Source organism: Natronomonas sp., from assembly GCF_028274965.1.
Lineage (GTDB): Archaea > Halobacteriota > Halobacteria > Halobacteriales > Haloarculaceae > Natronomonas.
In genome coordinates this window covers 1-46,023 of record NZ_JAQCNO010000001.1, presented here as the reverse complement: position 1 = coordinate 46,023, position 46,023 = coordinate 1, and the positions used below count along the sequence as shown (strand labels likewise).

The window sequence follows — 46,023 nt, the reverse complement described above, 5'->3', positions numbered from 1 at the left end:
CATCTCTCCGCGGCCCAATCGAAGCTGTTGGAGTCGATCATGGAGCGCGCGCCCGACAACTGTTAGGGCGACGCGGCCCAAGCAACGACGATGCCAGCCATCGGAGTCATCGGCGCGGGCGCGGCGGCGGCGGCGGGAACGCTCGTCCTCGACACGGCGCTTCCGGACGCCGAGATCACCGTCTTGGAGAAGTCCGGCGGCGTCTGTGGGCGCGCAGCAACACGGCGACATGAAGACCTCGTCTACGACTACGGGGCGAACTACGTCAAGTCCGACGACGAACGGGTCGTCGAGTTGCTCACCGAGACGCTCGACGACGACGGACTCGTCGACGCCGCCGAGCCGGTCTACACGTTCGACGAGTCGGGGGCGGTCTCGCCGGGGCGGGACGCCGACGGGCACAAATGGAGCTACCGGGGCGGGCTCACGCAGATCGCAAAGCGGCTGTTCGGGCGGACGGACGCGACGGTACACCGGCGGACGAGAGTGGAGACGATCGAGCGCGAGGCGGGGGCGTGGGCGCTCGTCGACGCCGACCGACAGCGGTGGGGGCCCTTCGACGTGCTCGTCGTGAACCCCCCGGCGCCGCAGACGGCCGAACTCCTCGCGGACGCCGAGTGGGACTCGCCGGACCGCAGCGCCCTCCGGGAGGCCGCCGAGGCGGTCCCGTACCGGACGGTCTGGACGGCGGTGTTGCACTACCCCTTCGAGATCGATCGGCCCTACTACGGGCTGGTGAACACGGACAAGAACCACGCCGTCGGCTGGATTTCACGCGAGGAGTGCAAGGCCGGGCACGTTCCGGACGGCGAGTCGCTGTTGGTGGTCCAGGCCGGCGGGGAGTGGTCGGCGGAGCACTACGACGACGACCCCGAGCGGAACGTCGCGGCGCTCGCCGACCACGCCGCGAACATCGTCGGCGACGACCGCCTCCGGTCGCCCGACTGGACGGACCACCAAGGCTGGCGGTACGCGCTCCCGGAGGCCGGCGTCGAGCGCGGACCGCTCGACTCGGCCGAGTCGGCGAACCTGTACTGTCTCGGCGACTGGGTCGCCGGCGAGGCGCGGGTCCACGCCGCCCTCCGGAACGGTCTCGACGTCGGCGAGCGGATCGCACACGGGGCGTGATCGGAGCCGAAGAGATAGGCCCCTGGGGACGTGTGTACCCGTATGGCAGAGCAGTCCGGACAGTTCCGCGTGTACCGCGTCGTCGAGTCCGTGCCGCAGTACAACCTCCAGGCGGTCGAATCGCCGACGCTGTACACCGTCTACAGCTCCGGATACGGCGAGAGACAGCCCGAGATCGACGCCCTCCGGACCGGCGACCGGATCGAAGCGGTGTTGGCCGGCGATCCGGCGGCCGACGACGAGCCGTGGCGCGTGACCGATCTCGACCGCCTCGACCGCGTCGAGATGGGATTCGGAACCGACGTGCGGCCGCCCGACGTCGCCCGCGAGCTGTGGACGCCGGGGCGAACCGAGCCGGCGTACGCGGTCTTGCGCGACGGCGACGAGGCGGTCGGGGGCTGTTTCGTCCAGCCCCGCGACCCGCTGCCGAACGGCGCGTTCGTCCCGAACGTCCTGACAGGGCTGTTGCCGCTTGAACCGCACTTACGCGGGATCCCGGAGGTCGGCTCGGAGGCGGCCGAGGCGCTGTTTTTCGACCCCGATCCGCCGGACACCTCCTCGTACACCGAGCCCTACGGCGTGATCCTGCTTTTCGCCGAGGCGGGGCGGGCGCTCGCGGACCGCTTCAGAGACGAGTACGGCATCCCCCGCGGCGAGGACACGCGCCCGGCGTTCGATCCCTACGGGCTTTGAACGCAGACGCCCGGCGTCGCTTTAGGTCGACTCCGTCGGGCGCGAACACCGCATACAGAGGGTGCTGTCGGCGACCCAGTTGACGTCCGTCGAACCGCAACTCGGACAGCGGTGGTGGTCGGTGCCGTACTCCGTCGTCCCGCGCGGCGCGGCGAGGACGCCGGACTCGACCGTCCGCTCCAGCAGACTCCGGAAGCGCTGTCGTTTGTACGCGGCGCGCGCGGCGAGGAACGCCCCGGGCCGCGAGGGGTCGTCGCCGTGGAGGTCCGACCACTCGACGGCGATCTCGCCGTTGGCGAGCCCGCGCGCGAGTTGTTTTATCGGCGCCGCGGCCGCCTCGAAAAGCGGCGTCGTCCCGAGCGTCTGAGGCCGTTCGATCGAGTCGGCCGCCGCCTCGTAGGCCGATTCGGCGTCGTCGTAGGCCGCGTCGACGCCGTCCATCCCGGCGATGGCGCGGAAGTCGGCGACGAACTCAGAGAGACAGGCCCGCTGGGCGGGGTGTTCGAACCCCGCCGAGAGGTCGCGGGCGATCGCGATCCCCTCGACCGCGCGGCGACTCGCGCGCGCCGGGGTCGCGTCCACCCGATAGCAGACGGCGGCGACGGCGAGGTGGCCGAGGCCGACGCCGGCCCAGCCCTTCTCGTCGGGTTCGAACGGCGCGACGTCCGGTCGCGGGTCGGCGAGGACGCGCCATCCCGCCCGGGTGTACTCGTCGCCTGCGCGCTCGTACGATCGCTCCGCGATGGCGGCGACCGCGGCGTCGCGGTGTCCGCCGTCCTGGGTGGCCATACTGTCCTCTCGTCGGCCGCGGGTAGAACCTTTGGCTCTCCCGACGGACGTGCCGGATCCGCCCCCTCGGAGCGCCTGCCGCCTCCGGGGCGAGAGCCGCCCTGGGAAAGACCGATACCGGTGGCGTCCCTACAGGGGGTATGAGCCGCGATCGGACCCGAACGCGGGACTCGCCGGACGGTACCGACGAGGAGTTCGCCGCCGAGTTCGACGTCGGCACAGATAACGGGGTCAGCCGAGAGGAGAGCGAAGCCGCCGCGACGAGCGTCGAGAGCGAGGGCGCCTCCGGGCTCCGCGGTCGCCTCTCGACCCGCGCCGGGCGGCTCTTTTCGCCTCGCCTGTTCGCGGTTGCGCTGCTCGCGTCGTCCGGGGGGCTCCTCGCGGCGGACGCGTTCGTCCCGCTGCCCGGGGCCGGCTTACTCGGGGTCTTTCTCGCGGCGTTCGCGTTCGGTCTCGTCGTCGACGAGCGCCGGTACGCCGAGACGGCCCTCGCCGGCGGGATCGCCGCGGCGGCGAGCACGTTCTTGGATTTCGCCGTCGTCGCGTTCCTCGGCGGGTTCGGGATCTCGCTCGCGCTCGCGGCCGGCGGCCTCGGCGGGATCGTCGGCGTCGTCGGCACGTACTTCGGCCGCGACCTCCGGGACGGCCTGACGCGCGACGTGTAGCGGTCAGGACCGGTCGGTCGTCAGCACCCACCGATCGCCGTCGCGCTCGACGACACCGTGCGCCGAGAGCCCCTCCAGCGCGTCGGTGACCACGTCTGGCGGGGCGTCGACCCGTCCGGCAAGCTCCTCGGCGGTCGCGGGGCCGTCCGCCAGCCCGCGGAGGAGGTCGCCGTAAAACCGCCCGTCGACGCCCTCAAAGTGCGCGCTGATCCGATCGAGCGTCTCGGTCAGCCGACCCTGAACCCACCGTTGGGCCATCGAAAGCTCGTTTCCGAGCCGTTCGAGCCGTTCGAGGTCCGCGGTGAGCGCGGCCAGATCCGGCGGCTCGTCGCCGTCGCCGTCGGTCCACCCCGGCGGATCGACGTCGCCGTCGGGCGCCTCGAGTCGCTCGCCGGGGTCGCCGAGTCGGTCTGTCTCGTCGGCGAGCGCGTCGTCGCGTCCGACGTGCAGGGAGACGTGTCGCCACGCGGTGATATCGAGGTTCTGCGAGGCCGAGTACGCGCTTTTCGTCCCGAACTCGTACGGCGAGACGTTGACCTCGAGACGGAGGTTCCGGGCGATCGAGAAGTACTTGCGGCGGCCGTCGTCGACGTCGGACTCGACCAGCCCGGTCTCCTCGAGCTTCCGGAGGTGGTCGATGACGGCCTTCGGGCTCACCCCGAGATACTCGCTTATCTCCGTCACGTAACACGGTTTCCGCGACAGCAGCCGCAGGATCCGCCTGCGGTTTTCGTTCCCGAGGAGATCGAGGAGTGCCGCGGAGTCCATTACCGGTTCGTAGGGTCCGACGGGAAAAAAGCGTGACGTGACGACCGTGTCCGGGGAGACGCGTCGGATCGGCCGCCCCGGTCGGTTCCCCGGGCCAGACTGGGTGATCGCCCCGGCGGGACGGGTCAGTTCGGCGCGCCGGCGCTTGCGGGCGGGCCGGAGTCGTCGGACCCCCCGTTGGACCCCCGATCGGTTTTGTTCGCTCCCGCGGAGTCGGCGTCAGATCCCCCCGAGTTCTCCGCGTTCTCCGGTTCGTCCGTGGGGTCGGCGTCGGGTCCCGGATCGCTCCGATCGGGCGGGCCGGCCCGGCCGTTCTCAGCGGGCGCGCCCGAACTGTCCCCATCGGTCGGTCTCTGGGGAGCGTCCGAGCGGTCGGCTCCGTCGGTTCCGTTCCCCGGGGGACCCCGCGGGGCCGCCGAGCCGTTCCGTCCGGGACGGTTGGCCCCGGTTCGGTTTCCCGGGGCGGCTTCCGGAGAGCCGCGGGCGTTTCCGGGAGGCCCGGCGAGACCGCTGGCGAGGGCGGCGACGTCCGGGCCGCGCATCTCGCGCGCGCTCGAGCGGATCGCCTCCAGTCGATCGGTGTCGGCGCCGACGCTCGCGGCGACGGCCCGGGTGTCGTTGGCCGACCGTTCGAGGCCGGCGGCGCCGACCGCGACCCGCGTGGCGACCGCGCGGGCCCGGATCCCCGGCGTTTCGCCGATCCGCTCGCGGCGCGTCCTGAGCGAGCGATCGCGCTCCGCGAGGCGTCGCTGTCGCCGTTCGACGAGCGCCCGTTTCGCGTCGGGGTCGTTCGTCCGGTTCAGCGCGGCGTCGAACATGCCGTCGTCGACCCCGTTCTCGGCGTCGGCTTCGCTCGCCTGCATGAACGCCGAGACGTCCGCACCGAGGGAGGCGTTCGGTTCGGCGTCGGCCGCCTGGGCCGTCGCGACGCCGGCGGCGAGGGCGGCGACCACGCCGAGCGCGACGACGAGTCCGAACGCGGCGGACAGGATCCGTCTCATCGCGTGTCACTTTGGGCGATCTTCGTATAAAAACCGCCGGTCGTTCGAACGGTTTACCCGAACCCATAGACGCCCCGAGAGGACGCGAAAGCGTTCATCCGTCCGTCTGCTGGTGTATCGACGCCCTTGGAATCAGCGATCGATCGCACCGGGCGAGCCCGCGGCAACGTTTATATGTGTCACATGGTAACACACGAATAAGACATGTTCGAACAGTTCTCAAGCGGGTACTACCTCGGTCGGCTCTACGTCGAGCCCTACGACGGCGAGCGCGCGGCCATACACGCCGCCCACCACGAACGGGTCAACGAGCAGCTCTACGAGTCCGACGAGTGCCCGCTGGTGATGAAGGTCGGACCGACGCACCTCGCGGTCGGGGGGGCCGAAGGGGTTCCACAGCGCACGCTCGCGTTACCGGAGCGCGCGCTGTCGGCGGCGGGCATCGAGAACCCGCCGACGCTCAGCGAGGTGTTTCTCGCGAAGGCCGAGCGCGCAAAGCAGTTCCTCCAGTTCGGGACGGACGGACCCGCCGGGTTTTAGGCGCGCGGAGGCGTTGTGCCGGCGATGCTCGACGACATCCTCGGCCGGACCGAGCTGAAAGAGCGGATCGAGGCCCTCGAAGAGGAGCGAGAGCGCCTCGAGGCGCGGCTCGAAGCCGAGAGCGAGCGCCGGGCGGACGCCGTCAGCGCAAAGCAGTCCGCCGAGGAGCGGATCAACCGGCTTCAGGACCGGATCGCCGACCTCGAGGGGCAACTCGCCTCGGAGCCGGACGCCACGGAAGTCGGGTTCCGCCGCGAGGAGACGGTCCACGGGGACCGCGTCGAGGCCGTCTACGACCGGATCGACTCCTTCGAGGGACGCCCCGAGAGCGTGCTGACGGCGTACGTCGAGGACGCCGTCCCCGACGATGTCAGGTCGGTTCTCGGCGAGCACGCGTCGCTCGTGTCGCGGGCGGCGCCGTGTCTCGTCTGCGCGGACGACGCCGGGGTGCTCGCCGCCGCGCTCCGGCCGCCGCTCGCGCCGGAGCCGTTCTGCGAGTGGGGCCGAACGCCGCGGATCGAGCGATCGTGGCTCCGGCCGACCGGGCGGTTCGCGCTCGCGTTGGTCCGGTCGGACACGTTCGCGGTCGGCGTCTACGAGGGCGACGAGCGCGTGTCCTTCGAGGGCTTCGAGAGCAACGTCAAGAGCGACCACTCGAAGGGCGGGTTCTCGCAGTCCCGCTTCGAGCGGATCCGCGACGAACAGATCCGAGACCACGTCGAGCGCTGCGAGGAGGCGCTCGCAGCCGTCGACGCCGGCCGCTCGTACGTCGTCGGGGACCGCCGGTTGGTCGGCGAGTTCGACGCCGACGCGACGGCGGCCGTCGACGCCACCGGCGCCCCCCGGGCCGCGCTTCCGGACGCCTTCAGGGAGTTCTGGGCGGTCAGCGTGTACGGCCTCTGAGGCCCGACGGGGCGGGCGACTCGTTTCGGCCCGGCCTGGTGGGACGAGGCGATCGGAGCGCGCCCGACCCCGGCGGTGGTGCGTTTATTACCCGGCGGGGTCTGAAGGCCGGTATGCGAACCGCGATCCTCGCCCACGGGAAGTTCCCGGACCGCGCGAAAACCGCCGTCGGCGTGCTCCGGTACGGCGACCAGGACGTCGTTGCGGTCCTCGACCGCGAGCGCGCCGGGACGACGGTCGGCGACCACGTCTCCGGGACCGATAGGGGAGACGTGCCGGTCGTCGGGAGCGTCGCCGACGCGGCGGCCTTCGACGAGCTCCTGATCGGGATCGCGCCGATCGGCGGCGGGTTCGACGACTCCTGGCGCCCGGACGTCCGGGCCGCGATCGAGCGGGGCGCGGACGTGACCGCCGGCCTCCACTACCTTCTGAACGACGACGAGGAGTTCGCCGCGCTCGCGGCGGAGCACGCCGTCGAACTCCGGGACGTCCGGCGGCCGCCGGACGACCTCACCGTCGCCGAGGGGGTCGCCCGCGACCTCGACAGCGAGATCGTCCTGACGGTCGGGACGGACTGCTCGACCGGGAAGATGACGACGACGCTCGAACTCGTCGAGGCGGCCCGCGCCAACGGGCTCGACGCGGCGTTCGTGCCGACCGGTCAGACCGGCATCATGATCGCCGGCGGCGGGATCGCGATCGACCGGACGGTCAGCGACTTCACGGCGGGCGCGACCGAGCGACTCGTCCGGGAGGCCGCAGAAGACCACGAGTACGTCTTCGTCGAGGGCCAGGGCTCGATCGTCCATCCGGCGTACTCGGCGGTCACCTGCGGCATCCTCCACGGGGCGGCGCCGGACCGACTCGTGCTCTGTCACGAGGCGGGGCGAGAGCGCATCCACGGCTACGAGTCGTTCGCGATCCCCGAGCCCGCCGCGGTCGCGGAGACGTACCAGCGTCTCGCCGAGTCGGTCGCGCCGGCGGAACTCCTCGGCGGCGCGTTGAACACGTCGCATCTCCCGGCCGACGAGGCCGAGGGGGCGATCGAGGCGTACGGCTCCGCCCTCGGCGCGCCGGCCGTCGATCCGGTCCGAGGCGGCGTCGAGCCCCTGATCTCGCGGCTATGAACGCGGGATTCGAGACGGTCCGGCTGTCGCTCGACGTCCCGTTTCGGATCGCCCGCGGGACGACCGAGACGACCGAGAACGTCGTGGTCTCTATCGAACACGACGGGGAACGGGGCTACGGGGCGGCAGCGCCGGACGCGCGGTACGGCGAAACGACGGCGACGGTCGAGGCGCTGCTCCCGGAGCTACTCGAGGCGGCCGAAGCGGTCGGCAACCCGCACGCCCGGGAGGCGATCCGAGACCGGCTGTCGGAGACGGTGCGGGGCCACCCCGCGGCGAAGGCCGCCGTCGATGTCGCGCTGTGGGACCTCGCCGGGAAGTCCCTCGGGGTCCCCGTCTATCGGCTCCTCGGCTGTTCGGCCGAGTCGACGCGTCCGGCCACCTCCTTTACGGTCGGAATCGACCGGACGGAGGCGATGGTCGAGCGCGCCGAGGAGGCGGTCGCCGAGGGGTACCCGGTGGTGAAACTCAAACTCGGGACCGACCGGGACGTCGAGATCGTCGAGGCGGTCCGGCGGGCGGTCCCCGAGGCGACGATCCGGGTCGACGCGAACGAGGCGTGGACGCCGACGGAGGCGGTCAACATGTGCCGCGACCTCGAGGCGTTCGGCGTCGAGTTCGTCGAGCAGCCGGTCGCGGCGAGCGACGCCGACGGGCTCCGGTACGTCTACGAGCGCTCGCCGCTTCCGATCGCCGCCGACGAGTCCTGTCGGACCGCCGCCGACGTCCCGGCGATCGCCGATCGCTGCGACATCGCGAACCTGAAGCTGATGAAAACGGGCGGTCTGACCCCCGCCGTCGAGTTGATCCACGCCGCCCGCGCCCACGGGCTCGACGTGATGTGCGGCTGCATGGTCGAGACGAACGCGTCGATCGCCGCGGCGGCGCACCTGCTTCCGCTGCTCGATTACGCGGACCTCGACGGGTCGCTACTGCTCGGGAGCGACCCCTACGAGGGCGTCCCCGTCTCGGAGGGTCGGTTCGACCTCGGGGCGGTCGACCGCGGGACGGGCGCGGAGCCGAAATGACGGTCCGGGTCGACGCTGTCACTCCGGCGGGACGACAAACAGCGAAACGGCGACGAGAGCGGCGGCGACGCCGCCGCCGACCCCGATCCCGGCGAACACCGACAGCGTCGACCACCAGGCGGCGGCGACACCGCCGGCGACGGAGGCCGGCATCGCGGCGAGGAGGCCGTCGTATCGGGTCAGCGTCGGGGCTGGCGTTTCCGGCACGCCCCCATCTACCGACCGGAGGTAATTAAATCTCATTACTCGCGGTCGCGGGCGGGCGCGGCCTCGGGTCCGGGGTCTACTTCCCCCAGAAGGGGTCGCGCTTTCGGTGGTTGTCGAGGTACATCCGGAGGGCTTCGAGCTCGTCGGCGGGGATCTCGTCGGCGAGCTCCTGTTCGAGGATCTTCGCGTGCTTTTCGGGGATCTCCGTCCAGAGCTCGTCGCCCTCGTTGATCTGGCGGCCGACGGTCGGGCCGTCGATCGAGGCGGCGACGGACTCGCCGGCCCGCGCCGAGTCGATGTCCTCGCCGGCGTCCTGAAGCGATTTCAGCTCCCCGACGCGTTCGGGTTCGTTGCCCGCCCACGCGACGACCCGGGAGTTCCGCTTGAGCGTTCCCGAGAGCACCTCGACGCCGACGACGGCGGGGTTGGACTGCCGGAAGACGTGGTCCTCGAGGATCCGGAACCGACAGGGCCGCTGGATCTTGTCGAGGATCTGCTCCTGTTGGGCGTCCTCGATCGCGGCGACGTGCGCTTCGTACTCCTCGACGAGCTGGTAGATGACGTCGTCGGCGAACAGATCGACGCCGGTGGTCTCGATCTCCGCCTCGGCGTCGTCGAGCACCTCGACGTTGAACCCCAAGATTGCCTTGTTCTTCGGGTCCTCGGCGGTCGAGGCGACGGCCACGTCCCGGGGGGCGACGTCGCCGACCTCCGCGCGAACGATCGGGATCTCGGCGTCCTTGAGGTTGCTGGCGATGGCCTCGAGGGACCCGAGCGTGTCGGCCTTGACGACGAGGCCCCGCTCGTCGGTGCTGACCTCGATGTCGGCGAGTTCGGCCCGGACCGCCGCGACGATCTCCTCGACGTTCCGGTCCCGGACGACCCGGACCGGCGCGCCGGCCATCGCGTCGTCGAGATCCGGCGCGGCGATCTTGACGCCGGCCGCGGCGCGGACCGACTCGACCTGCTCGAACTGCCGTTCGGTCCTGATCTCCGCGAGCGGCTGGGGCTGGAGGAGCGCCCGGACGTCGGTGAGGATCGGCTCGTTCTGCCCGCCGACGACGATCGTGTCGTCCGCCCGGATCGTCCCGTCGTAGAGGACGGTATCGAGCGTCGTCCCGAAGCCGCGTTCGTCCTTGACCTCGAGCACCGTTCCGACCCCCGGGCCGTCGGTGTCGATCGACATCTCGTCTTTCAGGTACCGCTGGGAGAGCCCCATGAGCACCGTCAGCAGGTCCGGGATCCCCTCGCCGGTCTCGGCGGAGACGGGGACGACGCCGATGTTCTCCCGGAAGTTCTGGACGCGCCAGTACATGTCCGCCGAGAAGCCCTCGTCGGAGAGCTGGCCGATGATCTCGTAGAGCTGTTCGTTGAGCCTAGACTCGGCCCGGTCGCTCTGTGCCTCGAGGGTCGTCTGGACCGGATCGTCGGGGTTGGGGTTCCACCCGGGGACCGTATCGATCTTGTTCGCGGCCACGATGAACGGCGTCTGCGTCCGCTTGAGGATGTTCAGCGCCTCGTACGTCTGGGGCTGGAAGCCGTCGTTGACGTCGACGACGAGGATGGCGATGTCGGCGAGCGCGCCGCCGCGAGAGCGCAGCGTCGAAAAGGAGTGATGCCCCGGCGTGTCGATAAACAAGAGCCCGGGAAGGTCGAAGTCGTCTGGGTCGACGAGGGAGCCGGCGATCTCGGAGATCGTCGCGAGCGGGACCGCCGTCGCGCCGATGTGTTGGGTTATCGCGCCCGCCTCGCCCGCCGTGACGGCCGAGCCGCGGACCTCATCAAGGAGGCTCGTCTTCCCGTGGTCGACGTGGCCGAGGACGGCGACGATCGGCGTCCGCAGCTCCGGCGCGTTCCCGGCGTCCGTGGTGTCGGATTCAGACATAGAAAAGACCCTTACCTTACGTTTTTGTCGCCGCCGCGGTCATATAACCGTTTCAATGTCGACTCGCCGTCCGGACGGCCCGGCCTCCGTTGGACGCTGCCGGGAACGACGACGCCGGGGCATCGGTGGGTCCGTCGCCGACCCGAACGTTGATACCGTACAACGATCAACGCCGAGACATGGCTGGGATACTCGCGGAGAACCTCTCGGAGAAGGAGATCATGGGATCGGACGGGGCCAACCTCGGAACGCTGTACAACATCACCGCCGACCTCCGGACGGGATCGCTGCAGTACCTCGTTCTCGATCCCGCACAGCGGGCCGACGACCTCGAGTTCGAACGCGACGAACAGGGCAACTACCGCGTGCCGGTAAACCGCGTTCAGGCGGTCAAAGACACCATCGTCGTCGACCGCTGAGTTCGATGCAGGTCCTCGATTCGTCGGCCTTTATCGACGAGTACGCGACGGACGAACCGATCGCGACGATCCCGATGGTCCGCGAGGAACTCGAGGACGAGGCCGGGTACCGCTTCGACGCGCTTGAGGGGTCCGGCATGCGGATCCACGTTCCCGACGCCGAGACCGTCGAGCGGACCGAGCGGGCCGCCCGGGAGACCGGCGACGCCGGGACGCTGTCGCGGACCGACGTCCGCCTGCTCGCGACGGCCTTCGAGTTGGACGCGACGCTCGTCACCGACGACTACGCGATGCAGAACGTCGCCGAGAAGCTCGACATCACAGTCGACGTCATCGCACAGGAGGGGATCGACGAGCGCCTCGAGTGGCGCTTTCAGTGCCAGGGCTGCGGTCGGGTCTTCGAGGAGGACCGCGACCGCTGTGAGATCTGCGGCAGCGGCCTCGAGCGAAAGCGCCCCTGACTCGCGGGCGGCGATCGGACGGCCGCGAGCCGCGGACGGACAGGCTTAATCTACACACGGTCGTACGGCCGGCAATGAGCGAACGATCGGCCCGCCCCGGGTTCGTGGCCGCGTCGATGGCCGCGCTCGGCACCGTCGGACTGCTCGTCGGGTTCCTTCTCGGCATCGTGACGTTCGGACTGGTCGGCACCCCGCTGTCGGTACCGATCGACAGCCTGCCGGGACAGCTCGTGTTCACGGTCGGGACGTACGCCGGGGTCGCCGGCGTCGGGGCGGTGTATCTGCTCCGGTACGGGCTCCCGCTGTCGTACGTCCGGCTCCGCTCGCCGTCGGTCCGGGACGGGCTGTGGACGGTGGCAACCGTGGTCGTCCTGTTCGGGCTCGCCGTCGCCGTGTCGGCGCTCGTCACCCGCCTGGGGCTGCCGATCGTCGAGCACAACATCGGGGACAGCATCAGGGCGAACCCCGCCGTCGGGCTCGCGTTCGTCCCGATCTCGCTGCTTCTCGTCGGGCCCGCCGAGGAGTTCCTCTATCGGGGCATCGTCCAGACGCGGCTCGGCGAGCCCTTCGACACCAACAGCGCCGTCGCCATCGCCGCGGTCATCTTCGCGGCGACGCACGTCTTCGCGTACCTCGATCCGACGAACCTGGCCGGAACCCTCGTGACCCTGCTCGTGATCGTGCTGCCGCTCGGGGCAATCCTGGGCACGGTGTACGAGCACACGGGGAACCTCCTCGTGCCGGTGCTCGCACACGGCTGTTACAACGCGATCACGTTCGGGCTCAGCTACGTCGAGGCCGTCGGGGTGGTCTGAGCCTACTCGACGCGGCGGCGCGTCTTCTCTTCGAGCGCCGCGTCGGAGTCGTCCTCGAGCAGTCGCCGTGTCGCCCGCTTGCCCCACTCGACGGCCGGCTGCGTGAACGTCTCGACGCCGGAGAGCTCCCCGTACAGCACGCAGGCGGCCTCGAGGTCGTAGAGGAGCCGGCCGACGCTCCGGGCGTCGATGCGGTCGATCTCGAGGCGGACGTTGGGCTGTCCGGCGGCGGCCAGCGAGGCCTCCGTCGCCTCGAACTCGGCGTCGATCAGCCCGCCGAGCGTCCCGCCGCCGAGATACGACAGCGCCCCGACGTCCGTCTCCGGGATCGCGCGGTCCTCCCGTTCGGTCGGGCGAAGCAGCGTCACGAGTTTGTCCCTCCGGCCGGCGCGGTACAGCTGTAGTTGGGAGTGTTGGTCGGTCGCCCCGAGGGCTCGGGCCGGCGTCTGTCCGAGGCCGTCCTTGCCCAAGCTTTCGGCCCACAGTTGGGCGAACCACTCGGCGAACGGTTCGAGGGCCTCGGCGTAGGGGACGAAGGCGTTCGTCGTCGCGCCGCGCTGTTCGAGCGCGTACGCGACCGCACCGTAGGCGTAGGCGGGCGCGCCCGACAGCGACGGCGACAGCCCGGCCCGGCCCTCGGCCCCGCCGTCGAGTATCGCCTCGATGTCGCAGCCGAGCGCGGCGGCGGGGAGCAGCCCCACCGCCGACAGCGCAGAAAAGCGCCCGGGGACGCCCTCGGGAACGCGGCAGGTCGGCAGGCCGCGTTCGTCGGCGAGCTCCCTGAGCGGCCCGGAGTCGCCGGTCGTGACGACCGTCCGCTCCGTCCAGTCGACGCCGGCCTCGGCCATCGCCGAGCGGACGACGAGGAAGTTCGCGAGCGTTTCGGCGGTCGTTCCGGACCGCGAGACGACGTTGACGAGCGTCGATTCGAGCGGGAGCTCCCCGAGCAGTCGGTCGGTCAGGGCCGGATCGACGTTGTCGAGGCTGTAGTGCTCCCGGACGCCGAGGGCCTCCGTGATGGCGTCCGCGCCGAGTGCGGACCCGCCGATGCCGACGGTCAACACGGCCTCCGGGTCGAACCCCGCGACGGTCGCATCGATCGCCGCCGCGTCGGTGTCCGCCGGCAGCGCGAGGCTCGCGTACCCGAACGTCCGCGATTCGATTTCGCTTTCGATGCGATCGTGGGCCCGCTCGACGCGCCCCTCGAGGGCCTCGAGCGAGGACTCGGAAACGCCCGTGACGGCCTCCGAGGCGAGCGCGTTCCCGTAATCGACGTGCATACCGCACCTGCCGACCCGACGCTAAAGGGCCTACCGGTAGCGCCCGCCCCGAAACCCCGAAGGGCACCGGACGCCTCGGGTCGGGTATGAGCGAACAGGACGGTCGGTTTCTGGTGACGCACGCCGAGTCGGACGCGGCGGTGCTGAAAGACGTCGAGCGGGGCCAGGTGCACACCCTCGCCGAGAACCCCGGCGTCGAGACCGGCGACGTCGTAGAGGGCACCGTCGAGCCGGAGCCGCCGATGGAGGTGACATACCGGCTCGTCGACGTCGACTCGCGGAGCCGCGTGACCGTCGAGGAGAGCCCCGAACCCCCGACGCGTCAGGAGCGGGAGATCGCCGCCGAGCAGCCGGCCGGGGAGGTGACGGCCGAGCCGCGGGCGGGCGACGGGGAACTCCACGTCCTCACGGTTCCCGAAGAACGGACCGAGGCGGCGACGCGGGACGTCCTCGAGGACGAGGCGACGCTCGTCCGCGCGGCCCGTCTCGGCGTCGACCGCGTCGAGGTCCGCAGCGACGCCGGCGTCGTCAGCGTCAGGTACCTCCCCTGAGATGCGGGGGTACCCGCCGATACCGACCGCCGAGGACGCCGCCGCGGGGCTGTTCGCGTCGGGGCACCTCTGGGTGACCGAGAAGATCGACGGCGAGCGCCTCCGGGTGCAGCTCCGGGACTCGGGGCTGCTCCGGGTCGGGACCGAGACGGCGGTGTACGACGACCCCGACGCGGTCCCAACACGGTACCGACACGCGGTCCGGCACGTCCGCGAACGGCTCGATCGCGGCGCGCTCCGGGGCGCACTCGATGACGTCGAGTCCGTCGTGCTGTTCGGGGAGGCGACACAAAAGCGGACCATCGAGTACGACTGGGAGCGGCTCCCGTCGTTTCTCGGGTTCGACGTGTGGTCGGCCGACGAGGAGCGGTTCCGGCCGCCGGACGCGGTCGAGCGGATCTACGAGCGCCTCGGGCTCGAGTCGGTGCCGGTCGTCGAGCGGGAGGTACACACCCGCGATTTCGACCCCGGATCGTACGCCGTCCCCGAGTCGGCGTACTACGACGGCCCCGCGGAGGGCGTCGTCGTCCGGAACAAAGCCGGCGGGCGGGCGAAGATCGTCGGTCCCGCCGTCGGATCGGACGGCGACCCGGAGCCCGACCCGCCTGAGGCGTCGGCGGGCGCGGTAGCCGACCGGTACGTGACCGAGCGCCGCCTCGAGCGGCTCGCCTCGACGCTTTCTGACCGCGGGGAGGCCGTCACCGTCGAGGCGCTGTACGAGCGCGCACTCGAGGACGTCTTCCGGGAGAGACACGCGACGCTGTCGCGGGGGGACGGCGTCGAGGCGGGCGCGTTCCGGGAGGCGCTCGCGGCGCGGGTGCGGGGCTTTCTGGACGAGCGCCGGGCGGGCGGCGAGTAGAAACCGTTTTCACCCCGAACGCACCATACTTCGATGGGAACCGCGCGACCGCAAATCTGACTCGCCGGCCGGTTGGCCGGCTCGGGATTGCGGTAGTGCTGGCGCGAGACACGGGCGCGAACGGCGCGTCGGTGCGGCTCGTGCCGCCTGCGAGCGGTCCGTGCAGTTCCAATCTACCAATGGCACGAATGCATTCACGCCGTCGCGGGTCGTCCGGCTCGGACCGCCCCACGGCAGAGGAACCACCGGAGTGGAGCGACGTAGACGAATCGGCGATCGAGGAGCGCGTCGTCGAGTTGGCCGAGGCGGGCCACGAGCCCAGCCAGATCGGCCGCAAACTCCGCGACGAGGGCGTCAAGGGCGTCCCGGTCCCGGACGTGAAACTCGCGACCGGCAAGAAGGTCACGGAGATCCTCGAGGAGAACGACGCGACGGGCGATTTCCCCGAGGACCTCCGGAGCCTCATGGAGCGGGCCGTCCGGCTCCGCGACCACATGGAGCGAAACCCCGGCGACGCGCAGAACAAGCGCGCGCTGCAGAACACGGAGTCGAAGATCCGCCGGCTCGTCGACTACTACCGCGGCGACGAACTCGACGCGGAGTTCACCTACGAGTACGACGAGGCCAAGGAGCTACTGGAGTAGTCGGATGGCGGCCGCCGGCCACCCGGAGGACACCCCCGACCGCGCCGCGTCGGCGATCGAGCGGGCCGACTTCGTTCGGCTCGTCTCGGCGTCGGACGGCGATTCCTTAGCAGCGGCGGGGCTGTTGGCCCGCGGGCTCGAGGCGGCGGCGATCCCGTACCAGGCGAGTTCCGCCGCCGTTCCGGAGCCGCCGGCTACCGACGCCGACTGCACCGTCGGGATCGGCCGCCGGATCGGCGACGTGAGCCTCCGGGAGCGCTCGCGGGCGCTCGAGGCCGCCTCGATCCTCGAGGCGCTGGCTCCCGACGCGGTCGATCCGGAACTCGCACTCGCAGGCGCGGTCTCTGCGGGCGTGGACCCGCCGTCGGGGCTCCTCGAACGGGCGGGGCTCGAACGGCGCCCCGGGGTTGCGGTCCCGACCGACGACCCGGCCGAGGGGCTGGCGTTCTCGACGCTCGCACACGCGGCGTTTTCCGGCGACGTCGACGCGGCGGGCGCGGCGGTCTCGGGGCTCGGGACCGAGGATCCGACGGGCCGGGAGGTCGCGTCCCTGCTTGCGCTGTCGGCGATCGAGGACGCGCCGCCGCGCGCCGCGACGGCGATCGAGCGGGCGTTGCGCCCGTACGCGACCGATCGCTTCGAGACGCTCGGCGGTTACGCGGACGTACTCGACGCCGCGGCCCGGACGGAGCCGGCGACCGGGCTGGCGCTCGCGCTCGGGTACGGCGTCGAAGGGGCCGCCTACGACGCCTGGCGGGCGCTCGGCGGGCGCGTCCACGCCGCGCTTCGGAGCGCCGACACGCGGCGGTACGACGGGCTGTACGTGGTCCGTCCCGACGAGGCGACACCGGCCGTCCTCGGGAGCCTCTCGCGGCTCGCGTTCTGGTATCGATCGCCCGAACCGACGGCACTGGCGGCGACGGACGGCGCGTCGGCGGTCGTCGGCGAGGAGCCGACGGGCGACCCCTTCTCCGAGGCGGCGGCCGCACTCGAGGGACGGACGACCGCCGGAGGCCGGGCGGCGACGGCGACGTTCGAGGGGACGGCCGACGAGTTCGTCGCGGCGTTCCGGAGGGCGCTATGACGCCGCGGGCGACGCTGCGGACGAGCCACGAGGACCCGGCGGTGATCGCGGCCGCGCTCGAACCCGACAACACCGAGGAGATGTCGACGCGGGCCGATCCGACCGAGGGGACCGTCGTGACGACCATCGAGCGGGAGACGACCGGCGGACTCCGGACGAGCGTCGACGACTACGTTGCGAACCTCACAGTCGCACAGCGAACGACCGACACGATAACACAACTATGAGCGAACGATCAGTATCCAAGCAGAAACAGGAGAAGCGATGGTACACCGTGATGGCCCCCGAGATGTTCGACCGGGCCGAACTCGGTGAAACACCCGCGGACGAACCGGAACAGGTCTACGACCGCACGATCGAGACGACCCTCGGCGAGTTGCAGAACGACCCGAGCGAGAACAACACGAAGCTGACGTTTCAGATCACGGACGTCGGCAGCGACACCGCCTACACCGAGTTCATCAAACACGAACTCACGCGGGACTACCTGCGGAGTCTCACCCGGCGCGGCACCTCGAAGGTCGACGCCTTCGTCACCGTGTTGACGACCGACGAGTACCGGGTGCAGGTCCAGCCGGTCGCGTACACGACGAAGTCGGCCGACCACAGCCAGGAGCGGGCGGTCCGGAAGACGATGGTCGATCTCGTCGAGGAGGCCGCCGCCGAGCGGACCTTCGAGGGTCTCGTCGACGGCATCGTCGAGGGCCGGCTGTCCTCGGCGATCTACAACGAGGCGAAGACGATCTACCCGCTGCGGCGCGTCGAGATACAGAAGACCCGCGTCGAGGCGAAACCCGAGGAGGTCGCCGCCGAGGAGGAGACCGCGGTCGACGTCGAGGACGGGGCCTGAGACCGAGTCGGCCCAAAGACTCGCCCGTTGCCCGTCGCCTATCGCCCGTCGCTCGGGGTGACCGGGATGGTCACGCTGATGTGTGGCCCGCCCGACACTCGGCGTATGCTCGTCACGCTCGAGGGGATCGATGGGGCCGGCAAGACGACGGTCACCGAGGCGCTGCGGGAGTCGCCGCTCGGGGACGAGGCGGTGTTCACCCGCGAACCGACCGACTCGTGGTACGGCGATGCGGTCGCGAGATCGATCGACGACGACGATGCTGACCCGCTCGCGGAGCTGTTTCTGTACACGGCGGACCACGCCGATCACCTCTCGCGGGTCGTTCGGCCGGCGCTTTCGGACGGGACGCTCGTCGTTTCGGACCGGTACTCAGATTCGCGGTACGCCTACCAGGGCGCGACGCTCGCCGGACGGCTCGAGGACCCGATGGAGTATATTAAACAGATCCACCGACCGATCACCGAGCCCCCGGAGTTGACGCTGTATTTCGACCTGCCGGCGGAGGCGGGCGCAGAGCGCGCCGGGGCGACGAACAAGTTCGAGACCGCGTCGTACCTCCGGGAGGTCCGGGCGAACTACGAGCGGCTCATCGAGGCCGAGCCGGAGCGGTTTCACCGCATCGACGCGACCCGCCCGCGGGCGGCGGTGATCGAGTCGGCCAAAGCGGCCGTGAGGGAGCTCCTCGAGTGACGGCCGGCCGCAACGGGGGTCCGCTTTCGAGTTGCACCGACGGCCCGCGCTTTCGCCGCGGTCGCGGGGTCACTCGAGACAGACGTACGTCTTCGTCTCCTCGACCGCCTCCGTGCCGCGGACCCGCGTCGCGACGGCGTCGATGAGCTCGTAGACCTCCCCGGCCTCGGCCTCGACCATGACGTCGAAGTCGCCGGCGACCACGTTCGCGGCGGTCACGTGTTCGATGTCGGTGAGCGCCCCAGCGAGCGTCTCGGCCTGCCCCGTCTCCGTTTTCACCGTGATGAACGCACGAACCATGGTACCAAGTGTCATCAGGCGGAAAAAAGTCTTTCGCGGGCCGGGAGGCGCCGGCGGACCGGACCCGAAGGCGGGATCGTGTGATTGAGTAACATTATTGTGGCGGGTCGTCGTACCGTAGCCTATGAAATTCGTTATCGTCGGTGCCGGCCGGGTCGGAACGCGGACCGCTCGCGTGCTTCGCGAGGAGGACCACGAGGTCGTCATCGTCGAGTCCGACGTGACGAAAGCCGAGCGGTTCCGGGAGGCCGGGTTCGACGTCATCGAGGGCGACGGCAGCGAGGAATCGACGCTTCTGTCCCGGGACCTCGACAGCGTCGACGGGATCGCCGGTCTCACCGGCGACTTCGCGACCAACATCATCGCCTGCATGGTCGGCAAACGCCACGGCTGTCGGACCGTCCTCCGGGCCGAAAGCGACGAACGCGAGTACGTCGTCGGGAAGTACGCGGGCGACGTCGACGAGGTGATCTACCCCGAACGGCTCGGCGCGATCGCCGCCAAGAACGCCCTCGTCGGGGGCAGCGTCCGGGCCGTCGCCGACATCGCCCGGAACCTCCAGCTCGTCGAGTTGACGATCACGTCCGGGTCGCCGATGCGGGGGTACTCGCTGTCCGAGTTGGAGCTGCCGGCCGATTCGCGGCTCCTCGCGTTCGGCAAGGAGGGCGGACAGCTCGGGCTCCCCGACGCCGACGCCTCGCTGGAGTCTGGCGACCGGCTGATCGTGATCGCCGACTTCAGCGTCCTCCGGGAGGTCGAGCAGATCATCGCCGGCGACACCAGCCGCGCGCTCGCCGACGGGGGTGTCTGAGCGATGGTCGTCGCCTACATCATGGTCAAGGCCCACACGGGGAAGGCCGGGCGGCTCAGAGACGACATCGAGGCGATCGGCGGCGTCGTCTCCGCGCACATCGTCGCCGGGGACGTCGACATCATCACGAAAGTCGAGGTCGACTCGCCCGCGGAGGTCAAGGAGATCGCCGCCGACGCGATCCAGTCGCTGTCGGGCGTCGAGGACACCCGAACGTACGTTGCGATGGAGTAGGCCGCACGCCGCGACGCGTGCTATTTAAAACGTCGCATCGGGGCAGCCGACGCGGTCGCCGTCCAAAATAAGCGTCCCGACCCCGAGGGTGACGCATGGATCTCGATCGGTTCGCGGCCGACAGCCCGGACGACGACGCCCCGGCCGGGGCGAGCGTCTGTGTCGTCGCGACGCAGGCGGCGACCTTCGAGCGCTGCCGGGAGGGCTTCTACCCGGCCCCGCGGTCGTACGATCGGACCCGCGCCGCGTTCGAGTACATGGCCTTTTACCGGACCGACCCGGTCTCGGCGATCACGCACTACGCCCGCGTGACCGACCGGACCGAGCAGGTCCGCGGCGGGGCCGGGCCGATGTCGGAGGCCGACTGGGCGGCGCTCATCGATCCGTTCTCCGAGGAGGACGTGGTCGTCGTCTTCGAGTTCGACGAACTCGTCCCGCTCGACTCTCCGGTCGAAAACGACGGCCACGGGGTCCGCGGCGCGTGGTACTGCGACGTTGGCGACCTCCGGGAGGCGGCGACGCTGTCGGCGCTGTCGGAGCGCGCCCGGACCTGATCCGCGCGGACGCCCGGAAGAGGAGCCGGCTGTCGGTTCATAAACCACCACCGTACTTTGGGGGGCTGCTGAGGTCGCCCGGCGGCGTACCGCGGTACGCAATAGCGGCCGACGGCGGGTAACGCCGGACGCTCATTGCGCACGAACCATGTCAACAGAGCCTCCACGCCAGCCGCGGCAGGAACCCGCACCGACCGGTCCGGACTTCCTCCGACTCGTCGACCGAAGCGAGGCCGGGGCGGTCGTCAGCGAGTACGGCACGGAAATCGTTTCTGCGCTCCGGGGCGGTATCGACGGGTCCGCGGGCGTCGCCTGGGTGCAGGGACAGAGCTGCTCGGGGTGTACGATGTCGTTCCTCCAGAGCGACTCGCCGGCGATCGAGGAGACGCTCAGCGAGCTCCGCGAACGGGTCAGTTTTCACTCGACGCTCATGGAGCCGTCGGGCGACGCCGCCGTCGACGGGCTCGCGGAGGGCCCGGACGTGCTCATTGTCGAGGGGGCGATCCCGACGAGGATCCCCCGGGCCGCGACGCTCGGCGTGGACGAGCAGGGGAACCCGAAGCCGGTCCTCGATTGGGTCATCGAACTCGGCGAGCGCGCGGACGTCGTCATCGCCGCCGGCAGCTGTGCGGCCTTCGGGGGGCTGCCGGCCGCCGGACGGCACGACAGCAACGAGGTCGGCGAGAGCCCGACCGGGGCCCGCGGGCTGCAGTTCGACGGCGAGGACCCCGGCGGCGTCTTCGGCCCGGCGTTTCGGACCGACGCGGGGCTTCCCGTCATCAACGTCGCCGGCTGTCCGCTGTACGCCGAACACCTGATACTGACGCTCGCGACCGTTCTCAACGGCCACGGCGTCGCGCTCGACGAGTACAACCGACCGCTGCCGCTTTTCGGTCCGCTGGTTCACGACGACTGCGAACTCCGCGAGGACTACGAGTGCTTCGAGTTCGCCGCCGAGCCGGGCGACGGCGGCTGCCTGTACGACGTCGGCTGCGCGGGGGTGTACGCCCACTGCGACGGGTCGATGCGGCTCAGAAACGGCGGGACGACGGTCTGTCGGAACGTCGGCGCGCCCTGTATCGGCTGCGTCGAGCCGGCGTTTTGGGACCGGTTCAGCCCGTTCTATTCGAACACGCGCGACGACGACGGGACGGGACGCGCCGATCCGCCCGACCGGCCGGAAGCGGGCGGGACCGACCGAAACGACGGCCCCGGTGTCGCCGCGTCGCTCCCCGACGCGCCGCGCAGCCTCCCGGGGATCGCGCTCGCCTGTGCGATGGCCGTCGTCCTCGTTCCGCTCGCGCCGCTGGCACCGTTCGTATGGTTGTACGACAGACACACCGACGGCGGATCGATCGTCCGAGGCGTCGATCGACCGTCGGCGGAGCACTGAGACCGAACCCATGCCGGAAATCGAGATCGATCCGACGACGCGCATCGAAGGACACCACAGCACGACGCTCTCCGTGGCGGACGGGCGGGTCGTCCGCGCCGAAAGCGAGATGAACATGTTCCGGGGCATCGAGAGCATCGTCCTCGGTCGCCGACCCTCCGACGTCCCGCAGGTGACCCAGATGGTCTGCGGCGTCTGTTTTACCTGCCACCGGCAGGCGTCGATCCTCGCTATCGAGGACGCGGCCAGACGCGCCGGGGTCTTCGGATCCGTCCCGGAGACCGGGCGGTTGCTCCGGGACATCATGGAGGGGATGTTCCTGCTTTGGAACCACGCGATCCACCTGTTCACCCTCGCGGGGCCGGACTACAGCGACGCGGTCGCCGACACCGGGTTCGCCCGCCTCGATCCCGTCGAGGGCGACGGCTACCGGGCGGCGCTGGATCAACAGCGCCGCCTGCTACAGGGCTTCTCCGAGTTCGGTGGGCGGGCACCCCACCCGCTCACGTACGCGCCGGGCGGCGTCGTCTCTGACCCGGACCCGGAGACAATCGAGGAGGTCACAGAGACGATGGCGGCGCTCGACGAGTGGCTCGGCCCGACCGGGGAACTCGAGGCGACGATCGAGCGGGCCCGCGACCGGCGCGGCCCGACCGACCGAGCGCCGGGGCTGTACGACGTCTGCTCGGTGCTCGTCGCCGCCGCCGAGGAGGGCGCCGACGGGTTCGGCGTCGGCCCGGGGCGGTTCTACGCGAACGGGATGTTCTACGGGACCGGCGACGAGTCGCTCGTGTTGCCGCCCGGGATCTACCGGGACGGAACGCTCACCCGCCCGACGCGCGAGGAACTCGTCGAGGGCATCACCGAGGACGTTTCGCACGCCTGGTACACCGAGGACTCCGGCGGCTCGCCGGGGGACTCGCCGCCGCCGGAGCCGGCCCCCGAAAAGCCCGACGCGTACTCCTGGGGGAAGGCGCCGCGGTTCGAGGGCGACTCGATGGAGACGGGGCCGCTGGCGCGGCTCGTCGCCGCCGAGCGCGATCCGGGGCGACTCCGGGAGTCCCTCGGCGGCGGTAGGCGGCGATCGAACACGTTCAACCGCCTCGCCGCTCGCGTCCAGGAGCTGCTTCTCGTCCGGGAGTACGTACTGGAGTGGCTCGACGCGCTCGACCCCTCTGGGGAGACGACGGCGAGTTGGAACGACGAGTTCTCGGGGCGCGGCGTCGGCTTCTGGGGCGCCTCGCGGGGGGCGCTCTCGCATTGGGTCGAGGTCACCGACGGGGAGGTGACGGGCTATCAGCTCATCACCCCGACGACGTGGAACCTCGGACCCCGCGACGCCGACGGCGAGCCGAGCGTCTTCGAGGCGGCCGCCGAGGGGATCCCCGTGCCCGACGTCTCCGCCCCGATCGACGTGATGCGGACGATCCGCTCGTTCGACCCCTGTCTCGGCTGCGGCGTCCACGTCCACGGGGGCGGCGAGTCCTTCGAGACGACGATCGAACCGCACGCTCCGGGGGGCGAGTGATGGCGGTCGTCGTCGGCGTGGGGAACCCGACGATGGGCGACGACGGCGTCGCGAGGGCCGTCGTTCGGGAGCTCGACGGCGCGAACGACGGCGGGCCGGAGACGGCCTTCGTCGGCACGACGGCGCTTCTCGCCTTGGAGGCGATGGACGGCGCGAGCCGGGCGGTCGTCGTGGACGCGATCGACGCCGAGGGCCCGCCGGGGACGATCCATCGGGTGCGGGCGGACGACGACGGCGCGGCGGCCGAGGTGCTGATGCACGATTTCACGTTCGCCTCGGCGATCCGGCGCTGTCGGAGCGCCTACGACCTCCCGGAGCGCGTCGCCGTCGTCGGCGTCGTTCCGGCGCGGATCGAACCGGCCGTCGGCCTGAGCCCGTCGATCGAGCGGATCGTTCCGGACTTAGCCGCCGCCGTCGACGCCGAGCGGACGGCCGACCGGCCGAGCGGTGGTGACCGATTCATGAACGCCAGTTGGTACTGCGTCGACTGCGAGGCCGAGATCGAGGCCGAAGCGGTCGACGACCACGAGCGACAGGGGCACAGCGTCAGAGGCAGACTCCGACCCGAGCGGCTCCTCTCGGGGGATCCCTGGGAGGCGGGCGAGAGCCACAACGCGGGCGAGAGGCCGGAAGGGGGTGTCGAGTGATGTGTCTCGGCGTCCCCGGAGAGGTCAGCTCGATCGACGGCGTCGAGGCGACCGTCGATTTCGGCGGCGCCAAAAAGGAGGTGCGGATCGACATCGTCGGAAGCGACGTCGACGTGGGCGATTACGTGCTCACCCACGCCGGGTTCGCCATCCGGAAGATCCCCGAAGCGCAGGTCGAACGGACGATCGAGCTGTACGAGTCCGCGATCAAGGGCGGCGAGGGCCCCGACGCGGCGGCCGGAGGCCTCGGCGGCGTCGGTCGCCCGGCGACCGCCGAGGGCGGAGGCGAAAGCAGGGGTGGGGATGAAAGAGGAGGTGAACGCCCGTGACGGGCGCCGAACCCGAGTCCGGTCTGGACGAACTCGAGTTCCGCGATCCCGACCGGGCGAGCGCGCTCCGGGATCGCCTCGAGGAGCGTCTGGCCGGTCTCGAGGAGCCGGTCCGGATCGTTCACGTCTGCGGCACCCACGAGGAGACGATCGCCGAGTTCGGCATCAGGAGCGTGCTGCCCGAGGGGTTGACCGTCGCCATGGGGCCCGGCTGTCCGGTCTGTGTCACCGACAGCGCGGAGATCGCCGAGGCCGTCGCCCTCGCCGAGGCGGGCCACACCGTTGCGACGTACGGCGACATGATCGACGTGCCGAGCCACAACGGGAGCCTCGCGGACGCCCGCGATCGCGGCGCGGACGTCCGGGTCGTCTACAGCGCCGACGAGGCCGTCGCCCTCGCCGAGCAGACCGACGGTGAGGTCGTGTTCTTCGGCGTCGGGTTCGAGACGACGGCGGCGCCGACGGCGAGCGTGCTCCGGGACGGTCCGCCGTCGAACTTCTCCGTGCTCTCGGCGCACAAGTACATCCCGCCGGCGATGGACGTCGTCGCGGCCCATCCGGACACCCGCGTCGACGGCTTTCTCGCGGCCGGTCACGCCGCGACGATCACGGGGGCGGGCGTCTACGAGCCGATCGCCGAAGCCCACGACATCCCCGTCGTCGTCGGCGGGTTCGAGCCGATCGACGTCCTGTACGCGTTACTCGAGGTCGTCGAGTCGGTCGCCGAGGGCTCGGCGGGCGTCGAGAACGCGTACCCGCGGTGCGTCAGCGAGGACGGCAACGCGGCCGCGGCGGCGGCGCTGTGGGAGGTCTTCGAGCGCGTCCCGGGGCGGTGGCGCGGGATCGCTGAGGTGCCGGACGCGACGCTATCGATCCGGTCGGAGTACGCCGCCTACGACGCGAGCGAGCGATTCGAGATCGATCCCCCGGGCGGCGATCACCGCGAGAGCGAGTGTCTCTGCGGGGAGATCATGGCCGGACACGCGACGCCGTCGGACTGCCCGCTGTTCGGCGACGAGTGCACGCCGGCGGACCCCGTCGGCGCGTGCATGGTCAGCGACGAGGGCCCCTGTCGGATCAAACGCGAGTTCGGGGAGGTCCGAGGGCGATGAGCGAGCGCGCGGACCCGATGGCCGACGGCGACGAAACGGTCACCGCGGCCCACGGCGCGGGCGGCGAGCGGATGCGCGAGCTGCTGTCCGACGCCGTCGTGCCCCGGTTCCGGGGTGACTCGCCGGCCGACGGGATCGGGATCGACGCCTTGGACGACGGAGCGGTCCTGCCGACCGGCGACGGCGCGCTCGTCGTGACGACCGACAGCCACGTCGTCGATCCGCCGTTCTTCGCCGGCGGCGACGTCGGGCGGCTCGCGGTCGCCGGGACGGTCAACGACCTCGCGGCGATGGGGGCGACCGAGCCGGAGACGCTCACCTGCGGGCTCGTCGTCGAGGCCGGAACCCCGACGGCCGCCGTCGAGAGCGTCCTCGGTTCGATGGCCGAGACCGCGTCGGCCGCGGACGCGCCGATCACGACGGGCGACACGAAGGTCATGCCTCGCGGCGATCTCGACGGGATCGTCGTCAACACGGCCGGCGTCGCCCGGATCGAGGAGGGAGCCGAACTCCCGGTCGCCGGGCTCTCGCCGGGCGACCGGCTCCTCGTCACCGGGCCGGTCGGCGACCACGGCGTCGCCCTGCTCGCCGAGCGGGAGTCGTTCGGGTTCGACGCCGACCTCGAAAGCGACGTCGCGCCGGTCAACGACCTCGTCGCGGCCGCGGTGGACGCCGGGACGGTGACCGCGGCGACGGACCCGACCCGCGGCGGGGTGGCGACCGCGCTCGTCGAGTTCGCCGAACGGAGCGGCGTCGGGGTCCGCCTCGACGAGCGGGCCGTCCCGGTCGACGACGCGACGGAAACGGTCGCCGACGTCCTCGGGCTGGATCCCCTGAAGATCGCCTGCGAGGGGCGGATGGTGCTCGGCGTCGACGAGGGCGACGCGGAGGACGTCCTGTCGGCGCTCCGGGCGGCCGGCGGGACGGAGGCGGCGCTCGTCGGGCGGGCGGTCGCGGAGCACGGCGGCCGGGTCGTCGTCGACACCGGGATCGGAGAGCGATACCTCACCGAACCGAGTGGCGAACAGCGCCCGCGGATCTGTTGAGATGCACGAACTGACCGCGGCGAACCGACTGCTGGAGGCGGCGCTCGAGGCGGCGAGCGAGCGAAACGCCGGGCGCATCGACCGCCTGACGGTCGAACTCGGGACCGCGACCCACCTGACCGCGGATCAACTCCGGTTCTGTCTCGACGCGATCACGGAGGGAACGGCGGCCGCGGAGGCGACCGTCGAGTTCGATCGCGTCGAGCCGGCCGGGGCCTGCGAGTGCGGGTGGTCCGGGCCGACGGAGCCGATCGACGGCGTCGTGCCCGACGCGCCCTCGCTCCGCTGTCCCGACTGTGGGCGCCGGCTGTCGTTGCGCGCCGGCCGGGAGTGCCGCCTCAGCGCCATCGAGATACCCGAGCGAACGGAGACGGAACAATGAGACACGCACCCAAACGCGGAGTCGACGCGACGCTTCGAAACGCAGTTGAACCGATTCTATCCGCCGTCCGGGCACACCGGTTCGGTCACGGCGAAGGCGGGTCCGCCCCGTCGGACGGCGAGGCCGAGGCGGACGTCCTCGCCGCGGTCGAGCGGGAGGCGGCGGCGGTCCACAAGCGGTTGGCCCGCGACGGCGGCGTCTTTGCCGCGGAGTTCCTCGGAGCGACCGGCAGCGGGAAGACGGCGCTCGTCGAGGCGCTTCTCGACCGACGGCCTGACGGGGAGCGAGCGGCCGTCATCGCCGGCGACGTGGCCGGCGACGACGACGCGACGCGCTACCGGAGCCACGGCGTCCCGGTCGTCGACGTGACGACGGGGACGGACTGCCACCTCGATCCGGCGCGCGTCGGGCGGGCGATCGACGAACTCGATCTCGGCGGGCTCGACCGCCTCTTCGTCGAGAACGTCGGCAACATGGTCTGCCCGGCCGACTTCCCGCTCGGGGCGTCGCTTCGGGTCGTCGTCGTCAGCGTCACCGAGGGCGACGACGTGGTCCGGAAGCACCCGCTGGTGTTTCAGGCGTGCGATCTCGTCGTCATCAACAAGACCGACATCGCCGGCGCGGTCGGCGCGGACGTCGCGCGAATGCGGGAGGACGCCCGGGCTATCGCCCCGGAGACGCCGGTCGTCGCGACGAGCGCGGAGACCGGAGCGGGGATCGATCGGCTCCGCCGTCTGCTCGATCGGGGGCCCGAGAGCCACGGCGACGGCTACGACCACGACCACGATCACGGTAGCGGGGCGAACCGTGCCGACGAACGCCGCCGCTGAGTCGACGGGCCCGGACCGAACGGCGGTCCGTGTCACCGTCACCGGGACGGTCCAGGGCGTCGGCTTCCGGCCCTTCGTGGCCCGCATCGCCGCCGATCGCGGACTCGCCGGCCGCGTCAGGAACACCGACAGCGGCGTCCTCGCGCGTCTCGAGGGGCCGCCGTCGGCCGTCGATCGCGCCGTCGAGGCGATCCGGACGGACCCGCCGCGGCTCGCCCGGATCGACGGCGTGTCGGTCGAGCGGGCCGACTGTCGCGGGGACGCGTCGTTCCGGATCGAGGACTCGACCGGCAGCGACGAACGCGCGGCGCTCGTACCGCCGGATACCGCCGTCTGCGCGTCGTGTCTCGGCGATATGCGCGACCCGAACTCGCGGTTCGAGGGCTACTGGGCGACCGCCTGCGTGGAGTGCGGCCCGCGGTTCTCGATCACCCGCGGGCTCCCGTACGACAGAGCCGAAACCGCACTCGCCGCCTTCGAGCCGTGTCCGGACTGCGAGGCGGCGTACCGCGACCGGACCGACCGCCGGTTTCACGCACAGACGATCGCCTGTCCCGTCTGCGGGCCGACGCTGTCTCTCGTCGCCGACGGGGAGCGCGAAGCGACGGGCGCTGCGGCTATCGAGGCGGCCGCCGAGCGCCTGAACCGGGGCGCGATCGTCGGGGTCAAAGGCGCCGGCGGGACGCACCTGGCCTGTCGGGCCCGCGATCGCGGGGCGGTCGGCCGGCTCCGGGAGCGGCTCGCCCGGCCCGCAAAGCCGTTCGCGACGATGGCGCGGTCGGTGGAGTCGGCCGGCTCGTTTGTGACCCTTCGGGACCCCGGGTTGCTCTCCGACGAGCGGCGGCCGATCGCGCTGTTGCCGAAGGCGGGCGGGGAGTGGCTCGAGTGCGTGTCGCCGGGACTCGGCACCGTCGGCGTCATGCTCCCGCACAGCGGCCTCCATCACCTGCTTTTCGACGCCGTCGGCTCGGGGCCGCTCGTGATGACGAGCGCGAACCGGCCGGGAGCGCCGATGGCGACGACGACGGAGGAACTGCTGGAACTCGGGGACGTCCTCGACGCCGCGTTGGTACACGACCGGGCGATCGAGAACCGCTGCGACGACAGCGTCGTGAAGCCCCTCGCCGACGGATCGCGGGTGCTGCGGCGCTCTCGGGGGTACGTTCCCCGACCGCTCGATCGCCCGGTGGTGCCCGGCGGGGACCGGGAGGTGCTCGCCGTCGGCGCGGGATCGGACGTCACGGTCGCGGCCACCCGCGGGGACGCTGTCGTTCTCTCACAGCACGTCGGCGACGTGTCGGGCCCCGAAACGGCCGCGTGGCACCGGCGCGCGAGCGCGGGGGCGCTCGATCTCCTCGGCGTCGAACCGTCGGTCGTCGCCCGCGACATGCACCCGGACGTGGAGACGACGCGGATGGCCGAGGCGCGGCCGGAGCCGACGGTCGCCGTCCAGCACCACCACGCCCACGCGGCGTCGCTCTTGGCCGAGCGGGGCCGAGAGCGCGCGGTCGTCATCGCCGCTGACGGCACCGGCTACGGCCCCGAAGGGATCGTCCGGGGCGGCGAGGTGCTCGACGCCGGGCTCGACGGCTACGAGCGCGTCGGCGGGCTCTCGCGGTTCCGGCTGCCCGGCGGCGAGCGGGCCGTCCACGAGCCACCGCGCGTCGCGGCCGCACTCCTCGCCGAGAGCGACCCCAAACTGGCGCGGTCGCTGCTTCTCGAGAGCGAAACGGTGGGGTCCGAGACGGCCGCGGACGCGGTCCTCGAGCAGGCGACGGGCGGACCCAACAGCCCGCCCACGACGAGCGCCGGGCGGTTCTTAGACGCGGCCGCGGCGCTCTGTGGCGTCTGTACCGAGCGGCGCTACCGGGGCGAACCGGCGATGAGACTCGAGGCCGCGGCCGGGGCGGGCGAGCCGCTCGGACTCGACCCGCCGGTCCGCTCGCGGGGCGAAACGCGGGTTCTCGACGCCCGCGAGGCGGGAGCCGCGCTGGCCGACCGACTCGAAGGACACCCGGAGGCGGACGTGGCGGCCACGGCACAGCAGCTGCTCGCCGACGGCCTCGCGGCGATCGCGATAGACGCGGCGACCGAGCGGGGCCTCGGGGCGGTCGGGTTCACCGGCGGCGTGGCGTACAACGCCGCGATCGATCGGCGCGTCCGCGAGCGGATCGAGCGCGCCGGGCTGACGTACCTCGCCCACGACCGGGTGCCGCCGGGCGACGGCGGGCTATCGTACGGACAGGCGGTCGTCGCGAGCGCGAGGCTGGCCGCGGGGACCGCCGAGGGGGGCTGAGGCGTCCGGGCGTTCAAAACCGGTACTCGTCGACGCCGTCAGGGCGCTCCCCGCGATCTCCGTTGGGGGTGCCGCCCGGGGATCGTCCGACCTCGGAGACGCAGGCCGTACAGAACCCGGTCGGTTCGTCGTAGTGCTCCGAGCAGACGAGTCGGCCGCAGCGCTCGCAGCCGTCCTCGACGGACCCGGACTCACAGAGCTCACAGAGCCCGCTGACGCTCATACATCGGATACCGGGCCGAGCGACCTAAAGCTGTCTCCGCGGCGGCGAAGCGTCGGGTCGCCGAGGGGTTGATTGTGGCGGCCGGACAACCCCATGTATGGTCCCGCCGCTCGCCGCCGACATCGACGGCACGCTCACCCGCCCCGACGGGTCGCTCGACCCGCGGGTGTTCGACCCGATCCGGGCCTGGGACGCGCCGGTCGTCATCGCAACGGGGAAATCGTTCCCGTACCCGGTCGGGCTGTGTGATTTCCTCGGGATCCCGACCGCCGTCGTCGCGGAGAACGGGGGCGTCGTCTTCGTCGAGGCGGCCGACGAGGTGGTGTACAACGGCGACCCCGAGGCCGCGGCGGCCGTCGCGTCCGACTACCGGGCGGCCGGACACGCCCTCGGATGGGGCTCGTTCGACGCGGTCAACCGCTGGCGGGAGACGGAACTCGCCGTCGCCCGCGACCAGCCCCTCGCGCCGCTTGAGGCGATCGCCGACGCGCACGGACAGGTCGTCGTCGACACCGGCTACGCGTACCACGTCAAGTCCCCCGACGTCGACAAGGCGACCGGGCTCCGGGACGCCGCCCGCCTTCTCGGGGTCGACGTCGCCGAGTTCGCCGCGGTGGGCGACTCGGAGAACGACGCCGAACTTCTCGGGGCCGTCGGGCGCTCGTTCGCGGTCGAAAACGCCGATAAGGCGGCGACGCGAGCGGCCGGCACGGTGACCGACGGGCGGTTCGCAGACGGGTTCTTGGAGGCGCTCGAACGGATCGAGCGGGCCGAACGGGGATAGCGCTGCGGGCTCTACTTGTCGCGTCTGACGCCGGGGTTCGTCACCGCGCCGTTTGCGGCCGAGCCGAAGGCGTTGCCGTACTTTGCGAGGACGCCGCCGGGGTAGGCCGGCTCGGGCTGTTCCCAGTCGGCGAGGCGGGCGTCGAGTTCGGACTCGGAGAGATCGACCGCAAGCGTCCGCTCGGGGATGTCGACCGTGATGCGGTCGCCGTCCTCGAGGGCCGCGATGGGGCCACCGACGAACGCCTCGGGGGCGACGTGGCCGACCATCGGGCCGCGGGTGCCACCGGAAAAGCGGCCGTCGGTCAGAAGGGCCACGTCGTCCTCGTGGCCCGCGCCGACGACGGCGGCGGTGACGCCGAGCATCTCGCGCATGCCCGGCCCGCCCTTCGGGCCCTCGTTGCGGATGACGATGACGTCGCCGGACTCGATGTGGCCCTCCTGGACGTACCGCATGGCGGCCTCCTCGTCCTCGAAGATCCGGGCAGGCCCCTCGTGGTAGAACTCGTCATCCCCGGTTACCTTCAGGACCGCCCCGTCGGGGGCGAGGTTGCCGTCGAGGACCTTGATCGCGCCCTCGGGCTCTTTCGGGTCCGAGATGGTGTAGAGGAAGTCGGCCTCGATCTCCTCGTCGGCCGGGAGGCCGTGTTCGTCCTCGAGAACGGCCAGTTCTTCCGCGATCGTCCGGCCGGTGACCGTCATCGCGTCCCCGTGGAACAGGTCGGCCTCGAGCAGCCGTCGGACGACGACCGGCACGCCGCCGACCTCGTGGAGGTCGTTCATCACCCGTTCGCCGCCCGGCTGGAGGTCGGCGATCTTCGGCGTCCGCCGCGAGATCTCGTCGAACTCCTCGATCGAGAGGTCGATCCCGGCCTCGGCGGCGAGCGCGAGCAGGTGGAGCACGCCGTTCGTCGAGCCGCCGATCGCGGTCTGGAGCGCGATCGCGTTCTCGAAGGACTCCTTCGAGAGGATATCGGAGGGCCGGCGGTCGGCCTCGACCACGTCGACAGCGAGTTCGCCGGCTCGGCGGGCGATCGCGTACCGCTCGTGGTCCTCGGCCGGCGCGGAGGCGCTGCCGAGCGGGGCCATCCCGAGGGCCTCCGAGATCGACGCCATCGTGTTCGCGGTGAACATCCCGCCGCAGGAGCCCGCGCCGGGACAGGCGTTCCGCTCGAGTTCGTCGAGCTCCTCGCCGCTCATCTCCCCTTGGGCGTACGCGCCGACGCCCTCGAAGACCTGGACGATCGTCACGTCCCGCCCGTCGTGTTCGCCGGGCATGATCGAGCCGCCGTAGAGGAACACCGAGGGGAGGTCGGTCCGGATCGAGGCCATCAGCATGCCGGGGAGGTTCTTATCGCAGCCGGCGACCGTCACGAGGGCGTCCATCCGCTCGCCGAAGGAGACCAACTCGACGGAGTCGGCGATGAGTTCGCGGCTGATGAGCGAGGCCTTCATCCCCTCCGTCCCCATCGAAATCGCGTCGGAGATCGTCACCGTGCCGAACTCGATCGGCATGCCGCCGCCGTCCTCGATGCCCTCGATGGCGGAGGCGGCGACGTCGTCGAGATGGACGTTACAGGGGGTGATGTCGGCCGCCGGGTTCGGGACCCCGACGAGCGGCGAGGAGAGGTCCTCGTCGTCGAACCCCATCGCCCGAAACATCGCGCGGTGGGGCGCCCGTTCGGCGCCCTCGGTGACCTCGCGGCTCCGGAGCCGCTCGTCTTTCTCGTAGCTGCCGGGTTCCGTCTCCGGTGGCGTCTGTTGGCTCATACGACACACGTGGCGGGCGAGCGACTTAATCGTCCCCCTCTCCGAAAACCGGACGTCCGTACAGCGCCGCCCTCGGAGTGATTATATACAACTAGGTCATTAAGGAAACCCGATAATGGCTTCGGGAACGTACGAGGAAATATGCGACCGAACCAGATCGAATGCGGCGCAGAAGTACACGAATGTCTGGAATGCGGGAACAGGACGGAGGCGGACGACGCCGGGATCTGCCCGGAATGCGGCGGGGAGCTTCTGCACCTGGGTCGGTCCCGGGACCTCTGAGCCGCCCGCGGCGGCGCTTTGACGCCGGAGCAACGGGCGGGACGACACGAGGGCGAGACGGAACAGAACGGAACGAGACGCTTCGCCGCTGCCGAAACCGACAACAGGGCCGGCGGCCTACGGCGTTCAATGCGCGTCCGCGTTGACGTCGGGGCGAGGCTTCACTTCGGGTTTCAGAACCTCTCGTTGACCCACGGGCGGCTCTACGGCGGGGTCGGCGTCGGCCTGGAGTCGCCGAGCGTCGTCCTCGAGGCCGAACCCGCCGGGGCGGTCGCCTGCGATCGGTCGCCGTTCGCCGAGTACGCCGCCGAGAGCTGTGCCCTCCTCGGCGTCGACGGCGTCGCCTTGGACGTCGTCGAGACGCTGCCGAGACACGTCGGACTGGGAAGCGGCACGCAGGCCGCGCTCGGAACGCTCGCCGCCGTCGCGGGCGCTCACAACCTCTCGCCGGAGGTCCGAGAGCGGGCGCCGGCGCTAGACAGGGGCGGACGGAGCGGCGTCGGCGTCGCGACGTTCGAGTCGGGGGGGTTCGTCGCCGACGCCGGACACCCGACCGAGCGCTTCACGACGGCCCCGCCGACCCCCGGCGAGTGGAGCGTACCGGCGGTGATCGCGCGCCGCGAGGTGGCCCCGTCGTGGCGGTTTCTCCTCGTGTTACCCGACGCTGACGCCGGGCGGAGCGGCGCCGACGAGGACGAGAGCATGCGGAACGCGGTGGAGGGGGCTGATCCCGCCGTCGCTGATGAACTCGCCGCCGTGCTCGTCAGGCGGCTCCTGCCGGCGGTCGCCGAGCGCCGACTCGGCGCCTTCGGCGACGCGCTCGGCGCGTTCGGCCGGCTCAACGGGACGTGGTACGCCGACGAGCAGGGCGGCGTCTACCGGCCGCCAGCGGGCCGGATCATCGACGCGCTCTCGGAGAGTCCCGCGGTCCGGGGGGTCGGGCAGTCCTCGTGGGGACCGGCCGTCTACGGCGTGACCGACGCCTCGGACGCCCCGGAGGCCGTCGCGGCGGCCGAAGCGGCGCTGTCGGAGCTGGGACTCGAGGGGCGCGTCAGCGTTCACGCCGCCCGGAACCGCGGGGCGGACGTCACGCGGCTCGGGTGAGCCCGCCCGGCCCGAACGCGGGCAGTTATTTAGCGCTCCGGCGGGACGTACCCGTATGGACCGGATCCCATTCGGAATCCCCCGACTGGATTCGACGATCGGCGGCGGCGCGCCCCCGGGAAGCGTCGTGTTGCTCTCCGGGGAGGCCGGCGCGGGAGCCAGCGAGTTCATGTACACCGCCGTGTTGATGAACGCCCTGGCGAGGGCCGATCCGGAGCTTTTCGACCTCTACTACGGCGACCTCGGCGAGAACACCGTCATCCCCGAGGAGGTGCACTACGTTTCGTTCACCGACGCGGGCGAGCAGATCCGCGACGAGATGTCGTTCACCGTCGACGACGAGATCATCGAGAGCGCGGTCGAAAACACCACGTTTCACGACCTCTCGCCCGAGTACTTCCGGCTCAGCCCGGTCCCCAAGGAGTGGTACTCCGACCGGATCGACTCCATCTCGGACCTCGGGGACACGACGGCCAGGCGGAACGTCGCCGAGGCGCTCGGCGACCGGCTGACGGAGCACGCGAGCGGGAACCTCGTCGCCATCGACTCCGTGACAGACCTCCTCGGGATCTCGGACGCGGAGGTTTCGTGGAACGACGTCCCCGTGGTACTGAAGGGGATCGGCCGGGCCGCCTCGGAGTGGGGCGGGCTCGTCCTCGTTCGGATCAACCGGAACGCGGTCGACGACACGCGACACGGGCAGCTCGTCGATTCCGTCGACGGGACCATGGTGTTCAACTGGGAGAGCGGGGGATCGACGCGGGACAGGACGCTGGTCGTCAAGCAGTTCGACGGCGTGCTCTCGCGGATCGAAGCCGAGGACATCGTCCAGTTCGAGACCGAGATCGGCGATTCGGGGTTCGACATCAGCGACGTCCGGAAGATCAGGTGAGCGCGTTTCGGCGGCTGAGGCGGGCGAACCCTTAAGAACGCGTCGGCACCTAACACTCCATAATGGCTACCGAGTCGGCCGCCGACGGGGAACTGTCGGTCACGCTCTCGCCGCCGCTTTCGGCGTGGCTCGACGAGAGAGCCGCGGAGCTCGGGGTCGACCGCGAGACGCTTCTCGTCCGGTTGCTCGGCGCGCACCGCGCGGTGTCGGACGTCGACGACGACGACCTGTCGGCGCTGGTCTCGGACGCGATCGAGGACGCGGAGATCGAACCGGCCGACATCGACGCTATCGAGGGCCGCATCGACGACGTCGAGCGCTCGCTTTCGGACCACGTCGAGGACCTCCGGAGCCGCATCCTCCAGCTCAAAGAGGGCGTCGAGGACGCCGCGTCGGCCGACCACGGCCACGCCGAGATCGACGAGCTCTCCGGGCGGGTCGGGGAGCTCTCGGCAGACACCGACCGCATCGGGGCCGACGTCGAGTCCATCGGGGACGAACTCGGGGGGCTCGCCTCGGAGGTCGACGGGCTCGCGGAGCGCATCGAGGACACCGAGACCAAGCTGGATCGGCTCGCGCGCGCCGTCGTCGTGCTCAAGCGGCGCGCGGACGGGATAGACGGGACGAGCGGCGCGCTCGGATCGATCCGCGAGGACGCCAACCGCAACGGAACGACGAGCGCGAACTGCGAGAGCTGCGGCGAGTCGGTCCGGATCGGCCTGCTGAGCGAGCCCGCCTGTCCGCACTGCGAGCACCGCTTCGACGGGATCGAGTACGACGACTCGGTGCTCCGGCGGTGGCGGACCCCGAAGCTCGTCGACTCCGGGGCGGACCCCGAGGACGACCCCGGGGCCGACGGGACGGCGGGGACGGACGATGAGTGACGGCGGCGAGGACGCCAGCGACGGCGGCGACCGGGCGACGAACGGACACGACGGCGACGGCGACCCCTTCGCCGAACTCGAACCGCTCGCCGACGACGAGATCGCCGGCGAGTCGGTCGAGAACCTCTTCGAGCCGGTCGAGACGACCAGTATCGACGAGGAGGCCCTCTGGGATGCGGTCCTCTCCGAGGAGGGAGAATCCCCGGAGCCGGGGGCGCTCGGAGCCGACGCCGTCGTTTCGAAACACCAGTACTGCAAGCAGTGCGAGTTCTTCTCGGAGCCGCCCGAGGTGGCGTGTACGAACCCCGGGACCGAGATCGAAGAGCTCGTCGGCGTCGATCGGTTCCGGGTCTCGAACTGCCCGATCGTCGCCCGCCGGCAGCGGGCCGATACGGTCTTTCCCGACGACGAGTCCGGGTAGCTCCGGTCGGGGTCGGTCGCACCGAGCCCGCACGCTTTTGCGTTCGTGTCTCGTTCGGCCCGGCATGCAGTTCTGTGACGACTGCGGTTCGATGATGCACGCCGACGGCGAGGAGATGGTCTGTTCGTCCTGCGGCGCGAGCGTGCCGAAAGACCGGTCGCTTGCGGCGTCGTTCGTCAGCACGGAGACCCAGACGGACGGCGACGTGATCGAGTCCTCCCCCGACGCCGACTTCGAGGGCAAACCGACCGCCGAGGACGTCACCTGCGAGGAGTGCGGCCACGGCGTCGCGTGGTACACGATCAAACAGACCGGGGCGGCCGACGAGCCGCCGACGCGGTTTTTCAAGTGCCAGAGTTGTGGCAATCGTTGGCGAGAATACAGCTGAGTCGAACCGAGTCCGCCGCGGGCGAGGCCGCGTCTCCGGGGAACGTGGTCTCTACGCCCCGGGCGTTCGTTCGGCCCCGATCAACAGCACCCGTCCGCGTCGGGCGACCACGCGCAGGCGTCTCCGGTCGTCAGGCCGTGTTCGTCTATGTACACCGACAGGCACGCGTAGTTACAGAAGTACGCCGGCGAGCCGCAGTCGGCGTCGCAGTCGCGAACGCAGATCGGATCGTGATCGAAGATGCGCGAACCGCAGTACGCACACGTCTCGTCCGCGCTCGGGGTGTCGACGGTCGTGGACATGCCTCCACTGTGGGGCGTCTCACACAAGAGGGTTCGGCGCGGGATAGGGGAACAGCCCGCGGACCTCGTGTGTGCCGCCGCCATCCGCGAGCGCATGTTCGCAAGGCGATCGCCCGGCGCTTACAGCTTCGGCCCGCTCTCGCTTTTCGGCTGTCGGTCGTCGACGGGGCTTTTGTCCTCCTCGCGCCCGCCGAGATCGAGCATGTCGGCGACCTTCCGGCGGTTGGTCTCGCCGACCGTGTCGGCGATGTCGTCGACGAGATCGCGCATCGACCCCCTGACCGGGCTCCCTTCGAGTTTGACCGCCGGATCGGCGGTCCCGTCGGCACCGAGGTCCTCGTGGATCGGGACCTGACCGAGGAGATCGACGTCGTAGGACTCGACCATCTCCTCGGCCCCGCCCCGGCCGAAGGGGTCGTGTTCGTCGCCGCAACTCGGGCAGTGATAGAGGCTCATGTTCTCGACGATGCCCAACACGGGCGTGTCGTGCTTCTCGAAGAGCCGGAGCCCCTTGCGGGCGTCGTCGACGGCCATCTGCTGTGGCGTCGTGACGATGACCACGCCGGCGACGGGCAGCGTCTGGACGAGATCCAAGGAGGCGTCGCCCGTTCCCGGCGGCAGGTCGACGACGAGGTAATCGAGCGCGCCCCACTCGACGTTCTCGAAGAAGTGCGTCATCACGTTGTTGACCATCGGCCCCCGGAGGATCGCGGGATCGTCCTCCTCGCCGATCAGAAAGCCCATGCTCATCACCTTCACGCCGTCGGCCGTCGGCGGGACGATCTTCTCGTCGGGGGTGATCCCGGGTTCCTCCTCGACCGGGAGGACGCGGGGCGCGTTGGGGCCGTGGATGTCGGCGTCGAGCAGACCGACGCGTGCGCCCATCTGTTCGAGGCCGGCGGCGAGGTTCGCGGCGATGGTCGTCTTGCCGACGCCGCCCTTTCCGGAGGCCACCGCGACGACGTTTCGGACGTTCGGCATGACCTCCTCGTCGAACCCGTGCTCGTCGCCCACCTCGGCGTAGAGGTCCGGTTCGAGGCCGACGTCCCTGACGGCCTCCCTGATCGCGTCGCCCAGTTCCAGTTCGGCGGGCGCAAACGGCGTGTTGAACGCGAGCGAGACGGAGGCCGTACCGTCGTCGATCGTCACGTCGTTTATCAGCCGCATCGTGACGATGTCCTCGCCGACGAGCGGGTCCTCGATCTCCCGGAGTCGCGCCTCGAGTTCGTCTTCGGTTTCTGTCATCTGATCGGCAATCCTACGGCGCGAGGACGTATGAGGTTTTATTCTCGGGCGATCTCGGCCGGCGAGCGGACCCGACGGCAGAAAGCGAACGCTCGAGGAGGACGGAGACGGGAACGGAACCGAGACGAAGGCAAAAACGGGAGCGAAAACAGAAACGAACGAAACCGGAAGCGGACGGAGGCCGGACGGCGCGGAGCTACCTCGCCATCGGGAAGACCACGCCGATGATCTGGGTCAGGACGTACAGTCCGACCCACATCGAGATGATGAACCCGACCAGGTACGTCAGCGCCATCAGTGATTTGTCCAACTCGCGGGGCTTGCCGAAGAACCACCCGAGGATCGCGGTGTACACCGGAATCCCGATCACGACGAAGATGACCCACGTTCCCGGGTAGAGGAAGTTCCAGGCGTCGAACTCAACCATCAGTCATCATCCCCCGGAGCGCTGTGGCCCTCGCCACGCAGTTCCTCGATCGCGTGGAGTTCGATCACCGGCACGACCTTCAGTATCACCATGAAGAACAGCGTACACATGGCGATCGTTCCGACGAGCGACCCGATCTCGATGAGACTCGGGAAGTACTCGCCGGGCGTGTTCGCGTACATGCTGAACGTCGGGTACTCGATCCCCTCGAAGACGAAGAGGATCTTCTCGGTCAGCGTTCCGGCGAGCACCATCACCGAGGCCGCGAGCGAGCGGCGGACGCTGAAGATGCTCGGCCGAACCGCCTGGGCGAAGATGTACGCCAGCGCGATCAACACGACGCCGATCGCGAACTGGTACGCCGGCGCGGTGACCTTCGCCGCCGCGAACGTGCGCTGATCGAGCGGCGCGGCGTAGACGCCCGTGATGACCTGCTGGAGCTGGAGCCAGACGAAAAGCAGGCTGAACAGCCCGAGCCAAAGCGTCAGGCCGCGGATCACGTCGTCGGTGAGGATGTGGTACCAGTCGTAGGCGCGCCGCACCGTGAGCGCGAGGATGATGACGCCGGCGATGGCCGACGTGAGCGCGATCGTCAGGAACTGCGGCCCCTGGATGGCCCCCTGCCAGCCGGGCATCGACGGGAGCAGCGCGAACAGCCACGGGATGACGCCGCCGTGCAACAACAGCGGGGCCATGACGATCACGCCGAGCGCGAGCCACCAGACGATCCGCTCTATGACCTCGTCCTCGGCCTCGGAGTAGCCGAGCGTCGCGATCTTGTACACCGGTTCGAGGATGTCGGGCAGGTCGTCACGGAGCCGCGCGAGGTCGTACCGGACGGTGAGACCGAGGTACGTGAGCGTCATCACCATGTACATCGTGATGACCGTCACGTCCCACACCAGCGGCGACTGATGAACCGTCACCGGGTACGCCTGCACGACGCTCGTGACGATCCGATCGGGGCGGCCGACGTGTATGACGATGTACATCCCGGCCATGCTCAGCGCGCCGATCGTGAGCAGCTCGGCGAGGCGGGCGACCGGCAGGTACCGCTTCATCCCGAACAGTCGGACGGCGGCCGAGAGGATGATCCCGCCGTGGGCGATCCCGACCCACCAGATGAACGCGCCGATGTAGAGCCCCCAGGTGACGCCGCCGCCGGAACCCCAGTCGGCGAGGTTCGTGACCGCGAGCCCCTGGCTGAGTTGGATCGACCAGAGGCCGAACCACACGAGCGCGAGGAGGCTGGCGACGCCGAAGAGGACGTAGTACCACTTCGAGGTCGACTGCATCGGGCGGACGATGTCGTCCGAACTCGGCGTTCGCGAGCTCATCAGTCGTCACCCGCCCCGAAGGTGTACTGGTCGAGGTGCTCTTTTCTGTTGTCCGTGACGCCGATCTGCTCGTAGGAGACGGGGCCCTCGACCTGTTCGGCCTCGGGGCCGGGCTGGTTGCCGAGGTACGTGATGTTCGGCCGGGTGCCGAGGTCCTCGAGCAGTTTGAACGCCGAGAGCTTCGCCCACGGCGTGACCGTCTCGCCCCACTGCTCGCCGTTGTCGAGTTCGGTGTCGCGGGCGAACTCCTGTTCGGCGCGCTGTCGCATGTACTGCCGCGGTCGGCTCTCGGGGTCGTTGACGTCGCCGAAGTGGATCGCGCTCATGCCCGCCGCGTCGCAGGCCTCCATGCAGGCGACCGTCCCCTGTTTTTCCTCGCCGCTGTGGCCGTCCTGTCGGGTCGGGCACATGGTGCATTTGCCCATGACGCCCTGCGGCGGTCGGCTGTCGCTCCACATGCCACGCTCGTCGTAGATGTGGTCGTTGTTCTCCGTGAGGAGCTGGTTCCGCTGCTCGTAGTCCATCTCCTTGAGCGAGTCCTCGTCGTAGTCGCCGTCCGCGCCCATCAGCTCGTCGAACGGCGTGTCGGGCTCGCCCCACTGGAAGTAGTTGACGCCGTACGGGCAGGCGACCTGGCAGTACCGACAGCCGATGCAGGTCTCGTAGTTCGTCAGGACGATGCCGTCCTTGTCGCGGGTGTGTCGGGCCCGGACCGGACAGACCTTCTCACACGGCGCGTTCGTGCAGTGTTGACACGGCCGGACGAGGAAGTTCTCCTGTTCGGTGCTCTCGTCCTCGTAGCTGAGGACGTACATCCAGTTCGCCCCGGAGGAGGTGTTGTTTTCTTCGATGCAGCCGGTGACGCACTCGAGACAGCCGTCACAGCGGTTGAGGTCGATGACCATCCCGAGTTGCGTGCCCTCGTCGGAGGTGTCCCCGACCGGGTTGGCTCCGTACTCGTCGTCCTTCGGGTCGCTGGAGCCCCCCTGTGCGGAGGCGACGCCGCCGAGACCGAGCGCGGCGCCCGCGGCGCCCATCTTCTTCATCGTGTCGCGGCGGCTCTGGCTCGTGTCGGCGTCGAGGCCGGCGAGCTTGTCGGCGATGTCGCCGCCGCCGGTCAGCTTCTTGAAGATGCTCTCGTCCTCCTCGGCGTTCATCTCCTCGAAGGCGTCGACCGTCGGGCGGTCGTCGACATCGAACTCCTCGACGACGGCCTCGTTGTACTTGTCGTGGAACTCGGCCTCGGAGATCTCGCCTTGGATGAGGGCCATGGCGTCTTCGGCCATATCCATGCCGAGTTCGGTGTCGTACTCGGTGTCGTCGAGCATCTCCCGCATCTCCTCCTCGTAATCCTCACCCATCGGGTGGAACGATTCGTCCGCTGTTTCGTCGTTTTCCCCGCAGCCGCAACTGTCGCGGCCACAGGAAGAGTCGTCTTTGCTCATGTGAGTATCACCGTTCCGCTCGTGGACCGTCCACGGCTGTCGTTCGCCGGCACCCCGGCGCGGGCGATCGGAAGACCGCCGCACCGCCGGAGGTGTCCGGGTCCCGTAGAGAGCAACGCAGAGAGATACCGTCGGGGTCGCGTCCCCGCCGGATCGACGGATCGCGGGGTCGTCCCGTCCGAACGGACCCCGCGACGACATCGGATCGCCCCGATACCTCGATGGCCGGAGGTTCGGGGGACCGGATCGCCGTCCGCTTCGGTGGTGTTCGACGTTTCGGTGCTAGTACCCGTGGTATCGGCGAGCGTCCGCGCGGCGATCGATCCGTCTCGGGCCGCTCCGAGGTCGGTCGCCGCGGCCCCCGAACCGATCCCCGGGTCCTCCGAACACGCCCGCTCGGTCGTGGCCGTCCGGGATCCATCGGCGAGGGGTCGCCAGTCGCCACCGGGTGCTGCCATCACGGCTGGCTATTTGGTCCGACGGTATTAAAGACTCTTCATTCGGCCGGTATTATCGCAATCACAGGCTCGTACTCCGCCGTTTTCGGCCGATGCGGCAGATTTATTACTGTGTGACTACTAGTTTTCGAGCCCCCTCTGCGTGCCCGCCTCGCTCGCGACCGAACGACGACGGATCCGCGGGCTTAACGGGCCGCCGCCCGAGGCACGATCATGAGCGACGACGAGACGGAGCCGGCGGAGACGCCGCATCGGGAGGCGTTCGACCACGATCCGATCGGTCACGCGCGGGTCTCGGCGGGGATGAGCGTCGCCGAACTCGCCGCCGAGTACGGGGAGGCGGGGATCGGGGCGGCGAACGTCGCCGAGGCGATCGACGTCACCGGCGAGATGTTCCGCAGCGAGGAGACGACGGTCTTTTTCGGGCTCGCCGGCGCGATGGTGCCGGCCGGGATGCGGGCGATCGTCGCCGACCTGATCCGCGAGGGCCACATCGACGCGTTGGTGACGACCGGCGCGAACCTGACGCACGACGCCATCGAGGCCATCGGCGGGAAGCACCACCACGGCACCGAGGACCACCCTGAGTACGACGGGCCGGCGTTCGACGAGCGCCTCCGCGAGGAACAGGTCGATCGGATCTACAACGTCTATCTCCCTCAGGAGCACTTCGCGCTCTTCGAGACCCACCTCCGCGAGGAGGTGTTCGAGACCGTCGGCGAAGAGACCGTTCCGATCGCGGCGTTCACGCGCGAACTCGGGCGGGCGAACGCGGAAGTGAACGACCGCGAGGACGTCCCGGAGGACCCGGGGATCGCCGCGGCGGCGTACGAACACGACGTGCCGATCCACGCGCCGGCGATCCAGGACTCGGTGCTCGGGCTGCAGGCGTGGCTCCGCTCGCAGGTCTCCGGGTTCTCGCTGGACGCGCTGGGGGACATGTCGGCGCTGAACGACCTCGCGTACGAGGCGGACTCCTCGGCGGCGTTCGTCGTCGGGGGCGGCGTTCCGAAGAACTACGTCCTCCAGACGATGCTCGTCACGCCCGGCGCGTACGACTACGCGGTCCAGTTGACGATGGACGCGCCCCAGACCGGCGGGCTCTCGGGGGCGACGCTTGATGAGGCGCGCTCGTGGGGGAAACTCGAGACGGACGCCGAGAGCGTCTCCGTCTACGCGGACGCGACGATCACGCTCCCGCTCGTGGTCGCCGGGGCCTTAGACCAACTCGAGCGGTAGCCGGCGGACCGGACCGGAGCCGATCCCGGAACCGATACAAACCACGACGGCGTACGGAACAGTACCCATGAGCGAGGACGACGCGTTCGAGACGGAACTAGCAGAGCGCCTCGTCGAAGCGTTCGGAGCCGACGGAGGCGTCGCGGGCGAGGCGGCGTCGAACGCCGCGGCGTTCCGCGAGGAGTACGCGGAGACGCTCACCGTCGAGGCGGTGATCGCGGCGATCGAGGAGGCCCCCTACGAGGGGTTCGAGGACCGCTTCGACGCCGCGATCGGCGAGTTCGCCGCCGAGAACGAGGACTGTACCGACTCGCGGGCGTACCGCCTCTCGGGGTTCGGAGCGCGGGGTGCGGACCCCTCGATCGGGTCCTGAACGTCCCGTCTCCGGAACCGAACCGAACCGAACCGAACCGAGCCCCGCGGGCCGTCGTTTCTGGCGTTCGCCGCAGTCCCGCGTCGGCGTTGTGGCGTCCACGAGAGCGAACGCCATTTGTATCCGGTTTCCGAACGGCCGGTATGGACCGGCTCCGCGAGTCGCTGCACGAGGCACCGATAATCGACAAGGACGGCTACGAGTACATGGTGCATCCGATAAGCAACGGCGTCCCGGTGCTCGATCCGGCGCTGCTCCGGGAGGTCGTCGTCGAAGTCATCCGGGCGGCCGATCTCGACGTCGACAAGATCGTCGCGCCGGAGGCGATGGGGATCCACCTGGCGACCGCGCTCTCGTTGCAGACCGACGTCCCGCTCGTCGTCATCCGGAAGCGGTCCTACGGCCTGCCGAACGAGGTCTCGCTGCACAAGACGACCGGCTACTCCGAGTCGGAGATGTACATCAACGACGTCGAGGCGGGCGACCGCGTGCTCATCGTCGACGACCTGCTCTCGACGGGCGGCACGCTCGCGGCCATCTGTGACGCCCTGGACGGGATCGGAGCCGACATCGCCGACATCGTCGTCGTGATACGGAAACTCGGGGAGTCCGCGCTCGATGAGACGTCCCACGAGGCGACGAGTCTCGTCGACATCACCGTCGAGGACGGCGACGTGACGGTCCATTGAGCCGGCGGCGGGCTCTCGGCGGTTTTTAATCGCCCGCGCGTCTACCATCGGGTGGCCGATGACGAGCGCTCCGTCCGAGTCGGCGTAGGCAGCCGGCGGTGACGAGCCCTATGAGTGCCGAGGCCACGTTTCTATCCGTACATTTGCGAAGAGAAGTGGACGAGCGTCAGAGAATCGCGTCTGCTGCCCTCTGAGAGAACAGCCGTCATTTGAGGTCGAATAGAGTACAATGTGAGCGGTTAGATGCGACGTGAGGCAGTGGTCCGTACGACTCTGTCTCAAGAGCTATACGAATTAGCACAGAGACAGAGAATACGTCCGACGATGGGTTCAGAATCTCTAAAAAGAGTGTGAACGGGTAGTTGCAGAAAATGTTGGTGAGCTCCTGATTAACACTCCACAGAGACAGGTTGTAGTTTTTGAACGTACGGGCCGTATTTTCTCGAACAGATGACAGCCTCAAGAGAGATTTCGGCGGAGCGTGGTTTAGAGGTCCCACTCCGGGTTGACTACGTTGCAGACGACCCGGCCGAACCCACGTCCATGCTATACTGTACCGATACCGAGGGGACGGAGCTACGGGTAGCAGTCCAGGAGCCATCGGCTACTGAATCGTCGTTGGAGACGGGCAAATGGTACCGGTTCAACCGGGTTGTCCGGTCGAGGTCACGCGGGGGCCACCTCCTGTTTCCATCCGGAAACAGTGGCGTGGAACGTATCGAGGCACCGGAGCCTCAGACACACCCGCCACTGGCTGACCTTGACACCCCGTGGCTGGTCCAGTTGGGGGCAAGCGACGAACGTATCGCTGTGACAGTCCAGCCCCGGCCGACGGATGAAACGGGAAGTATCCGGGTGGAAGACCCGGAGACGTACGAAATCGCCGCCGTTTGTTTCGCATACTGTGACCGGTCCAGTGATGCGACGGTATACCATCGCGAGGAACCCGACACGCGAGACGAACAGCTCCTGCTCGAGCACGTCGTCGAAGACCTTTCCGAGGCAGAAGGAGCAACGCTTGTTACGCGTGGGTCCGACCGCTCTCCCCTCGAAATTCTCTATCAACGTCTCGCGCAAGCATCGGGGGGCGATATCGTTGGGACCGGAGCAGAGCGGGTGCTGGACGGGTGCTTCCACGCAACCCCGGAGAGCGTCCCGATCAGATCGGAGGCTGACACGGTTGTCGAAGCGGCTCGTCAACTCGGCATCGAGGTCGATCCGGTTCTACTCAGCGACTACAACATCGGGATCGACCGGGCAGACTGGCGCGGCGAGGTCGACACCATGCCGCTCTCGGACGTATCCGACCCACGGATGACCGACGGTGACTATGCGGCGCTCATCGAGCGGTATCTCGGTCCCGAGGACGGATCGATCGATTCGGCACAACTCGCTCACTGCCTGAAAGCGTACGCGAGCGCAGATCTTGGTCTACTCCGTGAACTCGTAGCGCACGGCACGATGGACCGACTCGGCTGTCCGCGGCTCTCCGAGCGCCGTCTCGAAGGATAGTCGAGCCGGGCCTACCGGGATACCGCACCAAGAGCCGAACCGAGGACGGTCAGATCAAGCGAACCAACTGCGAACGGTCCTTGCACTGACCGAATATCGTCACTCCTCGTTAGTCGTCTGCGACGACGCTGTCTTCCCAGCCTTCGCTGTGAATTCGCTCGTCGGGCGCTCCAAGCTCGGCCAGTCGGTTTTTCGCCTGGACGACCATCGGCGGGACCCCGCACACGTAGAAGTCCCGCTCGGTGAACTCGTCGAACAGGTCTTCGAGGTGTTCCTGTGCGTATCCGATCCGCCCGGTCCATTCCCAGTTGGGGTCCGAGAGAACGAAGGTCAGGTTGAGATTGGGATTGTTCGCCGCCAGTTCGTTGAGCGTCTCTCGGTGAATGATTGTCTCCTC

The 46,023-nt window shown here is 70.0% G+C and carries 55 protein-coding genes; 40 read left to right on the top strand and 15 right to left on the bottom strand.

The features are described from left to right. Positions 1-90 precede the first annotated feature (90 nt). Positions 91-1,128 carry an NAD(P)/FAD-dependent oxidoreductase gene (locus tag Q0916_RS00275; protein ID WP_299232722.1) on the top strand — a complete coding sequence of 346 codons (1,038 nt, stop codon included), beginning with the start codon at positions 91-93 and terminating at the stop codon, positions 1,126-1,128. Positions 1,129-1,170: 42 nt separating this feature from the next. Beyond that, a complete protein-coding gene (locus tag Q0916_RS00270; RefSeq protein ID WP_299232719.1) occupies positions 1,171-1,821 on the top strand; it encodes a hypothetical protein in 651 nt (216 codons plus the stop codon). A 21-nt stretch (positions 1,822-1,842) separates the two neighbouring features. Here the strand turns inward: Q0916_RS00270 and Q0916_RS00265 are convergent, their stop codons facing one another. Further along, complete coding sequence (locus tag Q0916_RS00265; RefSeq protein WP_299232717.1) at positions 1,843-2,610, bottom strand: hypothetical protein; 768 nt, start codon at positions 2,608-2,610, stop codon at positions 1,843-1,845. A gap of 140 nt (positions 2,611-2,750) precedes the next feature. On the opposite strand from Q0916_RS00265, the gene Q0916_RS00260 reads away from it, so the two are divergent. Then, positions 2,751-3,275 carry a hypothetical protein gene (locus tag Q0916_RS00260; protein WP_299232714.1) on the top strand — a complete coding sequence of 175 codons (525 nt, stop codon included), beginning with the start codon at positions 2,751-2,753 and terminating at the stop codon, positions 3,273-3,275. Between the two features lie 3 nt (positions 3,276-3,278). Here Q0916_RS00260 and Q0916_RS00255 read toward each other — a convergent pair whose 3' ends face one another. Then, entirely contained in the window at positions 3,279-4,043 is a 765-nt protein-coding gene (locus Q0916_RS00255) for an ArsR/SmtB family transcription factor (protein WP_299232711.1), read from the bottom strand. 125 nt (positions 4,044-4,168) lie between these two features. Then, positions 4,169-5,044 (bottom strand): hypothetical protein, encoded by an 876-nt coding sequence (locus tag Q0916_RS00250; RefSeq protein ID WP_299232708.1) that lies wholly within the window; start codon positions 5,042-5,044, stop codon positions 4,169-4,171. A gap of 204 nt (positions 5,045-5,248) precedes the next feature. Between Q0916_RS00250 and Q0916_RS00245 the strand changes: the two genes are divergently transcribed. From Q0916_RS00245 to Q0916_RS00230, 4 genes are all read left to right on the top strand, one after another. Beyond that, complete coding sequence (locus Q0916_RS00245) at positions 5,249-5,584, top strand: DUF5802 family protein (protein WP_299232705.1); 336 nt, start codon at positions 5,249-5,251, stop codon at positions 5,582-5,584. A 24-nt stretch (positions 5,585-5,608) separates the two neighbouring features. Beyond that, positions 5,609-6,487 carry a Vms1/Ankzf1 family peptidyl-tRNA hydrolase gene (locus Q0916_RS00240; RefSeq protein ID WP_299232704.1) on the top strand — a complete coding sequence of 293 codons (879 nt, stop codon included), beginning with the start codon at positions 5,609-5,611 and terminating at the stop codon, positions 6,485-6,487. Positions 6,488-6,600: 113 nt separating this feature from the next. Then, a complete protein-coding gene (locus Q0916_RS00235) occupies positions 6,601-7,614 on the top strand; it encodes a DUF1611 domain-containing protein (RefSeq protein ID WP_299232702.1) in 1,014 nt (337 codons plus the stop codon). Further along, positions 7,611-8,642 (top strand): dipeptide epimerase, encoded by a 1,032-nt coding sequence (locus Q0916_RS00230; protein WP_299232700.1) that lies wholly within the window; start codon positions 7,611-7,613, stop codon positions 8,640-8,642. Before Q0916_RS00235 ends, Q0916_RS00230 begins: the two co-directional genes overlap by 4 nt. An 18-nt stretch (positions 8,643-8,660) precedes the next feature. Here Q0916_RS00230 and Q0916_RS00225 read toward each other — a convergent pair whose 3' ends face one another. Next, positions 8,661-8,849 (bottom strand): hypothetical protein, encoded by a 189-nt coding sequence (locus Q0916_RS00225; protein WP_299232698.1) that lies wholly within the window; start codon positions 8,847-8,849, stop codon positions 8,661-8,663. A gap of 76 nt (positions 8,850-8,925) precedes the next feature. After that, positions 8,926-10,734, bottom strand: coding sequence for a translation initiation factor IF-2 (gene infB, locus Q0916_RS00220; RefSeq protein WP_299232696.1), 1,809 nt, complete (start codon positions 10,732-10,734; stop codon positions 8,926-8,928). 179 nt (positions 10,735-10,913) lie between these two features. On the opposite strand from infB, the gene Q0916_RS00215 reads away from it, so the two are divergent. The 3 genes from Q0916_RS00215 (at position 10,914) to Q0916_RS00205 (ending at position 12,429) form a co-directional block, all read left to right on the top strand. Continuing rightward, positions 10,914-11,153 carry a PRC-barrel domain-containing protein gene (locus tag Q0916_RS00215; RefSeq protein ID WP_299232693.1) on the top strand — a complete coding sequence of 80 codons (240 nt, stop codon included), beginning with the start codon at positions 10,914-10,916 and terminating at the stop codon, positions 11,151-11,153. Positions 11,154-11,158: 5 nt separating this feature from the next. Continuing rightward, positions 11,159-11,614: an NOB1 family endonuclease gene (locus Q0916_RS00210; RefSeq protein WP_299232690.1), complete on the top strand. Its 456-nt coding sequence runs from the start codon at positions 11,159-11,161 to the stop codon at positions 11,612-11,614. Between the two features lie 74 nt (positions 11,615-11,688). Beyond that, positions 11,689-12,429: a CPBP family intramembrane glutamic endopeptidase gene (locus Q0916_RS00205; RefSeq protein WP_299232687.1), complete on the top strand. Its 741-nt coding sequence runs from the start codon at positions 11,689-11,691 to the stop codon at positions 12,427-12,429. 2 nt (positions 12,430-12,431) lie between these two features. On the opposite strand, the gene Q0916_RS00200 is transcribed toward Q0916_RS00205, so the two are convergent. After that, positions 12,432-13,709 carry a glucose-6-phosphate isomerase gene (locus Q0916_RS00200; protein WP_299232685.1) on the bottom strand — a complete coding sequence of 426 codons (1,278 nt, stop codon included), beginning with the start codon at positions 13,707-13,709 and terminating at the stop codon, positions 12,432-12,434. An 86-nt stretch (positions 13,710-13,795) separates the two neighbouring features. On the opposite strand from Q0916_RS00200, the gene Q0916_RS00195 reads away from it, so the two are divergent. From Q0916_RS00195 to tmk, 7 genes are all read left to right on the top strand, one after another. Further along, complete coding sequence (locus Q0916_RS00195; protein WP_299232682.1) at positions 13,796-14,260, top strand: DUF5812 family protein; 465 nt, start codon at positions 13,796-13,798, stop codon at positions 14,258-14,260. A 1-nt stretch (position 14,261) separates the two neighbouring features. Continuing rightward, positions 14,262-15,119, top strand: coding sequence for an RNA ligase family protein (locus tag Q0916_RS00190; RefSeq protein WP_299232680.1), 858 nt, complete (start codon positions 14,262-14,264; stop codon positions 15,117-15,119). A 179-nt stretch (positions 15,120-15,298) separates the two neighbouring features. Continuing rightward, positions 15,299-15,763 (top strand): 30S ribosomal protein S15, encoded by a 465-nt coding sequence (locus tag Q0916_RS00185; RefSeq protein WP_299232678.1) that lies wholly within the window; start codon positions 15,299-15,301, stop codon positions 15,761-15,763. Between the two features lie 4 nt (positions 15,764-15,767). Next, positions 15,768-16,847 carry a hypothetical protein gene (locus Q0916_RS00180; protein WP_299232675.1) on the top strand — a complete coding sequence of 360 codons (1,080 nt, stop codon included), beginning with the start codon at positions 15,768-15,770 and terminating at the stop codon, positions 16,845-16,847. Then, complete coding sequence (locus Q0916_RS00175; RefSeq protein ID WP_299232672.1) at positions 16,844-17,074, top strand: KEOPS complex subunit Pcc1; 231 nt, start codon at positions 16,844-16,846, stop codon at positions 17,072-17,074. Before Q0916_RS00180 ends, Q0916_RS00175 begins: the two co-directional genes overlap by 4 nt. Continuing rightward, a complete protein-coding gene (locus Q0916_RS00170) occupies positions 17,071-17,697 on the top strand; it encodes a 30S ribosomal protein S3ae (RefSeq protein WP_299232668.1) in 627 nt (208 codons plus the stop codon). The genes Q0916_RS00175 and Q0916_RS00170 overlap by 4 nt, the downstream gene beginning before the upstream one ends. A gap of 105 nt (positions 17,698-17,802) precedes the next feature. Further along, complete coding sequence (gene tmk, locus Q0916_RS00165; RefSeq protein ID WP_299232665.1) at positions 17,803-18,390, top strand: dTMP kinase; 588 nt, start codon at positions 17,803-17,805, stop codon at positions 18,388-18,390. Between the two features lie 69 nt (positions 18,391-18,459). Here the strand turns inward: tmk and Q0916_RS00160 are convergent, their stop codons facing one another. Continuing rightward, positions 18,460-18,705 carry an Lrp/AsnC ligand binding domain-containing protein gene (locus tag Q0916_RS00160; RefSeq protein ID WP_299232662.1) on the bottom strand — a complete coding sequence of 82 codons (246 nt, stop codon included), beginning with the start codon at positions 18,703-18,705 and terminating at the stop codon, positions 18,460-18,462. Positions 18,706-18,814: 109 nt separating this feature from the next. On the opposite strand from Q0916_RS00160, the gene Q0916_RS00155 reads away from it, so the two are divergent. The 12 genes from Q0916_RS00155 (at position 18,815) to hypF (ending at position 29,852) form a co-directional block, all read left to right on the top strand. After that, a complete protein-coding gene (locus tag Q0916_RS00155; protein WP_299232659.1) occupies positions 18,815-19,501 on the top strand; it encodes a potassium channel family protein in 687 nt (228 codons plus the stop codon). 3 nt (positions 19,502-19,504) lie between these two features. After that, on the top strand, positions 19,505-19,735 hold the full coding sequence (locus Q0916_RS00150) for an Lrp/AsnC family transcriptional regulator (RefSeq protein ID WP_299232656.1): 231 nt from the start codon (positions 19,505-19,507) through the stop codon (positions 19,733-19,735). A 95-nt stretch (positions 19,736-19,830) separates the two neighbouring features. Further along, a complete protein-coding gene (locus tag Q0916_RS00145) occupies positions 19,831-20,289 on the top strand; it encodes a hypothetical protein (protein ID WP_299232653.1) in 459 nt (152 codons plus the stop codon). Positions 20,290-20,437: 148 nt separating this feature from the next. Continuing rightward, a complete protein-coding gene (locus Q0916_RS00140; protein WP_299232650.1) occupies positions 20,438-21,682 on the top strand; it encodes a hypothetical protein in 1,245 nt (414 codons plus the stop codon). A gap of 10 nt (positions 21,683-21,692) precedes the next feature. Next, positions 21,693-23,210, top strand: a complete 1,518-nt coding sequence (locus tag Q0916_RS00135; protein WP_299232647.1) for a nickel-dependent hydrogenase large subunit — start codon at positions 21,693-21,695, stop codon at positions 23,208-23,210. Further along, positions 23,210-23,857, top strand: a complete 648-nt coding sequence (locus Q0916_RS00130; RefSeq protein ID WP_299232644.1) for a hydrogenase maturation protease — start codon at positions 23,210-23,212, stop codon at positions 23,855-23,857. The genes Q0916_RS00135 and Q0916_RS00130 overlap by 1 nt, the downstream gene beginning before the upstream one ends. Then, positions 23,857-24,186, top strand: a complete 330-nt coding sequence (locus Q0916_RS00125) for a HypC/HybG/HupF family hydrogenase formation chaperone (protein WP_299232642.1) — start codon at positions 23,857-23,859, stop codon at positions 24,184-24,186. Before Q0916_RS00130 ends, Q0916_RS00125 begins: the two co-directional genes overlap by 1 nt. Next, positions 24,183-25,298 (top strand): hydrogenase formation protein HypD, encoded by a 1,116-nt coding sequence (gene hypD / locus Q0916_RS00120; protein WP_299232640.1) that lies wholly within the window; start codon positions 24,183-24,185, stop codon positions 25,296-25,298. The genes Q0916_RS00125 and hypD overlap by 4 nt, the downstream gene beginning before the upstream one ends. Next, the gene (gene hypE / locus Q0916_RS00115) at positions 25,295-26,344 is read left to right on the top strand and encodes a hydrogenase expression/formation protein HypE (RefSeq protein WP_299232639.1); all 1,050 of its coding nucleotides are present in this window, start codon (positions 25,295-25,297) and stop codon (positions 26,342-26,344) included. Before hypD ends, hypE begins: the two co-directional genes overlap by 4 nt. A gap of 1 nt (position 26,345) precedes the next feature. Then, entirely contained in the window at positions 26,346-26,726 is a 381-nt protein-coding gene (locus tag Q0916_RS00110) for a hydrogenase maturation nickel metallochaperone HypA (RefSeq protein ID WP_299232637.1), read from the top strand. After that, positions 26,723-27,556 carry a hydrogenase nickel incorporation protein HypB gene (gene hypB / locus Q0916_RS00105; RefSeq protein ID WP_299232634.1) on the top strand — a complete coding sequence of 278 codons (834 nt, stop codon included), beginning with the start codon at positions 26,723-26,725 and terminating at the stop codon, positions 27,554-27,556. The genes Q0916_RS00110 and hypB overlap by 4 nt, the downstream gene beginning before the upstream one ends. After that, the gene (gene hypF, locus Q0916_RS00100; protein WP_299232632.1) at positions 27,534-29,852 is read left to right on the top strand and encodes a carbamoyltransferase HypF; all 2,319 of its coding nucleotides are present in this window, start codon (positions 27,534-27,536) and stop codon (positions 29,850-29,852) included. Before hypB ends, hypF begins: the two co-directional genes overlap by 23 nt. Positions 29,853-29,865: 13 nt before the next feature. On the opposite strand, the gene Q0916_RS00095 is transcribed toward hypF, so the two are convergent. Further along, positions 29,866-30,075 carry a hypothetical protein gene (locus tag Q0916_RS00095; protein WP_299232630.1) on the bottom strand — a complete coding sequence of 70 codons (210 nt, stop codon included), beginning with the start codon at positions 30,073-30,075 and terminating at the stop codon, positions 29,866-29,868. Positions 30,076-30,172: 97 nt separating this feature from the next. Here Q0916_RS00095 and Q0916_RS00090 point away from each other — a divergent pair, with 97 nt between their 5' ends. Continuing rightward, a complete protein-coding gene (locus Q0916_RS00090; protein ID WP_299232627.1) occupies positions 30,173-30,859 on the top strand; it encodes an HAD-IIB family hydrolase in 687 nt (228 codons plus the stop codon). Between the two features lie 11 nt (positions 30,860-30,870). On the opposite strand, the gene ilvD is transcribed toward Q0916_RS00090, so the two are convergent. Next, positions 30,871-32,628 (bottom strand): dihydroxy-acid dehydratase, encoded by a 1,758-nt coding sequence (ilvD, locus tag Q0916_RS00085; protein ID WP_299232624.1) that lies wholly within the window; start codon positions 32,626-32,628, stop codon positions 30,871-30,873. 141 nt (positions 32,629-32,769) lie between these two features. On the opposite strand from ilvD, the gene Q0916_RS00080 reads away from it, so the two are divergent. The 6 genes from Q0916_RS00080 to Q0916_RS00055 all read left to right on the top strand — a co-directional run bounded on the left by Q0916_RS00080 (position 32,770) and on the right by Q0916_RS00055 (position 36,599). Continuing rightward, positions 32,770-32,910, top strand: coding sequence for a rubrerythrin-like domain-containing protein (locus Q0916_RS00080; RefSeq protein WP_299232621.1), 141 nt, complete (start codon positions 32,770-32,772; stop codon positions 32,908-32,910). A 129-nt stretch (positions 32,911-33,039) separates the two neighbouring features. Further along, entirely contained in the window at positions 33,040-34,014 is a 975-nt protein-coding gene (locus Q0916_RS00075) for a beta-ribofuranosylaminobenzene 5'-phosphate synthase family protein (protein ID WP_299232618.1), read from the top strand. Positions 34,015-34,069: 55 nt separating this feature from the next. Beyond that, positions 34,070-34,906: an RAD55 family ATPase gene (locus Q0916_RS00070; protein WP_299232615.1), complete on the top strand. Its 837-nt coding sequence runs from the start codon at positions 34,070-34,072 to the stop codon at positions 34,904-34,906. A gap of 62 nt (positions 34,907-34,968) precedes the next feature. Then, positions 34,969-35,790, top strand: coding sequence for a hypothetical protein (locus tag Q0916_RS00065; protein WP_299232612.1), 822 nt, complete (start codon positions 34,969-34,971; stop codon positions 35,788-35,790). Continuing rightward, positions 35,783-36,211 carry a hypothetical protein gene (locus tag Q0916_RS00060; protein WP_299232609.1) on the top strand — a complete coding sequence of 143 codons (429 nt, stop codon included), beginning with the start codon at positions 35,783-35,785 and terminating at the stop codon, positions 36,209-36,211. The genes Q0916_RS00065 and Q0916_RS00060 overlap by 8 nt, the downstream gene beginning before the upstream one ends. 64 nt (positions 36,212-36,275) lie before the next feature. Beyond that, positions 36,276-36,599: a transcription factor S gene (locus Q0916_RS00055; protein ID WP_299232606.1), complete on the top strand. Its 324-nt coding sequence runs from the start codon at positions 36,276-36,278 to the stop codon at positions 36,597-36,599. Positions 36,600-36,679: 80 nt separating this feature from the next. Here Q0916_RS00055 and Q0916_RS00050 read toward each other — a convergent pair whose 3' ends face one another. The 5 genes from Q0916_RS00050 to Q0916_RS00030 form a co-directional block, all read right to left on the bottom strand. After that, positions 36,680-36,901, bottom strand: a complete 222-nt coding sequence (locus tag Q0916_RS00050; protein WP_299232603.1) for a hypothetical protein — start codon at positions 36,899-36,901, stop codon at positions 36,680-36,682. Between the two features lie 120 nt (positions 36,902-37,021). After that, complete coding sequence (locus Q0916_RS00045; RefSeq protein ID WP_299232601.1) at positions 37,022-38,146, bottom strand: Mrp/NBP35 family ATP-binding protein; 1,125 nt, start codon at positions 38,144-38,146, stop codon at positions 37,022-37,024. Between the two features lie 196 nt (positions 38,147-38,342). Continuing rightward, complete coding sequence (locus Q0916_RS00040; protein WP_299232599.1) at positions 38,343-38,573, bottom strand: hypothetical protein; 231 nt, start codon at positions 38,571-38,573, stop codon at positions 38,343-38,345. Continuing rightward, the gene (gene nrfD / locus Q0916_RS00035) at positions 38,573-39,910 is read right to left on the bottom strand and encodes an NrfD/PsrC family molybdoenzyme membrane anchor subunit (RefSeq protein ID WP_299232596.1); all 1,338 of its coding nucleotides are present in this window, start codon (positions 39,908-39,910) and stop codon (positions 38,573-38,575) included. Before nrfD ends, Q0916_RS00040 begins: the two co-directional genes overlap by 1 nt. Then, positions 39,910-41,271 (bottom strand): 4Fe-4S ferredoxin N-terminal domain-containing protein, encoded by a 1,362-nt coding sequence (locus tag Q0916_RS00030; protein ID WP_299232593.1) that lies wholly within the window; start codon positions 41,269-41,271, stop codon positions 39,910-39,912. Before Q0916_RS00030 ends, nrfD begins: the two co-directional genes overlap by 1 nt. A 755-nt stretch (positions 41,272-42,026) precedes the next feature. Here Q0916_RS00030 and Q0916_RS00025 point away from each other — a divergent pair. From Q0916_RS00025 to Q0916_RS00010, 4 genes are all read left to right on the top strand, one after another. Beyond that, on the top strand, positions 42,027-43,052 hold the full coding sequence (locus Q0916_RS00025) for a deoxyhypusine synthase (RefSeq protein WP_299232590.1): 1,026 nt from the start codon (positions 42,027-42,029) through the stop codon (positions 43,050-43,052). 67 nt (positions 43,053-43,119) lie between these two features. After that, positions 43,120-43,425 (top strand): hypothetical protein, encoded by a 306-nt coding sequence (locus Q0916_RS00020; protein WP_299232587.1) that lies wholly within the window; start codon positions 43,120-43,122, stop codon positions 43,423-43,425. A 143-nt stretch (positions 43,426-43,568) separates the two neighbouring features. Continuing rightward, positions 43,569-44,114, top strand: coding sequence for a hypoxanthine/guanine phosphoribosyltransferase (hpt, locus tag Q0916_RS00015; RefSeq protein WP_299232585.1), 546 nt, complete (start codon positions 43,569-43,571; stop codon positions 44,112-44,114). A gap of 450 nt (positions 44,115-44,564) precedes the next feature. Beyond that, a complete protein-coding gene (locus Q0916_RS00010) occupies positions 44,565-45,626 on the top strand; it encodes a hypothetical protein (protein WP_299232582.1) in 1,062 nt (353 codons plus the stop codon). 109 nt (positions 45,627-45,735) lie between these two features. Here Q0916_RS00010 and Q0916_RS00005 read toward each other — a convergent pair. Continuing rightward, on the bottom strand, positions 45,736-46,023 hold a 288-nt coding region (locus Q0916_RS00005; protein WP_414689301.1), incomplete at its 5' end, for a ferredoxin--NADP reductase.

What these genes read in the sequence shown, in the direction of transcription:
- Q0916_RS00275 (WP_299232722.1), top strand. Translation starts at nt 91, where the DNA reads ATGCCAGCCATCGGAGTCATCGGCGCGGGCGCGGCGGCGGCGGCGGGA.
- Q0916_RS00270 (WP_299232719.1), top strand. Translation starts at nt 1,171, where the DNA reads ATGGCAGAGCAGTCCGGACAGTTCCGCGTGTACCGCGTCGTCGAGTCC.
- Q0916_RS00265 (WP_299232717.1), bottom strand. Translation starts at nt 2,610, where the DNA reads ATGGCCACCCAGGACGGCGGACACCGCGACGCCGCGGTCGCCGCCATC.
- Q0916_RS00260 (WP_299232714.1), top strand. Translation starts at nt 2,751, where the DNA reads ATGAGCCGCGATCGGACCCGAACGCGGGACTCGCCGGACGGTACCGAC.
- Q0916_RS00255 (WP_299232711.1), bottom strand. Translation starts at nt 4,043, where the DNA reads ATGGACTCCGCGGCACTCCTCGATCTCCTCGGGAACGAAAACCGCAGG.
- Q0916_RS00250 (WP_299232708.1), bottom strand. Translation starts at nt 5,044, where the DNA reads ATGAGACGGATCCTGTCCGCCGCGTTCGGACTCGTCGTCGCGCTCGGC.
- Q0916_RS00245 (WP_299232705.1), top strand. Translation starts at nt 5,249, where the DNA reads ATGTTCGAACAGTTCTCAAGCGGGTACTACCTCGGTCGGCTCTACGTC.
- Q0916_RS00240 (WP_299232704.1), top strand. Translation starts at nt 5,609, where the DNA reads ATGCTCGACGACATCCTCGGCCGGACCGAGCTGAAAGAGCGGATCGAG.
- Q0916_RS00235 (WP_299232702.1), top strand. Translation starts at nt 6,601, where the DNA reads ATGCGAACCGCGATCCTCGCCCACGGGAAGTTCCCGGACCGCGCGAAA.
- Q0916_RS00230 (WP_299232700.1), top strand. Translation starts at nt 7,611, where the DNA reads ATGAACGCGGGATTCGAGACGGTCCGGCTGTCGCTCGACGTCCCGTTT.
- infB (WP_299232696.1), bottom strand. Translation starts at nt 10,734, where the DNA reads ATGTCTGAATCCGACACCACGGACGCCGGGAACGCGCCGGAGCTGCGG.
- Q0916_RS00215 (WP_299232693.1), top strand. Translation starts at nt 10,914, where the DNA reads ATGGCTGGGATACTCGCGGAGAACCTCTCGGAGAAGGAGATCATGGGA.
- Q0916_RS00210 (WP_299232690.1), top strand. Translation starts at nt 11,159, where the DNA reads ATGCAGGTCCTCGATTCGTCGGCCTTTATCGACGAGTACGCGACGGAC.
- Q0916_RS00205 (WP_299232687.1), top strand. Translation starts at nt 11,689, where the DNA reads ATGAGCGAACGATCGGCCCGCCCCGGGTTCGTGGCCGCGTCGATGGCC.
- Q0916_RS00200 (WP_299232685.1), bottom strand. Translation starts at nt 13,709, where the DNA reads ATGCACGTCGATTACGGGAACGCGCTCGCCTCGGAGGCCGTCACGGGC.
- Q0916_RS00195 (WP_299232682.1), top strand. Translation starts at nt 13,796, where the DNA reads ATGAGCGAACAGGACGGTCGGTTTCTGGTGACGCACGCCGAGTCGGAC.
- Q0916_RS00190 (WP_299232680.1), top strand. Translation starts at nt 14,262, where the DNA reads ATGCGGGGGTACCCGCCGATACCGACCGCCGAGGACGCCGCCGCGGGG.
- Q0916_RS00185 (WP_299232678.1), top strand. Translation starts at nt 15,299, where the DNA reads ATGGCACGAATGCATTCACGCCGTCGCGGGTCGTCCGGCTCGGACCGC.
- Q0916_RS00180 (WP_299232675.1), top strand. Translation starts at nt 15,768, where the DNA reads ATGGCGGCCGCCGGCCACCCGGAGGACACCCCCGACCGCGCCGCGTCG.
- Q0916_RS00175 (WP_299232672.1), top strand. Translation starts at nt 16,844, where the DNA reads ATGACGCCGCGGGCGACGCTGCGGACGAGCCACGAGGACCCGGCGGTG.
- Q0916_RS00170 (WP_299232668.1), top strand. Translation starts at nt 17,071, where the DNA reads ATGAGCGAACGATCAGTATCCAAGCAGAAACAGGAGAAGCGATGGTAC.
- tmk (WP_299232665.1), top strand. Translation starts at nt 17,803, where the DNA reads ATGCTCGTCACGCTCGAGGGGATCGATGGGGCCGGCAAGACGACGGTC.
- Q0916_RS00160 (WP_299232662.1), bottom strand. Translation starts at nt 18,705, where the DNA reads ATGACACTTGGTACCATGGTTCGTGCGTTCATCACGGTGAAAACGGAG.
- Q0916_RS00155 (WP_299232659.1), top strand. Translation starts at nt 18,815, where the DNA reads ATGAAATTCGTTATCGTCGGTGCCGGCCGGGTCGGAACGCGGACCGCT.
- Q0916_RS00150 (WP_299232656.1), top strand. Translation starts at nt 19,505, where the DNA reads ATGGTCGTCGCCTACATCATGGTCAAGGCCCACACGGGGAAGGCCGGG.
- Q0916_RS00145 (WP_299232653.1), top strand. Translation starts at nt 19,831, where the DNA reads ATGGATCTCGATCGGTTCGCGGCCGACAGCCCGGACGACGACGCCCCG.
- Q0916_RS00140 (WP_299232650.1), top strand. Translation starts at nt 20,438, where the DNA reads ATGTCAACAGAGCCTCCACGCCAGCCGCGGCAGGAACCCGCACCGACC.
- Q0916_RS00135 (WP_299232647.1), top strand. Translation starts at nt 21,693, where the DNA reads ATGCCGGAAATCGAGATCGATCCGACGACGCGCATCGAAGGACACCAC.
- Q0916_RS00130 (WP_299232644.1), top strand. Translation starts at nt 23,210, where the DNA reads ATGGCGGTCGTCGTCGGCGTGGGGAACCCGACGATGGGCGACGACGGC.
- Q0916_RS00125 (WP_299232642.1), top strand. Translation starts at nt 23,857, where the DNA reads ATGTGTCTCGGCGTCCCCGGAGAGGTCAGCTCGATCGACGGCGTCGAG.
- hypE (WP_299232639.1), top strand. Translation starts at nt 25,295, where the DNA reads ATGAGCGAGCGCGCGGACCCGATGGCCGACGGCGACGAAACGGTCACC.
- Q0916_RS00110 (WP_299232637.1), top strand. Translation starts at nt 26,346, where the DNA reads ATGCACGAACTGACCGCGGCGAACCGACTGCTGGAGGCGGCGCTCGAG.
- hypB (WP_299232634.1), top strand. Translation starts at nt 26,723, where the DNA reads ATGAGACACGCACCCAAACGCGGAGTCGACGCGACGCTTCGAAACGCA.
- Q0916_RS00095 (WP_299232630.1), bottom strand. Translation starts at nt 30,075, where the DNA reads ATGAGCGTCAGCGGGCTCTGTGAGCTCTGTGAGTCCGGGTCCGTCGAG.
- Q0916_RS00090 (WP_299232627.1), top strand. Translation starts at nt 30,173, where the DNA reads ATGGTCCCGCCGCTCGCCGCCGACATCGACGGCACGCTCACCCGCCCC.
- ilvD (WP_299232624.1), bottom strand. Translation starts at nt 32,628, where the DNA reads ATGAGCCAACAGACGCCACCGGAGACGGAACCCGGCAGCTACGAGAAA.
- Q0916_RS00080 (WP_299232621.1), top strand. Translation starts at nt 32,770, where the DNA reads ATGCGACCGAACCAGATCGAATGCGGCGCAGAAGTACACGAATGTCTG.
- Q0916_RS00075 (WP_299232618.1), top strand. Translation starts at nt 33,040, where the DNA reads ATGCGCGTCCGCGTTGACGTCGGGGCGAGGCTTCACTTCGGGTTTCAG.
- Q0916_RS00070 (WP_299232615.1), top strand. Translation starts at nt 34,070, where the DNA reads ATGGACCGGATCCCATTCGGAATCCCCCGACTGGATTCGACGATCGGC.
- Q0916_RS00065 (WP_299232612.1), top strand. Translation starts at nt 34,969, where the DNA reads ATGGCTACCGAGTCGGCCGCCGACGGGGAACTGTCGGTCACGCTCTCG.
- Q0916_RS00060 (WP_299232609.1), top strand. Translation starts at nt 35,783, where the DNA reads ATGAGTGACGGCGGCGAGGACGCCAGCGACGGCGGCGACCGGGCGACG.
- Q0916_RS00055 (WP_299232606.1), top strand. Translation starts at nt 36,276, where the DNA reads ATGCAGTTCTGTGACGACTGCGGTTCGATGATGCACGCCGACGGCGAG.
- Q0916_RS00050 (WP_299232603.1), bottom strand. Translation starts at nt 36,901, where the DNA reads ATGTCCACGACCGTCGACACCCCGAGCGCGGACGAGACGTGTGCGTAC.
- Q0916_RS00045 (WP_299232601.1), bottom strand. Translation starts at nt 38,146, where the DNA reads ATGACAGAAACCGAAGACGAACTCGAGGCGCGACTCCGGGAGATCGAG.
- Q0916_RS00040 (WP_299232599.1), bottom strand. Translation starts at nt 38,573, where the DNA reads ATGGTTGAGTTCGACGCCTGGAACTTCCTCTACCCGGGAACGTGGGTC.
- nrfD (WP_299232596.1), bottom strand. Translation starts at nt 39,910, where the DNA reads ATGAGCTCGCGAACGCCGAGTTCGGACGACATCGTCCGCCCGATGCAG.
- Q0916_RS00030 (WP_299232593.1), bottom strand. Translation starts at nt 41,271, where the DNA reads ATGGGTGAGGATTACGAGGAGGAGATGCGGGAGATGCTCGACGACACC.
- Q0916_RS00025 (WP_299232590.1), top strand. Translation starts at nt 42,027, where the DNA reads ATGAGCGACGACGAGACGGAGCCGGCGGAGACGCCGCATCGGGAGGCG.
- Q0916_RS00020 (WP_299232587.1), top strand. Translation starts at nt 43,120, where the DNA reads ATGAGCGAGGACGACGCGTTCGAGACGGAACTAGCAGAGCGCCTCGTC.
- hpt (WP_299232585.1), top strand. Translation starts at nt 43,569, where the DNA reads ATGGACCGGCTCCGCGAGTCGCTGCACGAGGCACCGATAATCGACAAG.
- Q0916_RS00010 (WP_299232582.1), top strand. Translation starts at nt 44,565, where the DNA reads ATGACAGCCTCAAGAGAGATTTCGGCGGAGCGTGGTTTAGAGGTCCCA.